Below are 53936 nucleotides of genomic sequence, written 5' to 3' on the forward strand. Positions count from 1 at the left end.
CACCGCCTGTACGCACCCGTGCCTACCCCAGTCACACCCGCCGCCCCCCCTCAGTTCTCCCACCCCACCCCCCCCCCCCCCCCCCCCACCCCCCCCCCCCCCCCCCCCCACCCCCCCCCCCCCCCCCGACCGACGCGGCTTCCACGCAAACGGCTCCGGCTCCCCGGACGCGACGCCCGTCCCAGGCCCGACAACTGCCCCGGACCGTGCGGCCCCACGGCGTACGACGGCCGCCGGGTCGAGCCGGCGGATCCGCCCTGGCCCCGCAGGTCCGCCACATCCACGGCCCGCGTCGGCGCCGTGCGGGCCGATGGTCCCTCCGGGCCGGACCCGTGCGCCCCTGCCGGATCGTCCGGAACGGGGGTCGAATGGGCAGAGGCGGGTGCCGCCGACGCGGTACGCGCATGAGGAGGTGCCCATGCGGTACCGGGACCGCACGGAGGCCGGTCTGCGGCTGGCCCATCGTCTGGCGCACCTGCGCGGTCAGGACGTCGTCGTGCTGGGGCTGCCGCCGGGCGGTGTGCCCGTGGCCTATGAGGTGGCCAGGGAGCTCGGCGCGGCCCTTGACGTGCTGGTGGTGCGCGGACTCGGTGTGCCCTGGCAGCCGGAGCTGGGCTTCGGCGCGATCGGTGAGGGCGGGGTGCGTGTCCTCGACGAGGACGTGGTCCGCCGCACCGGGCTGGGCCCCGATGAGCAGGCCGTCGTGGAGCGGTCCGAACGGGCCGAACTGGACCGGCGGACGCTGCGTTACCGCGCCGGCCGCCCGCCCGTGCCGGTGGCGGGGCGGGCCGTGGTGATCGTCGACGACGGGCTGGCCACCGGCGCCACCGCGGAGGCCGCCTGCCGGGTGGCCCGCGCGCTGCACGCCGCCCGGGTCGTCCTCGCCGTGCCGGTCGGTCCGGAGTCCGCCGTCACCCGGCTGCGGGGCGCGGCCGACCAGGTGATCGCCCTGCGGCGGCCGCCCCGCGTCGACTCGGTCGGCGCCTGGTACGACGACTTCGCCCAGGTCGGCGACGCACAGGTGACCACCCTGCTCGAGCGGGCCGCCCGCGCCGCTCCGGCGGGCGCGCCCCGGCTCGCCCCCGGTGCGCCCGGGGACGGGGAGGTGCGGGTGCCCGCCGGGCACGTACGACTGGCCGCGCAGCTCGTCGTGCCCGAAGCGGCCCCGGCGGTCGTGGCGTTCGCGCACGGCAGCGGCAGCAGCCGGCACAGCCCCCGCAACCGCTACGTGGCCGGCGTCCTGCACCGGGCCGGCCTGGGGACGCTGCTGCTCGACCTGCTCACCGCGGACGAGGAGCAGAACCGGCACAACGTCTTCGACATCCGTCTGCTCGCCCAACGCCTGCACGCCGCCACGCTGTGGCTGCGGCACGAGACGGGCCTGCCGGTGGCCTACTTCGGGGCCGGCACGGGGGCCGCGGCCGCGCTGGAGGCCGCCGCGCTGCCGGGTGCCGAGGTGGTGTCGATCGTCTCGCGCGGCGGCCGTCCCGACCTGGCCACGCCCGCCGCCCTGGCGCACGTGCGGGCGCCGACGCTGCTCGTCGTCGGGTCCGCCGACCCCCGGGTCCTCAGCCTCAACCGGCTCGCCGCCGACTGGATGCACTGCGAGCACCGGATCGCCGTGGTCCCCGGTGCCACCCACCTCTTCCCCGAGCCCGGAGCCCTGTCCACGGTCGCCGAGGTCGCCGGCGAGTGGTTCACCACCCACCTGCCCCTCCCCCACGCCGGCACCTCACCGGACACCCGGTAAGGGCAGCGGCCACCGACACCAGCCGCAGGCCGGAAGGCCGCAGAAGCCGTTCTCTCTCCGAGCGCGACGGTTACGTTTCGCGCCGCTCGGCAGCGGCTGGAGGCTCTCCAGGGCTGCTGCGGGATGCGGGGCCCCTGGCAACCTCCAGCAGCCCTCCTGGAGCCGGTCCGGTTGCTCATCGCCCACGATCGGCGGCAGATCGGGCCAGTGCTTGTCAGGGCCGCCGGAATGCCGGCTCGCCAGTCGCTTCAGAGCCGGGCGACGACGAGGGCGACGTCGTCGCGGCCGCCGCTGGCCATGTCGAGGCGGGCCAGCACGGTGTCGGCGGTCTGCTCGGGCCCCATCCTGGTGCATTCGGCAAGGGCGCCCATCAGCCGGTCCAGGCCGGTGTCGATGTCCTCCCCGCGGCGCTCGATCAGCCCGTCGGTGTACAGCACCAGGGTGTCCCCCGGCTCGTAGTGGACGCTTGCCTGCGGGCGGGGCATATGCTGCGGGCGCGCGCCCAGCGGCGGGTCGGTCGCGCGGTCCAGCAGTTCACTCCGGCCGTCGGCGTGCGCCAGGACGGGGGGCGGGTGCCCGGCACTGCTGTAGGTGATCATCCGGCTTCGCCGGTCCACGATCGCTTTGACCGCGGTCGTGCCCAGCGCGCCCTCGATCGAGCGGGCGTACAGGCCGAGGACCTCCAGGGCCTGGGCGGGGCGGTCCAGAGCCCGGATGGCGGCCGACAGGGCGCTGCGCAGCATGCCCATGACCGCGGCTGCCTCGAGGCCGTGGCCGATGACATCGCCGACGGCCAGCGCGAGCCGGTCCGGGGGGATGTCGACGACGTCGTACCAGTCGCCGCACACGTTCAGCGAGCCGACCGCCGGCAGGTAGCGCACCACGACATCGCGGTGGTGAGCCAGGTCGGGTGCGTGCAGCATGGCCTCCTGCAGCGTGACGGCGACCTCGCGTTCCCGGGTGTGGGCCTGGCGCAGTTCCTCGTTGAGCCGCTGCAGTTCCCGCGCCCGCGCGTACAGCTCCGCCTCCAACGACTCGGCCACCTCCAAGCGCCGGTCGACGCGGACGCCCGTGGGGTGGGCGGCCAGGTGCGCTTCGACGAACGCGGTGACGTCCTCCACCCGGTGGATGATCCACGCCACCTGCCCGTCCGGCCCGAGAACCGGGGTGTTCACCGGGGACCACCAGCGTTCCTCGAACGCCCCGGGCCGGTGCGGGACGGGGATGTCGTACTTCTGCAGCGCCATCGTGTCCGGCTTGCGCGTGGCCAGCACCCGGTGCAGAGAGGCGTTCAGGTTCCGCACCCCGTCCGCGTCCGGATCACCGGGGTTGTCGGGGAACGCCTGGAAAATATGCCGGCCCACCAGGTCCTCGCGTATGCGCCCGGTCGCCTCCAGGTAGGCCCGGTTGACGTCCACGATCACCAGATCCGGGCCCAGCACCAGATACGGGCTGGGCGTGGCGGCGAACAGCGCCGCGTGATCCACCTGCGCTGCCATCCCGCCGCTCCTGGTTCCCGCTGCATCCTGTGGCCTGACCCCAACCTAGGCTCCCCGCGCTGCCTGCGCCTGCCCACCGCCAACCGCCCGGCTTCATGACTGCCGTCACCGTTCGGCGGCCGGGAGGACTCGGGCGGCTTTCGGAGCCGGCCGCGTCTCGTGGCCATCGGCCCGCGGCCGGGCGACGGCAGCGCCGATGTACCCCACGGTCCACAGCACCACGGCGTTTCAGCGGCCTCGCGGTGTTCGGCGTCGGCTCCGCCTTGGCCGCCGAGTCCGGCGGTCAGGAACTCTGCGGTCAGGCCCTTGTCGCGCCAGGCGCCGGAAGAGGGCGTGGACGCCGGAGCGACGGCTTCGCAGGCCGGAAGGCGCAGACCGCAGGGGGCCGGTCACTCGGGTGGGGACGGGTGGTCGGGGGCTGCTGCCCAGCGTCTGCGTACCGCGTCCTCGTGTTCGCTCTGTTCCAGCGCCGCGTCCGCGCGGGCGAGGGCCGCCTCCAGGCGGGGGACCCAGTGGCGGCGCAGCGCCCGTACCCGGCGGCCGGTGCTGAGCACCTCGGCGCCGACGGTCCGGGCCGCCGCCCGGGCGGCGGCGTACGCCGCGGCCGCGCGCACGGCGTCCGCGTAGGCCGCCTCGGCGTGCACCAGCGCGGTGTTCGCGGGCGCCGGGTCGCCCGGCTGCCGTCCGGGGACCGTGCAGGAGGCGCCCCCTGGATGCCGTACGCCCATCGTGGACGTCCAGGAGACCTCCAGCTCGGCCGGGCGGGTGCGGACGAGGGCGTCCAGGGCCTCCTCGCCGCCGAGGAGCAGTCCCCGGCGCAGCCACGACTCCGCCTCGTCCAGCCGCCGGTGCCAGTGCTCCCGTGCGACGCGTTCGGCCTCCGACAGTTCCTGGTGGCGGGCGCGCAGGATGCGCAGCTTCTGGTCGAGCAGGTCCGCGCCACGCCGGGCCGCGTCCAGGCTGCGGCGCAGCTTCATCCGTCCGGCTCGGCCGGGTGGCACGCGCAGCTGGGCCATGGCGTCACCCGCCTCCCCGCGCGGGCCGGTGGGCGTCGAGGAACTCGGCCGGGATCATGGCGAGTTGGCTGCGCGGCAGGGTGAGCAGCACCTGCCAGGCACGTTCCAGCGTCTGTTCCAGGGTGCGCAGTTCGGCGCTGCCCTGGTCCACCAGGCCGTGCGCGAAGGCCTCGTCGAAGGTGAGGTAGGCACGGTCCGCGGGGCCGAGTGCCGCCTGCCCGACGAGGTCGGCGAGTTCCTTGACCTGGCGGGCCCGGGCCAGCGCGGACAGCAGCTGCGCGGCGACGTCGAGGTGGTCGTCGCGGGTACGGCCCGGCCCGGCGCCCTTGCGCATCAGCCTGGACAGCGACGACAGCGCGTCCACGGGCGGGTAGACGCCCCGGGCGTGCAGGTCGCGGGAGAGCACGATCTGACCCTCCGTGATGTACCCGGTGAGGTCGGGGACGGGGTGGGTGATGTCGCCCGCGGGCATGGTCAGCACCGGCAGCACGGTGACCGAGCCCGGCAGCCCGCGGACGCGTCCGCAGCGCTCGTACAGGGACGCCAGGTCGCTGTAGAGGTAGCCGGGGTAGGCCCGGCGTGCCGGGATCTCCCCGCGGGCGGCGGACACTTCGCGCAGCGCCTCGGCGTAGCTCGTCATGTCGGTCATCACGACCAGGACGTGGCGGCCGGCGGTGAAGGCGAGGTGCTCGGCGACGGTGAGGGCGATGCGCGGGGTGAGGATGCGCTCGATCACCGGGTCGTCGGCGGTGTTGAGCAGCAGCACCAGTTCGCCCGCCGCCGAGCGTTCCTCCAGCGCGTCGCGCACGAACGCGGCGTCGGCGTGGGTGACGCCCATCGCCGCGAACACCACGCAGAACGGCTGTCCGCCGGCCGTGGACTGGGCGGCGATCTGGGCGGCGAGTTCCAGGTGCGGCAGCCCGGCCGCGGAGAACACGGGCAGCTTCTGCCCGCGCACCAGGGTGGTGAGGGCGTCGATGGCGCTGACGCCGGTCAGCACGGGCTCGGCGGGCGGCTCCCGGCGCACCGGGTTGACGGGGTTGCCGCCGACGGCCGAGGTGGCCGCGCCGAACACCGGCGGGCCGCCGTCGAGGGGTTCGCCGCGGCCGTTGCACACCCGTCCCAGCCAGCCGGTGCCGACGGGGACGCGCAGGGGCGTGCCGGTGAAGGCGGCGCGCACGCGCGCCGGGTCCATGCCGCCGGTGTCCTCGAGGACCTGGACCACGGCCGTGCCGCGGTCGACCTCCAGCACGAGCCCGTGCCGCCGCTCGCCCGAGTCGAGGGTGAACAGCACGAACTCGTCCCATCCGACCCCCTCGACCTTGTCGACGACGGCCAGGGGACCGCGCAGCTCGCGCACCGAGGTGTACTCGACGCGGCCCCAGTCCTGTGTCCCGTTCACGACACCTCCGCCAGCCGGGCGAGCATGGCCGCGCCGAGTTCGCCGGCCTTCGCCGCGTCCTGCGGCCCGGCCTCCTCGCGGGCGCGCAGCACGGGCGAGAAGTCGGCCTCCTCGATACGGGCCGGCGGCACCCCCGCGTCGGCCAGCTCGCGGCAACGGGCGATCACCGCCAGCACCGCCTCGGCCAGCGCTGCCGTCTTCTCCGGGCCGCTGTGGGCGTCCCGCGCGGACAGGGCGCTCTGCTGGAGCACGCCTTCCCGGACGAGCCGTCCGGCCAGCACGCTGACGCGTTCCTGGGCGGGCAGGGCCGTGATGCCGACCAGGTCGACCAGATCGGCGAGCCGGTCGGCCTCGGCGAGCACCTCGGCGACGCGGGCCCGGCGCGCGGGCCAGTCCGGGTCGTCGGTGGCGGCGTGGTGGGCGCCGATGGTGCCGGCGTCGCGGGAGAAGGACTCGGCCCAGGAGACGGCCGGGTAGTGCCGTGCGTAGGCGAGGTCGCGGTCGAGGGTCCACAGGCAGCGTACGAAGCGCTGGGTGTGGGCGGTGACCGGCTCCGCCATGTCGCCGCCGGGCGGGGACACCGCGCCGATCACCGTGACCGAGCCGGTGCGGCCGCCGAGGGTGGTGACGGCCCCGGCGCGCTCGTAGAACGCCGCGATGGCGGAGGCGAGGCCCGCCGGGTAGCCCTCCTCGGCGGGCAGGGCGCCGGTGCGGGAGGCGAACTCCCGCAGCGCCTCCGCCCACCGGGAGGTGGAGTCGGCGATGACGACCACGTCCAGGCCCATGTCGCGGAAGTACTCGGCGACCGTGACGCCGGTGTAGACGCTGGCCTCCCGCGCCATCATCGGCATGTTCGAGGTGTTGGCCACGATGACCGTCCGGTCGGCGAGCCGGCCTCCGGTGCGCGGGTCGGTGAGCGCGCCGAACTCCTCGATGACGTCGGCCATCTCGTTGCCGCGCTCGCCGCAGCCGACGTAGACGATGACGTCGGCGTCGCACCACTTGGCGATCTGCTGCAGCAGCACCGTCTTGCCGGTGCCGAAGCCGCCCGGTACGGCGACCGTGCTGCCGAGCGCGACCGGGAAGAGCAGGTCGATGACCCGCTGCCCGGTGTGCAGGGCGCGGCCGGCGTCCCGGCGTCCGCGGACCGGGCGGGGCGTGCGGACGGGCCAGTGGGTGGTCATCCGGACCTCGGTGCCCGCGACGGTGGCGAGGACCGCGTCCTCCGGGTGGCGGCCCGCCGCGGCGGGCCGTGCCACCGTTCCCGTGCAGCCGGGCGGCACGAGCACCCGCACCGGCACCGGTCCCGCGTCGCGGATCTCGCCGAGGACGTCGCCGGGGGCGACCGGGTCGCCCTCCGCGGCCAGCGGGGCGTACTCCCACCGCCGTGCCGGCCCGCCGGAGCGGCGGCCGGCGGCGCCCGGCTCCAGCCAGGGGCCCGCGTCCGCCAGCGGGCGCAGCAGTCCGTCGAAGACGCCGCCGAGCAGGCCGGGGCCGAGGGCCGCCGACAGCGGCCTGCCCAGCGGGCGGACCGGCATCCCGGGCGCGAGGCCGCCGGTGTACTCGTACGCCTGGACGGTGACGACGGTGTCGCGGATGGCGACGACCTCCCCGGGCAGCCGGGCCTCGCCCAGCTCGACCAGGTCGTACATGGCGGTGCCGGCCACGCCCTCGGCCTCGACGAGGGGGCCGTTGACCCGCAGGACGCGGCCGGTGCCGTACGCGGTGCCGTTCGGTGTGCCGGTACCGGTACCGGTCAGGGTGCCCACAGCCGCTCCGCCTCCACTCCCGTCCGCTCCAGCGCCCGGCGGGCCAGCGCGGCCAGGCTGCAGTCGATGCCGCGGCCCGGGGCCTCGCCGGTCACGCCGCCTCCGGGGGCCTCCGTCACGACGGCGTCCGGGCCCAGGACCTGCCGTACGTACTCTGTGAGCCGTTCCCGCAGCCGTGGGTAGGCGTCGGTGCCGCGCAGTTCGCCGACGCCCTGGACGACCTGCCGGCCGAGTTCCTCCCAGCACTCGCGGCGGGCGGCGAGTTCCCGGGCCCGGGCGGTCCTGCGGGCGCGGACGCGGGCGGTGGCGCGGACGTTCTCGGCGTCGGCCGCGCCCTGCCTCCGGGCCTCGGCCAGGATCTCCGCGGCGCGGGTCTCGGCGTCACGGAGCGCGGCGGCGGCGTCCGCGTCGGCCGCCGCCAGCAGGGCCTCGGCCTCGGCGCGGGCGTCCCGCAGCAGACGGTCGCGCACCGGCTCGAGGGCCGCGTCGGCCCGGGCGGGCAGGGTGGGCTTCTCGGGCTTCGTGGCGGCGCTCATGACGGCATCACCGCGGTGAGCGGTCCGGTGTCGTCGAACGGTTCCGGGCCGAGCGCGGCGGCCGCGGCGGGCGTCATGATCACCAGCCCGACCTCCGCCGGAATCCTGTCCCGGGCGGCGCGCACGGCCCGCGGGTCCTCCGCGGCGAACACGTCGACGCCGGCCGCCGCCAGCCCCGCGACCCGCACCCGCTCCCCGATCGCCGCGACCCGCGACCGCCCGGCCCGCCGGTCGGTCCACCGGTCGGCCCGCGGCCCCGGCGCCCCGGCGACGGACGCTCCCGGCTCCGCTCCGCCGACGGCCTCACCCGAGTGACCGCCACCCGACCGTGCGCCGCCGTCCCGGCCTACGGGGTGGGCACCTGGTTCCCCGCTGTCGGCGCGAGCGTCGGAGTTCCCACTGACGGTGCAGGCGCCGATGTCCCCTCCGCCGGCATCCGCATCGTCCTCCCCGCCGACGGCGTGGGCGTCGGGGTCCCCGGTGTCCGTGCAAGCGCCGTGGTCTCTGCCCACGGCGGGCGCGGGCCGGTCGCGGGGGTCGGCTCGCGGTGTCGTCGTCACGTCATGTCCGCCGCCTCCGCCGCCCGGCACCGGAACGTCTGCCGCGTCGGCGTCCGATGTCGTCACCACACCCGCACCAGCATCCGCACCGGGCGTGGCCGGGGCTCCACGCGGGTCGGCCGGGGTCCGGCCACCGCCCTCGACGCGCGCGCCGCCCCCGCCCCCGGCGCGCGGCGTCGCGCCGTACCCGGCACGCGGCCCGCCCGCTTCCCCGGACCCGGCCGCACGTCCGGGCAGGTCATCGTTGTCGGCGGGCATGTCAGGATTTCCCGATCAGGAGGATGGCGACGACCAGGCCGTAGATGGCGATGCCTTCGGCCAGGCCGACGATGACCATGGCCCGGCCGAAGAGTTCGGGGCGTTCGCTCAGCGCGGCCAGCGCCGCCGCGCCGGTGTAGGCGACGGCGACGGCCGCGCCGATCGACGCCCCGGCGACCGCGATGGCGGCTCCGATGAGGGCCGCCGAGTTGGAGCCGGAACTCTGCGCCGCCGTCGTCACGGCGTCCGCGTGCGCCGAGCCGCCGCTCAGCCCGACGACCAGGAGCGACAGGGCTCCCGCGAACAGGGCCGCGTCCGCCGCGAGGACGGACCGCAGCACCGCCTTGCTGCGGCGCCGCAGCAGCCGGTGCGTCACGGCGAACGCCCCGACGAGCGCCGGCAGTGCGATCAGCCAAGCGATCATGTCGTCACCTCCGTGCTGTGCAGTGCGGGCACGTCCTCGTGCTCGGCGGTCCGCTGCGTGGGTACGTGCCAGGGCCGGAACGGCCGCCCCTCGGCGTCGAAGACGCGGGAGAACAGCTCGTAGAACTCCAGGCGCAGCGCCTGGACGCCGGCCACCAGCGCCTCCAGCGCGAACGCGAGCGCGTTGCCGGCCAGGAAGACGACGGCCGCCGCGACGACCGCCACCGGACCGGATCCGGCGAGCGCCGTGGTGCCCCGCCAGACCATGGCGCCGAGCGCGGCGTGGGTCAGCCCGAAGGCGGCGAGCCGGGCGAAGGAGACGGTGTTCGAGCCGATGCGGATCACCACGTCGAACAGCTGGATGCCGGTCTGCAGGGCGCCCGCGGCGCCGCCTCCGGACGCCGTGAACAGACCGATGCCGGCCAGCGCCAGTCCGGTCACGGCGAGCAGCGCACCGGCCGTCAGGAGCGCGGGCGTGTGCAGCGCGACGCCGCCCGCGAGTCCGCCGAGGCCGAGGAACACGGCGGTTCCGGCGATGCCGGAGGAGGCGTACAGGGCGTGGCCCGGGCCGCCCTCGCGCCACCGGTTGACGATGCCCGCCACGTAGGCGAGGGCGAGCAGGACCGCGCCGAAGGCGATGGCGCTGCCCAGCAGGCGCAGCGGCTGGTCCATCGGGTTCAGCCACAGCACCGGCAGCACTCCGGTGGGGCCGAAGAACTCCCCGTACGCGATGCCGGCCAGGATGCTGGTGACCCCGGCACCGGCCAGGAACGGCCACACAGTCCGCAGGGACGCCAGGCGGCGGACGCGGCCGGAGCGCAGCAGCAGTGCGCCGACGAGCAGCAGGAGCCCGTGGCCGGCGTCGCCGAACATCATCCCGAACATGACGACGTAGGCGATCCCGGCGGGGAGGGTGGGGTCGACGTCGGCGTAGGGGACGGTCCCGTAGGTGCGCACCAGCGGCACCAGGGAGCGCCGCACCGTGCCGTGCTCGGCCAGCCGGGTCGGCGGATCGGTTCCGCGCGGCGTCCGCAGCGGCACCACGGCGCCTCCGGCGTCCGCGAGCAGGCCGGCGAGTCGGGGCACGTCGGCGGCGGGGCACCAGCCGGCGAGCGCGGCCACGTCGCCGTGCAGCACGGCCGCCTCCCGGTGGGCCTCCAGTTCCGCCTCGCCGGCCAGCAGGTCGGCCCGGCCCTGGCGCCGCAGCTCGTCGAGGTCGGGCTCGGTGGCGGACAGCAGCGGCCGGGCTGGTTGCGCGCCCAGTGCCTGGAGCCGGCGGGCGGCGGGGCCGGGGGCGCCGCGGTCGGCGTCGTCGGCGTGGTCCAGTTCGACGCAGCCCGCGTCGGCGACCCGCACCAGGGTGTCCCGCAGGGCGGCGCGGGGGGCGACGACGGCCACCCGCCGCATCCGGGCCGGGGTCAGGGAGTCAGCCCATGAGCTCATCGAACGCCTCCAGCGCCCGGCCGCCCTGGGCGGCGCACTCCAGGCCGGCGCGGACCCGCCAGGCGTCGACGCCGAGCACGGCGGCCGCGGCCACGACGGGTGAGGCGTCGAGCCGCGCCCGGCGCAGCGTCTCCAGGGCCTCCGCTTCGACCGTGGGCCACCAGCGGGCCTCGGCCCGCCACAGGTCCTCCGGCCGTTCGACGTCCGCCAGCACCCAGCGGGCCGGGGCCGCCAGCCGGGCGCGGAAGCCGGTGAACGACGGCGCGCGCAGGGCGGCCGAGCCGAGCAGCGACGCGGCGTGGCGCCCGGCGGGCCGGGTCAGCCGCAGGCCGGTGAGATGGACCTCGCGGGCCACCAGCAGCGCGGCCTGGCCCGCCGCCCAGCGGGCGGCCTGCGGCACCTTCGCGGCGGTCCGGGCGGCCGCCGACAACCGCATGCCGGTGACAACGGCGGCCGGTGACTCGGCTCCGGGATCGCCCCACGCGGAAGTGGCCAGCACGGCGCGCACTTCGGCCGGGGAGGCGGTCCGCGACAGCCGCGGCCACGCGGTCGACAGCGCGCCCAGCCGGTAGGGGACGCGACGCGGCGCGCCGGACAGGGCGCGCAGGTGGTGACGGGTGTTCTCGATCTCGAAGGCGGAGGCGAGCAGGCGTACGGCGACGGCGCCCGGCCTGGGCTGCCATCCGGTGAGCACCCGCAACTGCCACACCAGGGCGTCCGACACGGCGCGCTGCGCGTCGGCGGCGCCGGCCGTCACGTCGAGTCCGCGCCGGTAGAAGGTGCCGGCGAGTTCGCGCAGTGCGTCGGACAGGCTCGGCGCGGCCGCCAGGTGCCGTGCCGTGTCGGGCCCGGCCCGCCCGGCGGCCATGGCTCTGGCCCGGGTCACTCCCGCGACCCACCCTGCGCCCATGGCGTCTCCCGGTGTGGTGCTTCGGGCCGTGTCCCGGCTTCGTCGGTGCCCGGCGCGCCGGTCGATTCGTCCGTGGCGCCGGACAGCTCGTCCGTCGCGCCGGTCAGCTCGTCCGTCGTCCGGGCCACCAGTCGCGCCGCCAGGTCCGGCATGCGTGCGCGCGCCCGTTGCCGCAGCTCGGTCACGGCGCGTTCGGCGGCGGCCTCCGCGCGGGCGGCCTCGGCGGCGGCCTCCTGGCGGAGGCGGGCCGCGGTCTCGTGGCGTACGTCGAGGGCCCGCTGCTGGGCCGAGCGCACGACGCGTTCGGCACGCTCGGCGGCGGCACGGCGGCGGTGCGCGGCCTCGCGGACGGCGGCCTCGCGGATCGCGGCCGCCTCGGCCGCGGCGGCGTCGGTGGCGGCGAGCGGGGCCCGCAGTTCGGCCGCGAGCTCGGCGGACCGGTCGGCGGGAACGGCCCCGCCGGCCGCCGGACCGGGTGAACCGGCCGGCCGGAAACGCGCGAGGAACGCGCGGAAATCCGGCATGAGCACCTCCCGGCCCGCTCGGTGACCGCTCGTCCACTTTTACCGGGATGCCCCCGGATTGTCCTTGGATGTCCTCGGATTCCACGGTACGGACGTGGCGTGAAGTGTCCACAGGGGCCGGTCGACCTGGGCCAGGGGCCGTGCGGCCCCTGTGGTCGCGGTCACCGCGGCGGGAAGGTGGTCTCGGAGGACTCTCGACCCTGCGTACGGCCGGAGGTTGCCATGGATGACCGAAACGCGCGGGAAGCCGGTACGGCGTCGGCTGAGGCCCGTCGCACGGTACCGGGCCTGGCCCCGAAACCGGCGGAGGAGTTCCGCCAGGACCTGATGGTGCGTTATCTGCAGGCCATGGCCGCGCGGTCGGTGGAGGCCGCGGCGCGGGAGCCGGTCGCAGCCGCCGCCGCACGTGCGGCCGTGCCGCCCGCGGCCCATGCGATCCCCGTCCCGGAGCTTCAGGTGCGGCACGTGATGCGGCGGGCCGTCGCGGGGATCTCCGCGGACACGCCCTTCCTGGAGGTCGCCCGGTTGCTGGCCCGTGAGCAGGTCGGCGCCGCGCCCGTGGTGGACGCCGACCAGCGGGTCATCGGGGTGATCGCGGAGTCCGATCTGCTCGCGCGGGCCGCGTCCCTCGCGTCGGACGAACGGCCCGGCACGTTCGAGCGACTGTTCGGCCGGCGGCAGGCGCCCGGGGGCGACGGGGGGACGGCGGCCACGCTGATGACGGCGCCGGCACTCACCGTCCACCCGTGGACCCATGTGCTCGAAGCGGCCCGTACGGCCGCCCACTCCCGGATCCGGCAGATCTACGTGACCGATCACAAGGGCACGCTCGTCGGCGTCGTCAGCCGCAGTGAGCTGCTGCACGCCCTGGTGCGGGAGGACGCGGCCATCCGGGAGGAGGTCGTCGCCAAGGTCCTGCGGGAGGAGCTGGGCATCGACCCGGCACAGCTGGACGTGCAGGTGCGCAACGGCACGGTGACGCTGAGCGGCTCGCTGGACGCGGACGTGGTCCCGCGGCTGACGGAGGCGGTGGCGGGGATCCCGGACGTGGTGGAGGTGGTGGACCACCTGATCGCCGTGTGAGCGGCCGGAAGCGCGGGGCCCCCTCCCCCGGTCGTACAGGGTGACTGACGACCGGGGGACGGGGCTACGCGCGTCCCGCGGCAACGGCAGTCGGAGGCGACGCGGGCGCCGGCGGGCTACGTGCGGTTCAAGGCGCGGCGCGGGGTGGCCGGGGTGTCCCCGCGCTGTTCGGCCCGCGGGGCGTACCGGCCCTGCTGGACCAACGGGCCAGCAGCAGGGCGAGGGCCAGCAGGACCGCTCCGACGACGAGGATCGACAGCGGTGCCGCGAGCGATCCCGGGAGGTAACGTTCCGCCGTCTGCGGCACCGTCTGCAGAGTCGCGAAGGCGCCGAGCAGCAGCGCCCAGACCTTGCGCAGCGCCACTCCCGCGGCGAGCAGGCCGCCCGCGGTGGCCAGAGCGAGGACGTGACCGGCGGCGAGGTCCATGGTCAGCTGCGCGCCGACCAGCAGACCGAGCGCGGCGGCGAGATACCCGGTCTCCCGCGGGAGCACGTGGCCGCGGTGCGCGGCGGCGCCCCACAGCGCGGACAGCAGCCAGACACCGAGCCCGGGCGCCCACAACGGCACGTCGTCACCGAGGCATTCGACGCCCGCCGCGAGCGTGACGGCGGCGCCCGCGAACACCGCCAGCTGTTGCAGCGGTGCGGGCCTGAGCAGCCACGGCACGACGCCGTACGCCGTCGCGGCACCGGCGGCGGTCAGGGCCGTGACCTGCGGGGAGAAGTTCCCTGCCCGGGCGGCGAGCACGCCCGCGAAGGCGGCCACCGAGCCGGTGGACGCCAGCCACAGCACACCGCGCAGCCGCACGAACGCCGGTTCGGCCGCATCGCGCAGCAGGGCACCGGCGACGCCCAGGACGACGGCGGCCACCGCCGCGAGGGCGGCCTGCGCGCCCGTGGGGATGTCCGGCCACAGCCGGTGCGCCGCCAGGAACCCGGCGACGACCGCCATCGCCGCCCCCAGGTAGCCCAGCGCCTCGGCCACCAGCGGCACCCGGCCGGCCTGGTGCGTTCCGCCCGTACGAGCATGAGCCGTACCGGCCTGAGCCCCAACGGCCTGAGTCCCAGCGGCCTGACCGGCGCCTGCTGCCGCGCGGGCCCGTTCGGCGGCCTCGATCCGCTCGGCCTGACCGGCCTCGAGCAGTCCCTCGGCCACCCAGCGGGCCAGCCGGGCGTTCAGCGCCGTGTCGGGCGGGATGCCCACCATGGCCTGCCTCCCCACCTGCGCGACTCGCGCGCACTCATGACTCGGCCGGGCTACCGCTACCCGGCGTGGTGCGGGTGGGAGGCGGTCTCGTTCTGCCGGACGTGTTCGGCGATCCGCTCGGGAGACGGCCGTTCACGGGTGAAGACGTCCTGCCCGACGGCCGTGGCCTCCCAGGTGTTGGCCGGGTTGGCGGACGCGGTGAGCAGCCATGTGGCGCAGATCCGCTCTCCGCCCTCCTTGTGGTACTGACCGCTCCAGCTGGTCACCGACGCGGCGTCGCTGCGCTCGTTGTGCCAGGCCACCGTCCAGCCGAGGGTGGTCCCGTGGTCGGGGAAGTCGGCCGTGTCGTAGCGGCCGACGAGCGGGTAGGCACCCGCGACGTGGCCGGTGGCCGACATGTAGGTGCCCCTGATTCCTCCGACGGGGTCGACCGTGATCCTCATGTGCGAGCCGGCCTCGTTGTACCAGTCACCACTGATGCTCATCGCTCGCTCCTACTCCTGTCGGCGCACGGCTGTCGCGCCGGCCTGGTCGGCCGGGAGCCCACGGGGCTTCCGCCCCACTTCGATCATTCGCCCCGCGCGCACCCCTGTGCACTGGGCCGAACGTCCCCGGGCCCGGGCCCGGGCGGGTTGACCTGCAGTCCTGCCCGGCCCACCCTCCGCCGAAGGCAGGCGCCTCCGCGCCGCCGACCGCGGGGCCCTCTCCCGCCACCGCGGCCGGGCCGAACGGCCCACCCCGCCGTCGCAAGCGGGGCCGAACGGCCCACCCGCGTCGGCCCGAACGGCCCTGTTGCCGTGCTGGTGCGGACGTAGGCTGAAGTCAGCCTGCGGGGCGAGCGAGGGAGTCCGCCCGGAACGGCCGTTCCCAACAGGGGAGTCACCGCCCCTGTCAGAGGACGCCGCAGACGGGTGGGCTGAGAGGCCGGACGGTCGGAAGACCGGATGGCGACCTCCAGAACCTGATCCGGACCATGCCGGCGAAGGGAGCCCACCTCGCAGGTTCGTTCGTGCCCCCGGGAGCGTCGTCTCCAGGGGGCTTCCGCATGTCCTGGGGCTTCCGCGTGTACGGGGGCTTCCGCGTGTACGGGGGCTTCCGCCCGCCCGCTGTCCGGGCCCGCCCGCCCCCGGGGGTGGGCCGGGTGGCCCCTGGCGACACGATCTTCGCTGACCCAGGCTGGAACGGAGAGTTGCCGTCCAGCCGTGGGGGTACGGTGCCGAGTCATCTCACCGCGAGCGTTCCGGCCGGTCCCCCCCGCCCCGGGGCGGCCCTGCCGCGGCCCGACGGATCGTCGGCGCCGGTCCAGCGACTGCGTCCGGACGAGGTGTTCGGCGCGTACGGCACCTCGGTCCGCGGCCTGTCGGGCACGGAGGCCGAGGCCCGCCTTGGGTACTACGGCCCCAACCAGCTGCCGCGGCCCCGCCGCAAGGGGATGTGGCGGCGCTTCGCCGCCCAGTTCACCGATCTGTTCGCGGTCGTCCTGATCGTCGCGTCGGTGCTGACGTTCCTCGCCTACGCGCTGCAGCACCCGCGCGACGTGGGGAACCTGCAGCTGGCCTTCGCCATCCTGGGCGTGGTGCTGCTGAACGCGGTGATCGGCTTCGTGCAGGAGTACTCCGCCGAGCGCACCGCCCAGACCCTGCAGGCCATGGTGCCGCACACCTGCCGGGTGCTGCGGGACGGGGAGCGGCTGGAGCTGCCGTCGGGGGCGCTGGTGCCCGGCGACCTGGTGGTCCTGGAGGCCGGGGACGCGGTGTCCGCAGACTGCCGGGTCGTCGAGGCCCACGGCCTGTCGGTGAACAACGCGCCGCTGACCGGGGAGAGTTCGGCCGTGGGCCGGGTGAGCGAGCAGACGGCCGCGGACACCGCGCTGGAGTCCCGCAACTGCGTCTTCATGGGCACGACGGTGGTGTCGGGCTCCGGCAAGGCCGTCGTGTACGCCTCCGGCGGGGCGACGGAGTTCGGCCGGATCTACCGCCTCACCGACGAGGCGCCGCAGCAGAAGACGCCGTTGCAGCGCGAGGTGGCGGTGATGGCGCGGCGGGTGGCGGCGCTGGCCGTCGCGGTCGGCGCGGGTGTGTTCGCCCTGCGCCTGCAGACGGGGCAACCGCTGGTGTCGGCGTTCGTGTTCGCGCTGGGGGTCATGGTCGCGCTGGTGCCCGAGGGGCTGCCCGCGACGCTGTCGGTGTCGCTGGCCATCGGCGTGCGGCGGATGGCCCGCCGTCAGGCGCTGGTCAAGAAGCTGCTGGCGGTGGAGGCGCTGGGCTCCACCACCGTCATCTGCACCGACAAGACCGGCACGCTCACCCAGGCCGAGATGACCGTCACGCAGTTGTGGAGCGACGGGACGTCGCACACGGTGTCCGGTGTCGGCTACGCCCCGGTCGGCGAGATCGCCGGCGCCGACGGAGTGCGCGCGCTGCTGTGGGCGGGGGCGCTGTGCACCGACGCCCGACTGGTGCCGCCCGCGCGGTCCGAGGGCTGGCGGGTGCTCGGCGACACCACGGAGGGCGCGATCCTCGTCGCGGCGGCCAAGGCGGGGCTGGAAACGGCGGCGGAGAAGGAGGCGGCCCCGCGGATCGGGGAGTTTCCCTTCGACCCCGTGCGCAAGCTGATGAGCACCGCCCACCGGACGGACCGGGGCAACCTGCTGTGCGTCAAGGGCGCCCCGCAGGAACTCCTCGCCCGGTGCGCCCGGGTCCGCCACGCGGGAGGCGACGAGGAGCTCACCGCGCCGCTGCGGGACACGGTCGTCGCCGCGAACGACGAGATGGCCGGGCGGGGACTGCGGGTGCTGGGCGTCGCGGTGCGCCCGGTCGACGCGGTGCCCGGCACGGTGGAGGAGGCCGAGGCGGGGCTGACGTTCCTGGGCCTGATCGGCATGCTCGACCCGCCCCGGCCCGAGGTGTCCGAGGCGGTGCGAGCCTGCCACCGGGCCGGTATCCGCATCGTGATGCTGACCGGTGACCACCCGCTGACGGCGGAGGCGATCGCCCGCCGCGTCGGCATCGTCACCGACCCCTCCCCCACCGTGGTGACCGGCTCCCGGCTGGACGCCATGGACGCGGACACGCTCGACGGACTGCTCGCCGGGTCGGGTCAGCTGCTGCTGTGCCGGGTCAGCCCGGAGCACAAGATGCGCGTCGTCGCCGCCCTGCAGGCACGCGGCGAGGTCGTCGCCGTCACCGGGGACGGCGCCAACGACGCGCCCGCGCTGAAGCACGCCGACATCGGCGTCGCCATGGGCGCCACCGGCACCGACGTGGCCCGTGAGGCCTCGGTGATGGTGCTGCTGGACGACTCGTTCGCCTCCATCACCGCGGCCGTCGAGCTGGGCCGGTCGGTCTACCGCAACATCCGCAAGTTCCTCGCCTACCTCTTCAGCCACAACCTGGCCGAGCTCGCCCCGATCCTGGCCGCCACCTTCGCCGGATTCCCCCTGGTGCCGCTGACGGCGATCCAGATCCTCGCCATCGACCTGGGCTCCGACGTGCTGCCGGCCCTGGCGCTGGGGGCGGAGCCGCCCGAGCCGGACACCATGGACCGCCCGCCCCGCTCCCGCCGCGAGCGGCTGTTCTCCGCGGAGCTGGTGCGCCGGTTCGTGTTCCTCGGGCTCGTCCAGTCCATCGGCGTGTGCACGGTCTTCTTCTGGCAGGTGCACTCGGCCGGCATCCCGTTCGCCGACTTCACCAGCGGCGACCCCGCCTACCGCAAGGCGATCACGCTCACCCAGGCCGCGATCGTGGTCAGCCAGTTCTTCAACGCCCTGGCCGTGCGGACGGACCGGGAGAGCGTCTTCACGGTGGGGCTGTTCTCCAACCCGCGGCTGATCGCGGGCGGGTGCTTCGGCATCCTCCTGATGGCCGCCATCAGCTACGCACCGCTGCTGCAGGACGTGTTCCACACCGCGCCCCTCGCACCCGTCGACTGGGCCGTCCTGGCGGGCTTCGGCCTGCTGTTGCTGTCCGCGGAGGAGGCCCGCAAGTGGTGGGTGCGCCGCACCCCCGCCCCCGCCGAGAAGGCCACCCAGAAGGCCGCCGGGAACGAGAAGGAGGAGACGCCATGAGGGTCATCGTGGTGGGGTGCGGCCGGGTCGGTTCCGCGCTCGCCGCCCAGCTGGTCAACGAGGGCCACGACGTACGGGTGATCGACCGCGAGCCGAAGGCCCGCCGTCATCTGCCCGCCGGGTTCTCCGGCCGGTTCCTGCCCGGCAACGGCTTCAGCCGCACCGTGCTGGAGGCGGCCGGCATCGAGCTGGCCGACGCGTTCGTGGCCGTGACCTCCGGCGACAACACCAACATCGTCAGCGCCCGCACCGCGAAGGAGACCTACCGGGTACCGATCGTGCTGGCCCGCATCTACGACCCCCGGCGCGCCGACATCTACCGCGACCTGGGCATCCCGACGATCGCGAGCGTGCGCTGGACCGTGCACCAGCTGCACCAGATGCTGCTGCACCGCCACCTCACACCCGAACTCGACTTCGGCAACGGCGAGACGCTGCTGCTGCGCTCCCGGCTGCCCGGCTATCTCACCGGCCGGCACCTGGGCGAGCTGGAGGTAGACGGCGAGATCCGGGTCGTGGAGGTGACCCGCGGCGGCCGGTCGTTCCTGCCGACGCACCACACCCCGGCCGAGGCCGACGATCTCGTCACCTTCGCCGTCGCCGCCGACGCCCTGGGCCGGCTGCGCGGCTTCCTGGACAAGGAGCTGGGCGCATGAACGTCATCGTCGCCGGGGCGGGCCGCCTCGGTACCCAGATCGCCCAGGTCCTGGGCGCCGCCGCGCAGAACCGGGTCACGCTGATCGACCGGGACGACGAGCGCGTCGCCGCGCTGCGCGGGCACGTGCCCGCCGAGCTGTACTGGGGGGACGCCTGCGAGCCGGGCGTCCTGGAGGACGCCGGTGCGGGCGCCGCCGACCTCGTCGTCGCCACGACCGGCGAGGACGAGGACAACCTGGTCATCAGCCTGCTGGCGAAACGCCAGTTCAAGGTCGCCCGGGTGCTGGCCCGGGTGAACGACGAGGACAACGCCTGGATGTTCACCCCGCACTGGGGCGTCGACACCGCCGTCCCGGCCGCCGCGCCCCTCATCTCGCTGATCGAGGAGGCGACCAGCGCCACCGACACCGTCGCCCTGCTGCGGCTGAGCAAGGCGGGCGTCGACGTGATCGAGACGACCATCACCTCGCACTCCCGTGCGGCCGGCCGCACGCTGGCGGAACTCGCCGTCCCGCCGGGCATCGTCGTCACGGCCGTCGTGCGCGGCGGCGACCCGCTGGCGCCCACGCCGGATCTGCGGCTGCGGGAGGGCGACGAACTGCTGATCGTCTCGCACACCGCCACGGAGAGCGAGGTCCACGCGGTGTTCCAGTGACGGCCCCCGCCGCGGGACGGTGCGACAGGGCGGGCGGGGTGGTGGACGCGGGTGCGCGGCCGGTGGGTCCACCGGCCGCGCACGGGATGCGGCTCAGCGCGTGACAGCGCTCAGACGTGCCGCACGGGGATGGATTTGGTGTCCGCCGCCTTCTCGGGCACCGGAACCGTGACGGTCAGCACACCGTCCTTGTACTCCGCGGTCGCCTCGTCGCCCTTGGCGCCGGCCGGCAGCCGGACGGACCGGGTGAAGGTCCCGTAGCGGAACTCCGAGTGGTGCTTCTCGGTCTTTTCCTCGCTCCGCTCGGCCCGCAGCGTCAGAACGTCCTCGGTGACGGTGATCTCGACTTCGTTGGCGGGGTCGATGCCCGGCAGCTCCGCCCGCAGCACGTACGCCCCGTCCTTCATGTGCTCCTCGATGCGAATGCCGTGCGTACCCGGCGCCTCGGCCCGGCCGAACAGGTCGGGAAGCGTGGACCAGCCGGGCAGCCGCTCGATCATGCTGCTCATGTCTCCCTCCTCTTCGTCGTCCAACTCCCAGGCTCCTACCGCGGCCCGACGCACGCGTGGGCCGTCCGGCCCCCTACGGGACCCGGTCGGCCCTGTCGGCCCTGTCAGCCTTGTATCCGCCGGTCAGCCCGGTCAGCCCGGTCAGCCGAGCATGCGCTTCCTCCACTGGGGGCCGATCCGCTCCCATTCCGCGGCCCACTCCGCGTACCGCCGCCGGTCCAGCCGGCCGCGCGCCAGCCGCCCGCCGCCGAGCACGAGGGCTCCGGCGCCCAGTCCCGCCGGCACGCCCAGCAGCGCGGCCTGCACCCGGGCCTCCGTGACGCCCGGGGGCTCGGTGACCGGGGTGCCCGTGCGGTCGAGCCAGACGGTGACCCGGGTGCCCGCCGGCTCGCCGGGGTCGACCTTGACGCGGTCGGTGCGCGTGGCGCCGTCGGCGCCCGTCCAGCGCACCCGCGCCCACACGGTCCCGTCGGACCCGTACCCGGTCATGGCCGGCGTGCTGGGGACGTCGTCGACGAGGACGGCCGACACGGGGTGGGCGCTCGCCCGTCGCGCCGCCAGCCCGTCCGTCACCCACCCGCCGACCGCGAGCCCGGTGCACAGGGCCGCGAGCAGGGCGAGGAGCCAGGCGGCCAGGACGATCCAGGCCTCCGCGCGGTCGCTGGGGCGGCGCAGCGGGTTCCGCCGCCACCGCCAGAACCGTACTTTCACCGACCGGGTAGGACGCGCCTTCTTCATGGGAGACACCCCTTCGCGCGTGCCGCGTCAGGTTCCGTTCCCCTCTTGCAACGTCTCACCTCCGGCCGCCGCGGGTCAGGGGCCGACCGGGGCGACCGCCGGGACGTTGGGGCACGCCTGGTGACCCGCCCGGCCCGGCTCGCGGGCCGGGCGGTACCGGCGGACGGTCCGAGGACCGTACGGATCGGGCGGGGCGGGCGGGGCGTCCGGTCAGGCGGGCCGTGCGGGGTGCGCGCCGGGCGCGTCGGGGAGGTCGGGGTCGAGGTCCACCCGGCGGGGCGGGCCCAGCAGCGCGCAGTCGACGTCCACCACGCCCTCCACGGCCCGGGCCAGACGCACGGCGACGGGCACCAGCGCGGTGTCGTGGACCCGTCCGGTCAGCCGTACGACGCCCTCACGCACCCGTACCCGCACCCGCTCGGCCTGGTCGGGGAAGAGCGCGGCGACGACCTCCTGGCGCACCTCCTGCGCGATGTCCTCGTCGGTCCGCAGGAACACGACGAGCAGGTCGGAACGGCTGACGACGCCCTGCAGCACTCCCGACTCGTCCACCACCGGCAGTCGTTTGACGCCGCTCCGCGCCATGGCCCGGGCCGCCTGCGCCAGCGTGTCGCCGGTCCGGGCGGTGACGGCCGGCGCCGTCATCAGGTCCCCGGCGGTCCGGGCGGCGGCCTTGTCCAGATCGGGCGAGCGGCGCAGCCGGGTGTACACGTCGGGGTCGTCGTCCCGGAACTCCTCCTTGGGCAACAGGTCGGCCTCGGAGACGACGCCCACCACACGGTGGCCGTCGTCCAGCACGGGGAGGGCGCTGACCTGCCAGTGGCGCATCGCCCGGACGATCTCCTTGAACGGGGCGCCGTCCGTCACGGCGACGACGGTGCGGGTCATCACATCGCTCACGGTGTGCGGGGTGCCGTACATGATGTCCTCCGGCGCGGCTCGGACGCGGGGTGGCGCGGTGCGCGTGAGCGCCCGTCTTCAGGCTGAGCCACCGGGGCGCGCCGGGCATGGGCCGAGTGGCCCCGACAGGGGATCCCGTGGACACTTCTCGCGGTCGACGGTGCAACCGGCCGGGGAACGAGCACGGAATGGAGAGCGAACGACCGCGGAACGACCACGCACAGGACCGGACAGCATACGGACAGTAGGCGACATTCCGGTGTGTCCGTGGTGTGAAGGCGCTCAGCTGTCCTGGTCGTCGGACGGTGGAGGTGAGGCGGAGGTGGCCGACTTCGTCGATGGGAGGCGGGTTTCCGCAGCGGACGGGCCGCGGGGCTGCCCGTGCGGCGGGCGGGCCCGCGAGGCGCGTGAGGCGAACCATGACATCCCTGAGGTGCCGGGGGCAGACGAGGTTTGTGAGGTCGTCGAGGAGACGCCTCGGGGCGCCGAAGAAAGGTTCCGGGGGCTGCTGGAGGCGGCGCCGGACGCCATGGTGATCGTCGACGACACCGGGACCATCCGGCTCGTCAACGCCCAGACCGAGGCCCTCTTCGGCTACCGGCGCGGGGAACTGCTGGGCCGGCCGGTCGAGTTGCTGATGCCGCACCGCTTCCGCGCCCAGCACACCTTCCACCGCGGCGGTTACGCCGCCAACCGCCAGGTGCGCCCGATGGGGGCCGGGCTGGATCTGCACGGGCTGCGCAGGGACGGCACCGAGTTCCCCGTGGAGATCAGCCTCAGTCCGCTGGAGACCGCGGAGGGGCTGCTGGTGTCCGCGGCGGTGCGCGACGTCAGCGACCGCAAGGCCGCCGAGGCACGCATCAACGAGCTCGCGGCGCTGGTGGAGTCGTCGCAGGACGCGATCCTCGCCAAGACCCTCGACGGGTACATCACCTACTGGAACGCGGCCGCGCAGAACCTGTACGGCTACAGCGCCGAGGAGGCCATCGGCCGCCACGTGTCGATGCTCGCCCCGGCCGAGCTGACGGAAGAGGTCTTCCTGCTGCTGGAGCGGCTGCGGGAGGGCGAGAAGGTCGAGCACTTCGAGACGCTGCGGGTCACCCGCACCGGTGCCCTGCTCGACGTCGACGTCACCCTGTGGCCGACCCGGGACGCCGGCGGCACCGTGGTCGGGGCGTGTGCCATCGTCCGGGACATCAGCGACATCAAGCAGGCGGAGGCCGAACTCACCGCCCTGTACGAGCAGCAGCGGCACATCGCCCTCACCCTGCAGCGCAGCCTGATGGGCACCCCTCCCGCCCTGCCGGGCCTGGCCACCGCCAGCCGCTACCGGCCCGCCACCCAGGGCGCGGGCGTGGGCGGCGACTGGTTCGACCTGATACCGCTGGGCGCCGACCGGGTCGGGGTGCTGATCGGCGACGTCATGGGGCGCGGTCTGGAGGCCGCCGCCGTCATGGGTCAGCTGCGTTCGGCGGCGCACGCGCTCGCCAAGACCGGCATGCAGCCCAGGCAGCTGATGCAGGCCCTGGACACCTGCGTGGCCGACCTCGACGTGCCGGACCAGCTCGTCACCTGCTGCTACCTGGTCATCGCCCCGGACGCCGGGACGGTGACGGTCTGCTCGGCCGGGCACCTGCCGGTGCTCGTCGCGGGCACCGGGGAGACGGTCCGCGGACTGCAGGCCCCGGTCAACGCGCCGCTGGGGGTGGGCGGCGTGCTGTTCCAGCAGTCCTGCACGGCGATACCCCCGGGCGCGACGCTCGTGCTGTACACCGACGGCCTGATCGAGACGCCGGGCAGCGACATCGAGGTCCGGGTCGGTGAACTCACCGTCGTCCTGGACGACTACTTCACCGGCGGCAGGCCGTGCCTGGAGAGCGCGGCCGACCATGTGCTGGCGAGTCTGCTGCCCGACGCGGAGAGCCACAACGACGATGTGACGCTCCTGCTGGCCAGGTTGCCGGCCGCGCCGCTGGCCGCCCTGACGACCGACCTGCCGGCCCTGCCGTCCTCCGTGCCGGAGGCACGGACGTTCCTGCACAAGGCGCTCACCTCGTGGGACTGCGCGGGAGCCGCCGACGAGGCGCTGCTGCTGCTGTCGGAGACGCTGACCAACGCCGTGCAGCACGCGGAGGGTCCCCTCGGCCTGCACCTGCGCCGCACGGCCACCGACCTGACCGTCGAGGTCAGCGACCGCAGCCCGCAGCTGCCCCAGCCGCGCCTCGCCGGTGAGGACGAGGAGTCGGGCCGGGGCCTGCTCCTGGTGCGGGCGCTGGCCCACAGTTGGGGGGTACGGCCCACCGACGAGGGCAAGACGACCTGGTTCACCCTCCGGCTGTGACGGGGTTCGCCGACGCGCCGGTCAGCGCGCCTTTTCGGACGCGCGGGCGGGCGCGGCCACCCCGACCGTGCGGGAGCGGCGCCGGTAGACCAGGTAGGGGCGCGTCAGGTAGCCGAGCGGCACGCTCCAGACGTGGACGAGCCTGGTGAACGGCCAGGCCGCGAAGAGCAGGCAGGCGGTGAGCGCGTGCAGCCGGAACAGCAGCGGGGCGCCGCTGATCGCGTCGGGCTGCGGCTGGAGGCTGAAGACGCCGCGGAACCAGACCGAGACGGTCTCCCGGTAGTCGTAACCGCCGCCGAGGACGTTGTGCGCGGCGGTCGCGGTGATGCCGAGCAGGACGGTGGCGGCCAGCAACGGGAACAGCAGCTTGTCGCTGCGGTCGGTGGTGAGCCGGATGCGGCGGGTCAGCAGTCGGCGGGCGCACAGCATGCCCAGGCCGGTGACCATGGCGAGGCCGGCGACCGAGCCGAGCCAGACGGCGGTGGTGTGGTAGGCGTGCTCGGAGACGCCGGCGGCCTCGGTCCAGGAGGCGGGCACCGCCAGGCCGACCACGTGCCCGGCGATCACGGCGAACGCGCCGAGGTGGAACAGCGGGCCGCCCCAGCGCAGCCATCGGTGTTCCAGGAGCTGGCTGGTGTGGCTGGTCCAGCCGAACTGGTCCTGCCGCCAGCGCCAGACGTGCCCGACGGCGAACACGGCGAGGCAGACGTACGGGAAGGCGACCCACAGCAGCAGGTCGGAGGTGGAGACGTTCATCGCGGGTCTTCCTGACGTGCGGGCGCGGCCAGGGTGGGCGCGGCCAAGGTGGGCGCGGCCTGCTCGGGCGGGACGAAGGTGCCGGGCGGGGCGAAAGCGCCGTAGCCGTACGGGTCCAGGCCCACGTCCTCGGCGGGCGGCCCCTCGGCGGCGAGCCGGGCGACGGCCGCCAGGTCCGCCTCGGTGGGCGGCGGCAGCAGGGTGCGCAGGGCGGCGAGCAGGTGCCGGTAGGGCGAGCCGGCGTCGGTCAGGGCGTGCTGGATCAGTTCCAGCCCGCGCCGGTGCTGCCGCAGCGGGGCCTCGCCCCGCCCGGGACCGGCGAGCGCCGCGAACTCCAGGACGACCGGGAGGTGGTCGGGCAGTTCCCCGCCGTCGACGTCCCAGCCGGCGGCCTTGTAGCGCTGGGCCAGGGCCAGCAGCGCCATGCCGCGGCGGCGGGTGTCGCCGTGCAGGTAGTAGGTCAGGTACAGGCTGCTTTTGCGGCGCAGGTCGAACATCTCGACGTAGTGCCGCTCCAGCGCGTCGGGCTCCTGAGCGGTGAACCAGTCGGTGAAGGCGGTGAGTCCGGTGGCCGCGTCGGACGGCGGCAGCGCGGCCACGGCGGCCGCCAGCCGGTCCCGTCCCGCGGTCAGTTCGGAGTCGGGGTACTGCAGGAGCAGTGACAGCAGGCGCAGCAGCAGGGCGCGGCGCTCGGCCTCCTCGGGCGTCGCCGCGGTGCGGCGGCGGGCGGTCGCGCGGATGCGGGTGCGGACGATCGCCGGGATGGTGGCAGGCAGCGGGGTCATGCACGTCCTCCGTCGGATGCGCGGCGCAGGGTGGGGATGCCGAGCATGACCCGGCGTTCGGACGGCCCGCCGGTGGACTCCACCGGGCAGCGGTTCTCCATGGCGCCGAGGGCGGCCGCGTCCTCCTTGTGGGCGGCCGGGACGACGTACCGGTCGGCGTACTTGGCGACGGCGAGCAGCCGGTGCAGGTCCTCGGCCTCGCGTGCGGTGAGGCCGACGGCGTTCAGCGCCGTGTCGTCGGCGTCCTCGCCCAGGGTGCGGGCGCGCATGTGGGAGCGCAGCGCGGTGAGCTTCATCAGCACTCCGGCCACCACTTCGGCGTCCCCGGCGGTGAACAGGCTCGCGAGGTACTCCAGCGGGATGCGCAGCCGGGTGACGGCGGCGAAGACGTGGTCGGGGTCGTCCTGGTCGCCGCCCGCCGCGCCGACCGCGTCCAGGACCGGGGACAGCGGCGGGACGTACCAGACCATCGGCAGGGTGCGGTACTCCGGGTGCAGCGGCAGCGCCACCCGGTAGCGGCACACCAGGTCGTACACCGGGGAGCGGCGGGCCGCGTCCAGCCAGTCCTCGGGGATGCCGCAGGCGCGTGCGGCGGCGGCGACCTCGGGGTCGTGCGGGTCGAGGAAGACCCCGCGCTGGGCCTGGAGCAGGTCCTGCTCGTCGGGTGTGGCCGCGGCCTCGCCGACCCGGTCGGCGTCGTAGAGCAGCAGGCCGAGGTAGCGCAGTCGGCCGACGCAGGTCTCGGAGCAGACGGTGGGCTGGCCGGCCTCGATGCGCGGGAAGCAGAAGGTGCACTTCTCGGCCTTGCCGGTGGCGTGGTTGACGTACACCTTCTTGTACGGGCACGCCGTCACGCACATGCGCCAGCCGCGGCAGCGGTTCTGGTCGACCAGGACGATGCCGTCCTCGGCGCGCTTGTACATGGCGCCGGACGGGCAGGCCGACACGCAGGCCGGGTTGAGGCAGTGCTCGCACAGGCGGGGCAGGTGGAAGAGGAAGGTCTGCTCGAACTCGAAGCGGACCTTCTCCGCCCACTCGCCGGTCAGGTTGGGGTCGCCGGCCGCGTGTTCGGGGGCGCCGCCGAGGCCGTCCTCCCAGTTGGCGCCCCAGGTGATGGCGGCGGGCCGGCCGGTGAGGACGGAGCGCGGGCGGGCCACGGGCATGTCCTGGCCGGCGGGCGCGTCGACGAGGTTGTCGTAGTCGTAGGTGACCGGCTCGTAGTAGTCGTCGATGGAGGGCAGGTCGGGGTTGGCGAACAGCGACAGCAGCCGCTTGACCCGGCCGCCGGAGCGCAGCACGAGCCGCCCGCGCTTGTCGAGCGTCCAGCCGCCCTTCCACCGCTCCTGGTCCTCGTAACGGCGCGGGTAGCCGACGCCGGGCTTGGTCTCGACGTTGTTGAACCAGGCGTACTCGACGCCGGTGCGGTTGGTCCAGGTCTGCTTGCAGGTGACCGAGCAGGTGTGGCAGCCGATGCACTTGTCGAGGTTCATCACCATCGCCACCTGTGCCATGACGCGCATGTGTCAGTACTCCACTTCCTGGCTGCGGCGGCGGATGACCGTGACCTCGTCGCGCTGGTTGCCGGTCGGCCCGTAGTAGTTGAAGGCGTAGGTGAACTGCGCGTAGCCGCCCGCGAGATGGGTGGGCTTGAGCAGCAGCCTGGTCAGGGAGTTGTGGATGCCGCCGCGCCTGCCGCCGACCTCGGTCTTCGGCACGTTCACGGTGCGGTCCTGGGCGTGGTACATGTACACGGTGCCCTCGGGCATCCGGTGGGTGACCACCGCGCGGGCGGCCACCACGCCGTTGCGGTTGTAGGCCTCGATCCAGTCGTTGTCGCGCACGCCGATCTTCTCCGCGTCGGCGGTGGACATCCAGATCACCGGGCCGCCGCGGGACAGGTCGAGCATGTACTTGTTGTCCTGGTAGTTCGAGTGGATGGACCACTTGGAGTGCGGGGTCAGGTAGCGCACGGTGACCTCCGCCCGGCCGTCCTCGCCCAGGTGCTCGTCGCCGTAGTGCCGGATGGCGTTCAACGGCGGCCGGTAGACGGGGAGTTGCTCGCCCAGCTCGGCCATCCAGTCGTGCTGGACGAAGAAGTGCTGGCGGCCGGTGAGGGTGTGCCATGGCTTGAGGTGCTCGGTGTTGATGACGAACGGCGAGTAGCGGCGGCCGCCTGCCTCGCTGCCCGACCACTCGTAGGAGGTGATCACCGAGCGGGGCTGGCTGCGGGTGTCGGCGAAGGTGATCCGTTCCGCCTCCCGCTCGGCGGCGAGTTCGACGAGGCCCTCGCTGCCGGTCCGGCGCTCCAGCTCGCGGAAGCCCTCCGTCGCGAGCCGCCCGTTGGTGGTGCCGGACAGGGCGAGGATCGCCTCGCACATGTCGGAGGCGGTGGCCAGGGAGGGGCGGCCGGCGGCGACGCCCTCGCGGACGGTGCCGCAGCGGCGGCGCAGCTCGTCGATCTCCCGGCCGGGCTTGACGGTCACGCCCTTGGTGGTGGTGCCCAGGGTGTCCAGGAGCGGGCCCACGGCGCGCATCTTCTCGGCGACGGCGGCGTAGTCCCGCTCGACGGTGACCAGCTTCGGCATGGTCCGGCCGGGGACCGGCGCGCACTCCCCCGCCTTCCAGTCCCGCACGACGCCGCCCGGCTGGGCCAGCTCGTCGGGGGTGTCGTGCAGCAGCGGCACGGCGAGGACGTCGGTGCGGGTGCCGAGGTGCTCGCGGGCCAGTTCGCTGAAGCGGTCGGCGAGGGTGAGGAACGTGTCGTAGTCGGTGCGGGCCTGCCAGGGCGGGGCGATGGCGGGGGTGAAGGCGTGCACGAAGGGGTGCATGTCCGTGCTGGACAGGTCGTCCTTCTCGTACCAGGTGGCGGCCGGCAGGACGACGTCGGCGAGCAGGCCGGTGGAGGTCATCCGGAAGTCCATGGCGACCATCAGGTCGAGCTTGCCCTCGGGCGCCTCGTCGTGCCAGACCACCTCCTGCGGGCGGTGCCCGGGCGGCGTCTCCGCGGAGCGGACCGCCGCGTCCGTGCCCAGCAGGTGGCGCAGGAAGTACTCGTTGCCCTTGCCGGAGGAGCCGAGCAGGTTGGCCCGCCACACGGTCAGCACGCGGGGGAAGTTGGCCGGGTCGTCGGGGTCCTCGACGGCGAACCTCAGCCGGTTTGCCTGGAGTTCGTCGACGATGTGTTCGGCGACCGGGCGTCCGCGCGCGGCGGCCTCGTCGGCCAGGTCGAGCGGGTTGCGGTCGAAGCCGGGGTGGCCGGGGGTCCAGCCGAGCCGCACGGCCTGCGCGAGGGAGTCGGCGAACGCCTTGCCCTTGAAGCGGCCCTCGCCCAGCGGGGAGGCCAGTTCGTCGGGTCCGAAGGCCTCGTAGCGCCACTGGTCGGTGTTGAGGTACCAGTACGAGGTGCCCGCCATGTGCCGGGTGGGCCGCTGCCAGTCGAAGGCGAACGCGAGGTGCTGCAGCCCGGTGACCGGGCGGACCTTCTCCTGGCCGACGTAGTGCGCCCAGCCGCCGCCGTTGACGCCCTGGCAGCCGGTCATGGTCGTCAGCGCCAGGAAGGCTCGGTAGATGGTGTCGGAGTGGAACCAGTGGTTGGTGCCCGCGCCCATCGCGATCATCGAACGGCCCTGGGTGCGCTCGGCGTTGCGGGCGAACTCGCGGGCGATGCGGGCGGCCTGCGCGGCCGGCACGGAGGTGATGGTCTCCTGCCAGGCAGGGGTGTAGGGCCGGGTCGCGTCGTCGTACGACTCCGGCCAGTCGCCGGGCAGTCCGGGGCGGCGCACGCCGTACTGGGCGAGCATCAGGTCGAAGACGGTGGTGACCAGGCGGCCGCCGATGCTGCGGACCGGGACGCCGCGGACCATCGTCGAGCCGCCCTCGGTGGCGCCCTCGTCGAAGCGGGGCAGCGCGATCTCCACCGTGTCCTCGGCCCGCTCCAGCAGCGACAGTTCGGGTACGACGTCGCCGAGGTCGAGGTTCCAGCGGCCCCGCCCGGCTTCCCCCCACCGGAAGCCGAGCGAGCCGCCGGGGACCACCGGATCTCCGGTGGCCCGGTCCAGGAGGACGGTCTTGGACTCGGCGTGCTCCTCGTCGCCGCGTCCGAGGTCGACCGCGGTGAGGAAGCCGTCGGGCACCAGCCCGTGCGTGCCGTGCTCGCGCAGCGTCACCAGGAACGGCGCGTCCGTGAACGTCCTCAAATACTGCTGGAAATAAGGCACTTCGCGGTCGACCAGGAACTCGCGGAGGATCACGTGGCCCATCGCCATGGCCAGCGCGCCGTCGGTGCCCGGGTGCGGGGCGAGCCACTCGTCGGCGTGCTTGACGTTGTCGGCGTAGTCGGGGCTGACGGCGACGACCTTGGTGCCGTTGTAGCGGGTCTCGGTGAGGAAGTGCGCGTCGGGCGTGCGGGTGACGGGGATGTTGGAGCCCCACATCACCAGGTAGCCGGCGTTCCACCAGTCGGCCGCCTCGGGCACGTCGGTCTGGTCGCCGAAGACCTGCGGGGAAGCGACCGGCAGATCGGCGTACCAGTCGTAGAACGACAGCAGCGTGGCGCCGATCAGCGACATGAAGCGGGCCCCGGCGGCGAAGGACGCCATCGACATCGCCGGGATCGGGGAGAAGCCGGCGACGCGGTCGGGGCCGTAGGTCTTGATGGTGTGCACATGGGCGGCGGCGACCAGCTCGCTGACCTCGTCCCAGTCGGCGCGGACCAGGCCTCCCTTGCCGCGGGCCCTCTTGTAGGCGCGCGCCTTGGCCGGGTCGGAGGTGATCTCGGCCCAGGCGGCCACCGGGTCGCCGAGCCGGCGCCGGGCCTCCCGCCACAGCTTCAGCAGCGCGCCCCGGACATAGGGGTAGCGCACCCGGCTGGGCGAGTAGGTGTACCAGGAGAAGGACGCCCCCCGCGGGCAGCCGCGCGGCTCGTACTCGGGGCAGTCGGTGCCGATCGACGGGTAGTCGGTGGCCTGGTGCTCCCAGGTGATGATGCCGTCCTTGACGTACACCATCCACGAGCAGGAGCCGGTGCAGTTCACGCCGTGGGTGGAGCGCACCACCTTGTCGTGCGCCCAGCGGTCGCGGTAGAAGCCCTCCCATGCGGAGTCGCCCTCGCCGAACACCGCTCGTCCGTCCGCCGAGATCTCCCGGCGGGTCAGCAGCCGGCGGGCGGCCAGCGGCCAGCCTTCGGCGCCACGGCCCTGCGGTGGGTGCGCGATCTTGTCGTTCTCCATGAGCCCGGACGCTATGCGCGCCGCGGGCCGTCCCACGTTGGGCCGAACGGCCCCGGCAGGACGCCGTAGGGCCCGGCGTCCGGGGGCCGGTGAGGGCGACTCGGGACAGCCGGCTGCCGGTCGACGCCAGGGGTCGGCGGCCCGGGCGGCCGTCGGACACCGGGCCCGCGTGCTGCTCCCACAGGAGGTCTGAGCTGGGGAAAGGGCCGTTCGGCCCTCGGCGGGAGGCCGCGCAGCCCCTGCCCGGGCGGTCGGCCGTCCCCGGATGCTGGTGGCGGAGGGCCCGTGCCGGAGCGGACCGCGCGGGCGCCGACCCGGGGAGGTGTCGACTGTGGTTCGCCCCGTTGTCGTAGGACTCGACGGTTCCCGCGAGAGCCTCGCCGCCGCCGACTGGGCGGCCCGGGAGGCACTGCGTCGCGGACTGCCGCTGCGACTGGTGCACGCCTACGAGGGCCTGCCCTCCGAGGTGTCGGAACTGCCGGAGCTGGAGGCGCCGCTCTACTGGGCGCGGCGGATCGTGCGTGCCGCCATGGACCGGATCGACGAGCGGTACCCGCAGGTGCACCTGAGCGGCGAGCAGATCGCGCGGCCCGCCGCGGAGGCACTGGTGTCGGCGGGTGACGAGGCCGAGCTGCTCGTCCTGGGCAGCCGCGCGTTCAGCGGTTTCGGCGGCTTCCTGGCCGGATCCGTGGCGCTCGCGACGGTGGCCCACGCGCGGCGGCCCGTGGTGCTGGTGCGCGCCGACCGGACCGCGGCGGACGAGCACGTCCCGGACGCCGAGGGCCGGCCGTCCGAGCGCGAGCCGTACCGCGAGGTCGTGGCCGGGGTGGACACCGCGCACCCCTGCGATGAGGTGCTGAGCTTCGCCTTCGAGAGCGCGACCCTGCGCACCGCTCCGCTGCGGTTGGTGTACACCTGGCAGCCGCCGCGCCTGCCGGGCCCGGCGGACGTCCAGGCCGCCGACGCGGCCCGGGCCGAGGCCGGGCAGGCGCTGACCGCGCTGGTGCGGCCGTGGCGTGAGAAGTTCCCGGCGGTCCGGGTCAGCGAGGTCGTGCGCATCGGGCATCCGGCGCAGGAGCTGCTGCACGCGGCGGCGGACGCCGGGCTGCTGGTGGTCGGCCGGAAGGCCCGTGCGGGCCGGTTCGGCACGCACACCGGGCCGGTCGCCCACGCGATGATGCACCACGTCTGCTGCCCGGTCGCGATCGTCCCGCATGAGTGAGACCGAGCGCCGCATGAGTAAGACACGGGCGCCGCACGAGTGAGACCGAGTGCCGCACGTGTGAGGCAGCGCCGCACGAGTGGCGCGTGAGCGGCGCCCGAGCGGCGCCCGTGCGGCACACGTACGGCACACCGGTGAAAGGAGCATGGGGCCCCGCGGCGGGGACGTTCGGCCCCTGTGGGGGCCGCCCGCCCCGGAGTTACGACTGGAGGGACCAGGGCTCCGGAGGAGGTGCCGTGTTGCAGCTGGGCCAGGAATCGGACCTGTCGCTGCTGGAGGCGGTGCCCGGGCTGACCGTGGACCACGGCATGGTGCGGGTGGCCGAGTGGTGACGGGCCGTCAGGGCACCTTCGCGGGCGGCGACATGGTGCCCGCGGAGCGGACGGTCACGGTGGCCGTGGGGCACGGGAAGAAGGCGGCCCGGCACATCGACGCCTACCTGCGCGGCGCTGCCCGGGAGCCGGGCGAGAAGCACGCCGACCACTGCAAGGGGTGCGGGCTGTGCGTGGCCGAATGCCCCTGCGGCGCGATCGAGATGGTTCCCGAGGAGGATTCCGGTACATGATCCACAGCCCCCTGACGGTGCCCGGACTGCTCCCGCGCATCCCGCTGTTCGCGGGACTGACGCGGGAGCAGCTCACTGTCATCGCCGCGGGCTCGCACGTCCGCGCGGTGGGCCGGGGCACGATCCTGTTCCACCAGGGCGATCCGGTCCGCGGCTTCTTCTTCGTCGTGCGTGGGCAGGTGCAGCTGACGGTGTCGGCGGCCGACGGCGCGGAGAAGGTGCTGGAGATCGTCCCGGCCGGGGAGAGCTTCGGCGAGGCGGTGGTCTTCGACGGGATCACCTACCCGGTCACCGCCACCGCCCTGGTCGACACGGAACTGCTGTCGGTGTCCAGCCGGGCGGTGCTGGACCTGCTGGACCGCGACCCGTCCTTCGCCCGCCGCATGCTGGCCAACATGGCGGTCCGGCTGCGGCGGCTGGTGCGGGACGTGGAGTCGTACTCGCTGCGCACCAGCGAGCAGCGGGTGATCGGGTTCCTGCTGCACGAGGCGCGGGGCGAGGACGGCGGTCAGGAGGTCGTGCTGCCCGCGGCCAAGCAGACCGTGGCCTCCCGGCTCAACCTCACGCCCGAGACGCTCTCGCGCACCCTGCGGGGGCTGTCCGCGGACGGGCTGATCAGCGTCCGGGGCCGGTGCGTCACGCTGCACGACGTGCCCGGGCTGGCGGCCCGGCTCGAGTGGCGGTGATCCCCGTCACGGCGCCGGCTTGACCTGGATCAAGGAACCGTCCGCGCCCCGCGCCTAACGTCACTGACCGTAACGAGCGACCATCTCCCGAGGAGTAGACGCATGTTCTGTTACCAGTGCGAGCAGACCGACCGCACGGGCGAGGTACCCGGCTGCGCGGGCCCGCTGGGCAACTGCGGCAAGGACGAGGCCACTTCCGACGTACAGGACCTGCTGATCCACTCGGTGAAGGGCATCGCCCAGTACGCGAGCCGGGCCCGCGCGCTGGGCGCAGCGGACGACGAGGCGGCGGGCTTCATCCTGTACGCGATGTTCACCACCCTCACCAACGTGAACTTCAACCCGACCCGCTTCGTCGCCCTGCTGCAGGAGGCGGCGGCCGTACGGGACCGGGTACGCGGCCGCTACGAGGCGGCGGCGCGGGAGCACAGCCTGGAACCGGAGCAGCCGGCCGGCCCGGCGCGCTGGCAGCCCGCCGCGGACCTGACGGGGCTGCTGGAGCAGGCGCCCGACTTCCGCGTGGACGCCGGCCTGGACCTGGTCGGCCCGGACGTCGTCGGGCTGCGCTCGCTGCACCTGTACGCCCTCAAGGGCATCTGCGCCTACGCCCACCACGCCCACGTCCTGGGCAAGCACAGCGCGCAGGTGTTCGCCGGGGTGGAGGACGGGCTGGCGTACCTCGCGGGCGAGCCGACGGACGCCGACGAGCTGCTGGAGCGCGCGGTCGGCCTGGGCCGCCTCAACCTGGCGGTGATGGAGCTGCTGGACGCCGCCAACACCGGCACGTTCGGCGCCCAGCAGCCGACGGCGGTGCGCACGACGCCCGTGGCGGGCAAGGCGATCCTGGTCAGCGGCCACGACCTGCGCGACCTGGCGGCGCTGCTCGAGCAGACCGAGGGCACCGGCGTCAACGTCTACACGCACGGCGAGATGCTGCCCGCGCACGCCTACCCGCTGCTGAAGCGCTACCCGCACCTGGTCGGCAACTACGGCGGCGCGTGGCAGGACCAGCAGCGCGAGTTCGCCAAGTTCCCCGGCCCGATCCTGATGACGTCGAACTGCATCATCGAGCCCTACCCGGCCTACCGCCGGCGCATCTTCACCACCGGCCCGGTCGGCTGGCCGGGCGTGCGCCACCTCGGCGACGGCGACTTCTCCGCCGTCGTACAGGCGGCGAAGGCGATGCCGGGCTTCAAGGAGGACGGCGAGGAGCGGTTCATCACGGTCGGGTTCGGGCGGGACGCGCTGCTGTCCGTCGCTGACGACGTGGTCGGCGCGGTGAAGAAGGGCGCCATCCGGCATTTCTTCCTGGTCGGCGGCTGCGACGGCCCGACGGTCGGCCGCGACTACTACCGCGACATCGCGCTCGGCGCGCCCGACGACGCGGTCGTGCTGACCCTCGGCTGCGCCAAGTACCGTTTCAACCGGCACGACTTCGGCGCGATCGACGGCATCCCGCGGCTGCTGGACCTCGGGCAGTGCAACGACGCCCACTCCGCCATCCGGATCGCCGCGGCGCTGGCCGACGCCTTCGACTGCGGCCTGAACGACCTGCCGCTCACGCTCGCTCTGTCCTGGACGGAGCAGAAGGCGGTGGCGGTGCTGCTGAGCCTGCTCGCGCTGGGCCTGCGCGGCATCCACCTCGGCCCGTCGCTGCCGGGCTTCCTGACGCCCACCCTGGTGGGCGCGATGGTGGACCGGTTCGGGCTGCGCATCATCGGCGACCCGCAGGCGGACATCGAGGCGGCGCTGCAGAGGGCCGGGGCATGACGACACCGTCGACGGCCACGGCCGCGGTCACCCTGACCACCGCCGACGGCGAGCGCCTGGAGTTCGGCTGCGCCGAGGGGCAGAGCGTCCTGGAGGCCGCCGCGGAGTGGGGCGCCGCCCTGCCCGCCGCGTGCCGCCAGGGCACCTGCGGCTCCTGCCGGGCGGACGTCACCGACGGCGCCTACGACCTCGGCGCCTGCGCCGCCGACGCGCTGCCGCCCGCCGAACGGGACGCCGGGGGCGTGCTGCTGTGCCGCACCTACCCGCGCGGGGCGTTCAGCGCCGCGCTGCCGTACGACGACTCCCGCATCCTGTACGGCGGGATACCGGTGCGCGAGGGCACGGTCACCGCGCTGGAGACGGTGGCGCGGGACACCGTACGGCTGGAGCTGATGCTGGCGGAGGACGCGGAGCAGGGCGCCGGATTCCAGTTCGACGCCGGGCAGTTCGTCGAGGTGCAGGTGCCCGGCCGGGAGGAGCGGCGGGCCTACTCGCTGGCCAACACCGGCAACTGGGACGGCCGGGTGGAGCTGTTCGTGCGGCTGCGGCCGGGCGGGCTGTTCTCCGGGTACCTGCGCGAGCGGGCCCGGGTCGGCGACCGGCTGACCGTGCACGGCCCGCAGGGTGCCTTCGGGCTGCACGAGACGGGCCTGCGGCCGCGCTGGTTCGTGGCCGGCGGCACGGGTCTCGCCCCGCTGCTGTCGATGGCGCGGCAGATGGCGGAGTGGCAGGAGCCGCAGCCGGTGCGGTTCTTCTTCGGCGTGAACGAGGACGCGGACGTCTTCGGGGAGGACCTGCTGAAGGAGGTGGCGGCCGAGTCGGCGTCGTTCGAGCACGAGATCTGCGTGTGGCGGCCCGGCCCCGGTTGGCAGGGCGTGGCCGGCACACCCGCCGAACGGGTCGCCGAGGCGCTGCGCACGGCGGCCGAGGCACCGGACGTGTACGTGTGCGGGCCGCCGCCGCTGGTGGAGAGCGTGACGGCCGCCGCGCTCGCCGGGGGTGTCGCGCCGGAGCGGGTCTTCCGGGAACGCTTCCTGCCCACCTGAGCGGACGGCGCGAGCGCCCCCGCGGGTCACCGCGGGGGCGCCGTGCCGTGCCGGTCAGACGACGAACTCGCCGACGGCCCTCTTCAGTTCGGCCAGTCCCCGTTTGGCGTCGGTGAAGAACATGCCGGTCTTGGGGTCGGTGTACAGCTCGTTGTCGACACCGGCGTAGCCGTGGCCCATGGAGCGCTTGATGACGACGACGCTCCTGGCCTTGTCGACGTCGAGGATCGGCATGCCGGAGATCGGGTTGCCGGGGCGGCGGGCGATCGGGTTGGTGACGTCGTTGGCGCCGACCACGAGGGCGACGTCGGCCTGCGGGAACTCGGGGTTGACCTCGTCCATCTCCTTCAGCTGGGTGTAGGGCACGTCGGCCTCCGCCAGCAGCACGTTCATGTGCCCGGGCATGCGGCCGGCGACCGGGTGGACGGCGTAGCTGACGTCGACGCCGTGGTCGGTGAGCAGCTTGGCGAGGTCGCCGAGCTCGTGCTGCGCCTGGGCCGCGGCGAGGCCGTAGCCGGGGACGAAGACGACCTTGCGCGCGTACGCCAGCTGGATCGCCACGTCGTCCGCGGAGACCGACCGGACCTGGGCGGGGGCTCCGCCGGCCGCGGCCGGAGCGCCGTCGCCGGTGCCGAAGCCGCCGACGACGACGCCTGCGACCGACCGGTTCATGGCGTCGGCCATCAGCTTGGTGAGGATGCCGCCGGAGGAGCTGACCAGCATGCCCGCGATGATCAGCGCGGTCTCGCCGAGCACGAAGCCGGCCATGGCGACCGCGGAGCCGGTGAAGGCGTTCAGCAGGGCGATCACGACCGGCATGTCGGCGCCGCCGATGGGCAGCACCATCGTCACCCCGAACAGCAGCGCGACGGCGACGAGCCCGAACAGGGCCGTACGGGAGTCCGGGGCGAGCACCAGCCGGACGGTGCCCGCCAGGAAGGAGGCCGCCAGCACCGCGTTGAGCAGCCGCGCGCCGGGGAAGACCACCGGCGCACCGGGGACGAGGCCCTGCAGCTTGCCGGCCGCGACGAGCGAGCCGGAGAAGGTGACCGCGCCGATGACGATGTCCAGCGCGGCCGGCAGGGAGACCCGCGCGCCGAGCGCGGCCGGATCGCCGGCCTGCAGCAGGTCGGCGACCGCGATGAGCGCGGCCGCCCCGCCGCCGACGGCGTTGAAGAGGCTGACCAGCTGCGGCATGGCGGTCATCTTGACCTCGCGGGCGGCGTACAGGCCGAGCGCGGCGCCGACCAGGCCGCCGCAGGCCAGCACCAGCCAGCCGGTCCGGGTGATGGTGCCCTGGTGGGCGACCAGCCACACGGTGGCGGCGATCGCGACGGCCATCCCGCAGGCGGAGACCGTGTTGCCGCGGCGGGCGGTGCGCGGGTGGTTCATCAGGTGCAGGCCGAGCACGAAGCAGACGGCCGCGGCGAGGAAGACGTAGTGGACGGCGTCGGAGACGGTGCCCATGGCGGTCACTCCCGCGCCTTCTCGTTCTTCGCGCCGCTCTTCGTGCCGGCGTCGTCCCCGGGGCTCGGCCTGACCCTGAACATCTCCAGCATCCGGTCGGTGACCGCGTATCCGCCGACGACGTTCATGGCGCCGAACACCATCGCCACGAAGGCGAGCGCGTAGCCGAGCCAGGTGTGCGAGCCGGCGGCGATCAGCATGGCGCCGATGACGACGATGCCGTGCACGGAGTTCGAGCCGGACATCAGGGGGGTGTGCAGGGTCGCCGGGACCTTGCTGATGACCTCGACGCCGACCAGGACGCTCAGCACGAAGACGGTGATCGCGGTGAGGAGATCGAGGTTGTTCATGCGGGGGCTCCTGCCGTCAGCGCGGCCGTGATCTCGTCGGCCGGGTCGAGGACGAGTTCTCCGTCGCGCACGAGGTGGCGCAGCAGCGCGACGAGGTTGCGGGCGTAGGCCGTGGACGCGGCGGTCGCCATCGTGGACGGCAGCCGTCCGGCGCCGATGACGGTGACGCCGTTGTCGAGGACGGTCGTCCGGTCGGGCTCGGACGCCTCGACGTTGCCGCCGAATTCGCTCGCCGCGAGGTCGACGACCACGGAACCGGACTTCATGGCCCGCACCGCGGCGGCCGTGACCAGCAGCGGCGGCTCGCGGCCCGGTACCTGGGCGGTGGTGATCACGATGTCCGACCGGGCGATGTGCGCGTCCAGCGCCGACCGCAGGGCCGACTGCTCGGCCTCCGTCAACTCGCGTGCGTAGCCGCCCCGTCCGGCGCCCTGGCCCCGCGTCGGCAGGGCCGCCACGTCCAGGAACCGGGCGCCCAGCGACTCGATCTCCTCCCGCGACTCGGGGCGGACGTCGTAGGCGGTGACGACGGCGCCGAGGCGGCGGGCGGTGGCGACGGCCTGCAGTCCGGCCACTCCGGCGCCGAGGACGAGGACCTGCGCCGGGCGCATGGTGCCCGCCGCGGTGGTCAGCATCGGGAAGAACCGGTCGTAGGTGTCGGCGGCGAGCACGGCCGCCTTGTAGCCGGCGACGTTCGCCTGGGAGGTCAGCGCGTCCATGGACTGGGCGCGGCTGAGGGTGCGCGGCAGCAGGTCGAGGCTCACCGTGCGCACCCCGCGCTCGGCCAGCGCCGAGACCAGGGCGGGCCGGCGCAGCGGTTCGAGGAGGCCGATCAGGACCTGTCCGGCGCGCAGCGACTCGGCGGCCTCGGCGTCCGGCGGGCCCACGCACAGCACGGCGTCCGCCCTGGCGTACAGCTCGTGCGCCGGCACGACGGCCGCGCCGGCCTCCGCGTAGTCGGCGTCGGCGAACCAGGCGCCGGCCCCGGCCCCGGTCTCGACCAGGACATCGATCCCGGCCCGGCGCAGCAGGGTGACGGCCTCGGGGACGAGGGCGACACGGCGCTCGCCGGGCGCCCGCCCCCGTACGGCGCCCACGGTGACGGTTCCCATGATCCGCTGCCTCTCGTCGTGGCCCGGTGCGCCGGGCGCCGGGTCAGAACTCGAACACGAGCCGTGCCTCGGCCCGTCCCGCGAGCACCTCCTCGAAGGAGTCGTTGACCTCCTCCAGCCGCCGCGGCTCGGCGACGACCTGGGTGCGTCCGGCGGCGTGCAGGGCGAACACCTCGGCCAGGTCCTGGCGGGTGCCCACGACGGAGCCGATGACGGAGATGCCGCCGAGGACGGTGTCGAAGACGGGCACGCCGATCGCCGCGTCACCGGCGGGCAGCGCGACCATGACCAGCCGTCCGCCCCGGTTGAGGGACCGGTAGGCCTGCTCGTACGCCGTGGGCGAGGCGGCCAGCACGACGGCCACGTCCGCGCCGCCGGCCCGCTTGATCTCCTCGACCGGGTCGTGGGTGCGGGCGTTGACGATCTCGTCGGCGCCGAGCCGGTGGGCCAGGCCCAGCTTGTCGGGTTCGAGGTCGACGGCGGTGACGAGGCCGCCGACCAGTCGCGCGTACTGCAGCGCCAGATGGCCGAGGCCGCCGATGCCGAAGACCGCGACGCGCTCGGCCGGGGTCACCCGGGCGACCTTGATCGCCTTGTACGTGGTCAGGCCCGCGCAGGTCAGCGGGGCCGCCTCGAACGACGGCACGCCGTCGGGGACCGCGACGACCGCGCCGGCGTCGGCGACGACGTACTCGGCGAAGCAACCGTCCACGGAATAGCCGGGGTTGACCTGCTTCTCGCACAGGGTCTGCCGGCCGGAGACGCAGTAGCGGCAGGTGCCGCAGGAGGAGCCGAGCCACGGGACGGCGACCCGCCTGCCGACGAGGTCTTCGCCGACGCCCGCGCCGACGGCCGTGACGGGGCCGACGCCCTCGTGGCCGGGGACGAACGGCGGGCTGGGCTTGACCGGCCAGTCGCCGTGGGCGGCGTGGATGTCGGTGTGACAGAGCCCGCAGGCCTCCGTCTTCACCAGCACCTGGCCGGGACCGGGCTCGGGGACGGGCAGGTCGCGGATCTCCAGGGGCTTGCCGAAGTCGGTGACGACCGCTGCCTTCATGGTCTGCTCCTCAACTGGTCCGCTTGCGGGGGCGCTCGGAGCCGGGTCGCGAGGAGCGGCGGGTTCCCGTTCCCGGCCGCGGAACGGTGAGCAGCCGGGGCGCACCATCGCCTGCGTCCCGGTGACGTGCCGAGCGTCCACGGCACCTCCCGCGTGCCTTGCCTACCCGGTCCGGTCCACCAGCCTCACGCGCGCGCGGCGCGGGCAGCAGAGGCCGAAGGACCCCGCTCACGGGGCCGCTCGGACCCCGCGCCGCCGACCGGCCGGAGCCTCTTCCCTCCCGGACCCCGCCTTGCGGAACCACTCGGCGAACCTGGCGGTGAGCAGGGGGCCACTCGGCCGACCGCCCGCCCCCGGTCGGCCGACAAGGAACGACATCCTGTACCTACTAGTATGTACACTCCTTGCATGGATACTGCGGAACGCCTCATCGAAAGCACTCGCGAACTGCTGTGGGAACGTGGTTACACCGGCACCAGTCCGAAGGCGATCCAAGAGCGGGCAGGGGCCGGACAGGGCAGCATGTACCACCACTTCGCCGGTAAGCCGGATCTGGCACTCGCTGCGATTCGCCGCACCGCCGAGGAGATGCGCGCCAAAGCCGAAGCACAGTTCTCCGCTCCGGGGACCGCCGTTGACCGCGTCACCGCGTATCTGCTCCGGGAACGGGACGTCCTCAAGGGCTGCCCCATCGGACGTCTCACCCAGGACCCGGACGTCATGGGAGCCCCGACACTGCGGGCCCCGGTCGACGAGACCCTGGCCTGGCTGCGCGAGCGCCTCGCCGAAGTCCTGGCCGAGGGGCGCGAGCGCGGCGAGTTCAGTACCGCGCTGGATCCCCGGACAGTCGCGGCAACGGTCGTCGCGGTTCTTCAGGGCGGCTACGTCCTTGCCCGCGCCGCAGACTCCGTGCAGCCGTTCGACCAGGCGATCGCCGGGGTGCTGAGCCTACTGGCCGCACACCTCTCCACTCCCTGAACGTAAAGGAGTCCATCCTTCATGCGCATTTCCCACGCACCGCAAGCCACTGCCGTCGCGCCGCCCGAATGGGTTTCCGGTGCGGCATGGGTGGACGAGATCGCCGCTCCCGAGGGCTCGTCGCGCTACCGGGTGGACCTCGTGCACTTCGCCCCCGGCGCCCGCACCGTTTGGCATTGCCACCCCCTGGGCCAGACACTTCTCGTCACCCAGGGAACCGGGCTCGTTCAGTGCCGGGGCGGAGAGGCGCACATCATCCGAGCGGGCGACAGTGTGCGCATCGCGCCGGACGAGTGGCACTGGCACGGAGCGTCTCCCACCACCTTCATGACACATCTGGCCATAGAGGAGGTCGCCGAAGACGGCTCCGAGGCCGAGCGTGGCTCCCAGGTCACGGAGGCCGAGTACACCGCCGGCCCGTTCGCCCACTGATCCTTCACCAAGAAAAGGAAACGCCTTCGTGTACGCCAAGCAGTACGAGATCACCCTGCCCGCCGACTACGACATGAAGATCATCCGCACACGTGTAGCCGATGGCGGCCACGCCCTCGACGACCGCTCCGGACTGGGCCTGAAGGCGTATCTCATCCGCGAGCGCGGCATCGACGGCTCGCCGGTGAACCAGTACGCCCCCTTCTATCTGTGGAATGACACCGGCGCGATGGCCCACTTCCTGGTCGGCGGAGGCGGCTTCCAGAACATCATCCGCGACTTCGGCCGCCCGGTCGCCCGCCATTGGACCGGCATCGCCTGCCACACGGGTCCCGCTCGGACGGCACCTCCCAAGGCGGCATCGCGCCGCCTCACGGCGATACCTTCCGAGGCCGACCCGGACGGCACGGGGATGGGCCTGTCCGCACTGATCGAACGGGAAGTCGAGCAACTGCGACGCTTCTCGCGTCATACTGACGTGCACACCGCCGCACTGGCCGTCGACCCCCACCACTGGCAGCTGCTGCGATTCGTGTTGTGGGCAAACACGTCCGCGCCGGACGAGGACGCGACCGAGCGCTACGAGGTTCTGCACCTGTCCGCCCCCGGTCTGGATCTGCTGCCGGAGGGGCAGGACTGGTAGTGCATGCACGCGTTCGGGCGAGCCGTCGCCGGCCATGATGCGGGCGCGCAAAACGTAGCGGCCCAGGCAGCCGGGCCGTGCCTCCGAGGCAGCCCTCCTCGACCGGGGCCGGCACGGCTGATCGCCGAGACCACCACCGGCCCCACCGAGTACCCGGCCCCCGCGGTCGCCCACCCCACAGGGTCTGGGATCGCCGGAGCCGTCAGGCGCTTCTCCTCAATCGGGGGCCGACCGGGAACCGAGCCGTCGTCCTCCTCCGGCGGCGGCCTCGACCAGCACGTTCACGAGTTCCCCGGGCATCGACAGCATGGGGTAATGACCGGTGGGGAGTTCGAAATACGTCGATCTGTCGTCGAGAAGGCCCGCGACCCGTGGGTCTCCGGCAGAGTGCAGGGCGCGTAGCAACGCGAGGTCGATTCCGCCCGCGGTACAGAAGATCTTGGTGGTCGGGAGATCTTCGGCACCGCCGGTCAGAACGAGGGGTTCCGTGAACGTGGCGTAGGGGTGCGGGGCTGCAAGGCGGCGCAGCCTGTCCAGCGCCATGGCGTCGAGGCCGGCGAGGTTGCCCCAGTCCGGCAGGGCGTCCGCTTCCGGCAGGGGGAAGCGCCACCCGTCGCCTCGGGTCTGTACCTGCCCTTGCAGTGCGGACTTCTGTTCGGGGCTGAGGAAGGCGTCGACGACGCTTTGGCCATTGCGCGGCATGCCGGTGTCCAGGAACACGATTCGGCCGACCGACCGCGGTCGGCGGTCAGCCGCTCCGAGAGCCGGGAAGATCCCGTAGCTGTGGCCCACGAGCACGGTGTCCGGCGTCTCGCTGGTGTCGAGAATCGAGACGACGTCCTGGATGTGGGTGCTCAGCCCCACGGCCCGGGAGGCCAGGTGCCGGCGCTCACCGAGTCCTGTCAGGGTCACAGGCACGGCCTGATGGCCGCGACGCGTCAACTCCGCGACGACCTCGCTCCACGCCCAGCCGCCCAGCCAGGCACCTGGCACCAGTACGAACAGCGACACAACACACCTCCTGCCCGGTGCGGGACACCCCGCACCCGGTTCTTTCGACAGTTGTAGTGTGGAAAACGCCCTATGGGGAGGTTCAAGCCGTGCCACAGGAAGGCGAGCCGGTCTGGAGTGTGGGTGAGCTCGCGGCTGCCGCCGGTGTGTCCGTGAAGACCGTCCGCTTCTACACCGAGCGCGGTGTCCTCACCGAGGCCGGCCGCAGCACCGGCGGCCATCGGCGATATGGCCAGGACGCCCTTGACCGGCTGCGCCTGGTGAGGAGCCTGCGGATGCTGGGACTCGGGTTGTCGGCCGCCTCCGCTGCCGCAGTCGATGGAGCGGCGGTCCGTGACGTCCTGGCTGATCACCTCGGCGACGTGGAGCAGCAGCTGGAGGACCTGCGGTGGCGCCGGGCAGCGCTCCAGGCCCTCGACGAAGTCCCGGACGACGATGCCCTGGCCCTGGTACTGCCTCTGCTCGACAGCGTTGCCACCAGACCCGACCCGGAGGAGCTCGGAGTCTTCTGGCGGCGCATCATGCCTGCGAGGTTCCCGCGCCACATCAGTGACGCGCTCGCCCGGGCGGCCATCCCCGAGCTGCCAAGCGATCCGAGCCCCCGGCAGGCGCTCGCGTACGCCCGCCTGCACCATCTCGCCACCGACCGCGGTGTCGCCGCTGCCATCCGCGCCCACCTGAAGCACGCTCCGCCGGCAGACCCCTCGCCGGATCCCGAACGCGTGGCCCGGTTCTACGAGGCACTCGCCCGTTCCCACGCACTGGCAACGCGCGCTCTCACCGCCGGCGAGAGCGGAGCGGACACCACTGCGCTGGACACCTTCGTCGGCGCTTACGCGCAGTATGCGGAAGCCGCCGACACACCCGCCTTTCGTATGGCACTCGCAGCGCGTCTGGAGCGGGAACGACATCCCTGTCTGGTGCGCTACTGGACGCTGGCGGCGCAGCTCGCCCCGTCGTCGGCTGTCACGGTCGGCGCAGGTCACGGCCGCCTGGTCGCCCTCCTCGTCTCCACGCAGCCGGGGCGCGGCTGAGGCGTTGTGCCGAGCAACCCCAGGGCTCCTTCAGACGGCGCCGACGACTGTTACAGCCCGGTCAAGCCGCTTGTGCGACCGGGTGGGACTGGGGAGGTGAAGACCCGGATGTCACGCAGGAGAGCCGACGGGACGCTGACTCGCCGGCGGGCCAGGGCTACGACTGCCTGAACCCGTTTGCATCCCTGGCTGCGCACCAGGCGGCGGCGCTCGGCCGGCGCAGCGGAGTGCCGGTCACGGTGACCGGTCCCCACGAACGGCTGCGGCTCGACGCGCGGCCCGAAGAGCACGCGCACCGGATCGTGCCGGAGGCGGTGAACAGCGCGCTCAAGCACGCCGCGGCCTCGCACGTGCACGTGGCGGTCACCGGCCTCGGGGACGCGGTCGGCCTCGTGGCCGCGGACGACGGCAGGGCTTCGACCCGACCGCCGCCTACGACGGCCACCTGGGTCTGCGCACCATGCGCGAACGCGCCTGCGGTATCGGAGCGGCCCTCGACCTGCACACCGCCCCCGGGCTGGGCACCACCGTCAGGCTCACGCTGCCCGAGCCCACGCTCCGGCAAAGGGAGGACTCCCCCGCATGACCGCCCCGCTGCGCGTCTTCCTCGAGGACGACCACGCCGTCGTCCGCAGGGGCCTGGTCGCCTACCTCGACGGCGAGAACGACATCGACGTCGTCGGCGAGGCGGCGAACGGCCGCACGGCCCTGGACCGGATCGCGGTCCTGGCCAACACCAGCGCGGCACCGGACGTCGTCCTGATGGACCTGCTGATGCCGGAGCTGAGCGGTGTGGAGGCCACCCGGGAAATCGTCCGCCGCTGGCCGCAGATCAAGGTCGTCGCGGTCACCAGCTTCCTCGCTGAGGACAAGGTCCGCGACGCGCTCGACACCGGCGCGGCCGGATACCTGCTCAAGGACGCCGAGGCGGACGACGTGGCGGCCGCCCCTTGACCTTCCGCTGCCTGGACGCCGGAGCCCTGACCAACAGCCGCACCGTGGAACGCATGACACTGCTCTCCCGCGAGATCGCGGTGCGATACGACCACTACCCCCGAACCACCTGGCGCCTGCTCGGAGCCATGGCGTGACCCGACCATCCCCCCGTCACATCCATACGTCGTCACGGGTAAGGGGTCTGCCACGATCCAGTAGCCCGGTTGCAGGGGAACGGTTTCCCTGGCTCCGGTACTCGTCAGACAGGTGGGAGAGCCGGTTCGGCCTGCTCGACCGCGTACACAACCGAGTCGAGCAGGCCGGGAAAACGCGCGTCAAGCTCTTCCCGGCGCAGCGTGTTGACCCGCGAGTTGCCCGCTGCGACCTCTTGGCGGATGATCCCGGCCTCGCGCAGCACCTTGAAGTGCGCGGACAAGGTTGACTTGCTCAGGTTGATGCCGAAAGTGCCACAGGGTTTGCCGTCGGCCTCCACCAACCGCCGCACGATCGTCATCCGGGCCGGTTCGGCCAGGGCGTGGAGCACGGCATAGATGCTGAAGTCCTCGGCGCGAGGATGGTGAAGCGGCTTCACGGCGTTGCTCTCCCTGCCCAGCAACAGTGTTCGCAAGTTGGCGAACTCAAGTTGACTAACCTTCGTCCCAGTGTATACGTTCAATCGCGTGTTCGCCAAATAGCGAAAACACGGACACTGGGCGTCCTACGCTTTCGGGAGACCTCTCATGCTCGAGACGAAGACCACCACCGCAGCCGTCGGCGGCCTGGCCACAGCCCTCGCCTTCGGCGGCATGTTCACCGTCGCCAAATCCGCCTTCAGCTGTGTCGATCCCTTCCACCTCACTCTGGCCCGTTTCACCCTCGGCTCCGCGATCTTCGTGCTCCTCCTGCTGACCATCGAAGGCCGCACGGCCCTGCGCACGGACGGAAAGCTCCTCAAGCTCTGGGGACTCGGTTCACTCGGGTTCGCCGGCTTCAACCTGCTCACCTACGTCGGCCTGCAGTCGACTCCGGCCCCCACCGCATCCCTGATCATGGCTGCGATACCCGCGATCACCGTATTCGTGATGTGGGCGCGCACGAGGAAGCAGCCGGCGGGCATCACCCTTGCCCTGGTTCTGCTGGCCCTGACCGGCGTCGCCATGGTTCTGGGCGATGGCGACCCGCTCACCGTCTTCACCGGCGGCATCGGCCCAGGGGGCCTGCTCATCCTGACCGGAGTGATCGGCTGGGTCATCTACACCACCGGTGCCGCCGGCTTCCCCGGCTTCTCCGTCCTGCGCTACACAGCCCTCACCAGCACTCTCGGCACACTCACCATCGCGATCGTCACCCTCGCCGCCGCCGCACTCGGCTGGATACCCAACCCGTCCGCCGCCGACTACGCCGCCAGCTGGTGGCAGATCCTCTACATGGCCGTCCCCGCCACCGCCATCGCGATCCTCACCTTCAACCACGCCATCCGCACCCTGGGCCCTGCCAACGGCGTCCTGTTCATCAACCTGGTCCCCATCACCTCCTTCACCATCGAGGCCGTCCGCGGCCACCAGCCCACCACCGGTGAACTGGCCGGCGTCGCCCTCACCCTCGCCGCCGTCATCGCCAACAACCTCCACAGCCGCCGCACCACCGGCAACAACTCCGCCGCGGCCGCCGGCACCGACAAAACCGCGATCAACGCCGCCTGAGGGCAGCGACCTCGAGGCGAGACCCACCGCACAGAGCAGTGACGCCCCTCGGGTCATGGGGCGCCGCCGCGCCATCAGGACAGAGGGCGACAGCGGCACGGCGACCGCGAGAGGCGGAACCGTGATCGCCTTCGTGAACATGCGCGCCCGGAAACGGAGACAGCGCGATCCTTATCCGCCGTGCTCACAGTCACGGTCGTCATTGCAGCCAGGTACGGCCACGGGACCCGATCCGCACGCGTACGGATGGCCAGGGGCGCCCGGCTGCCCGATGTCCGCACCGTGATCGCCGAGAGTTTCGAGCGCACCGCACCGCCTTGACGGCCTCGGGTGTGGTGCCGTCGCAGGCGCCGACCAGAGGCGCGCCGCCCGGGTACCGATTGGTTCACCCACCTCCAACCCACCGAAGGCATCAAAGCCCGCAAGGCCTGAGCAGCGACAATCCCCCGCCACGACAAACACGCCGGAGCGCCAGCCATGACCACCCGGTCCCTGCCGCACAACGACACCGTCTTCGTCTTGACTGTCACCTACAACGCTCCGCTGAAGCGCGTCGACGAACTACTCCAAGCCCACCGGGAGTGGCTCGACACTCACTTCTCGAGCGGCCTGTTCCTCGCCTCCGGCCCCCGCGTGCCCCGCACGGGCGGCGTCATCCTGGCCCGGGCCGCCGACCGTGCCGAAGTGGAGGCGCTGATCCTCACTGACCCATTCGTGCTGGGCGGCGTGGCCGACTACGACATCGTGCAGTTCCACCCCAGTCGCGGCCCGTTCGCCACATCTCTGGTCACGGGCACCACCGCCGAGCAGACGTGATGTCACACCCGCATCCGCCGGCCCGGTGTACCCGCACCACGTGCCATCGTTCAACGACCTCCCGGAGCCGGAATCCTGTCAGTCCAGCGGGACCCGCCACACCAGGGTCGTGCCGCCGCTGTCGGGGCAGTCCACCGTCAGGGAGCCGCCGAGCTGTTCCGCCCGTTCGGCCATGTTGCGCAGGCCGCTGCGGCGGCCGCCGGACGGGATGCCCACGCCGTTGTCGGAGACCGTCAGCCGCACCTGGTGGCCGTCGGTCTCCAGGGCCACGTCCGCGCGGTCGGCGCCGGAGTGGCGGGCGATGTTGGTCAGGCTCTCGGACAGGACGGCGACGACGTGATCGGCGATCTCGCGGGGCACGTCGGTGTCGACCAGCCCCTCCATGCGCACGCTCGGCGCGAAGCCGAGCACCGGCGACGCCTCGCCGACGGCCCGGACGACGCGGGCCCGCAGCCCGGTCCCGGCGCCCCCGTCACGCGCCCGCAGACCGAAGATCGTCGACCTGATGATCTTGATGGTCTCGTCCAGGTCGTCCACCGCGCGCGCCACCCGCTGCCCGGCCTCCGCGTGCTCGATGAAGCGGCCGGCGCTCTGCAGCGTCATGCCGGTGGCGAACAGCCGCTGGATGGCCAGGTCGTGCAGGTCCCGGGCGATGCGGTCGCGGTCCTTGAGCACCGCGATCTCCTCGGCGTCCTGGCGGCGTTCGGCCAGCTCCATGGCGATCGCGGCCTGCGCGGCGAAGCTCTGCAGCGGTTCGATCTCCTTCTCGGAGAACACCGTCTGCCCGGTCTCGCGCACCAGCAGCACGACACCCCGCACCCCGCCCTCACCCGTCCCGATGGGTACGGCGACGGCCGGGCCGAGCCGGGTGAAGCGCGGCGGCCCGGCGGAGACCCGGTCGTCGTGCGAGATGTCCGGGCTGGTGACCGGGACGGCGCTGGAGAACGCCTCGCCGATCAGGCTGTCGTCGACCGGCAGCACCAGCCCCCGGTGGGTCTCCGCCTCCTCCCCGACGGCGAGTTCGACGGTCAGGGCGTCGGTGTCCTCCATGGGCATCGCGACCACGGCCAGGGCCGCGCCGGTGATCTCCATGGCCCGCCCGGCGATCAGACCGAGCACCTCGCTGCGCCCGCTGCCGGACATCAGGCGGTGGGTGATCTCCGCGTTGGCCCGCAGCCACCGCTCGCGCTGCCGGGACTCCTCGTACAGGCGGGCGTTGTCGATCGCGACGCCGGCCGCCACGGCCAGCGTCGACAGGACCGACTCGTCCTCCTCGTCGAACTGCATCCCGCCGCGCTTCTCGGTGAGGTACAGGTTGCCGAAGATCTGGTCGCGGACCCGGATGGGAACGCCGAGGAAGGTGTTCATCGGCGGGTGGTGGGGCGGGAAGCCGTACGACGCGGGGTGCTGGGAGATCTTGGCCAGCCGCAGCGGCGCGGGCCGGCGGATCAGCTCGCCGAGGATGCCGTGGCCCTCCGGGTAGGGGCCGATCCGGGCGATCTGGTCCTCGCTGACGCCGACCGTGTAGAACGCCGACAGCCGCTTGCCGTCGGGGCCGATCACGCCGAGGGCCGCGTACTCGGCGTCGACCAGGGCCGCGGCGGCCTCGACGATGCTGTGCAGGACCTGCTCCAGGTCCAGCTCACGGCCGACCGAGAGCACCGCCTCCAGAAGGCTGTGCACCCGGTCGCGCGTGCCGCGGGCCGCGTCCAGCCGGGCCTGCAGCTCCTCCAGCAGCTCGTCCAGCCTCAGCTGCGGAAGCCGAATGCGGGCCTCCCCGGCATCCTCGGAGCGTCCCACCCGTGATCCTCCACATCCCATGCCGTGCGTGCCGTCGGCCTGCCGTTCCGGTCACGTGCCACGGTAACGGTCCAGGCAAGGGGACGATACGGGACCCCGCGGAGATCGCCGCCCGCCGGGCCGGACCAGGTCTTTCAGAGCCGGGCGGCGACGTGCTCGGTGAGGTCGAGCAGCCGGTTGGTGTAGCCCCACTCGTTGTCGTACCAGCCGAAGACCTTCACCAGTTCGCCGTGCGCCTGGGTCAGCGGGGCGTCCAGCACGCAGGAGGAGGGGTCGCCCACCACGTCGCGCGAGACGATCGGCGCGTCGGACACCCGCAGGATGCCCTTCAGCGGACCGTCGGCGGCCTCCCGGTAGGCGGCGTTGATCTCCTCGACGGTCACCGGCCGCTCCAGCACCAGGCTCAGGTCGGTCAGCGACCCGTCCTCCACCGGCACGCGCACGGCGATCCCGTCCAGCGTCCCGGCCAGCTCCGGCAGCACCAGGCCGACGGCGCGGGCGGCGCCGGTGCTGGTGGGGATGATGTTGACGGCGGCGCTGCGGCCGCGGCGCAGGTCCTTGTGCGGGCCGTCGAGGACGACCTGGTCGTTGGTGTAGCCGTGGATCGTGGTCATCAGGCCCTTGACGATGCCGAAGCGCTCGTCGAGCACCTTGACCATGGGGGCCACGCAGTTGGTGGTGCAGGAGGCGTTGGAGACCACGTCGTGCCGCGCGGGGTCGTACGTCCCCTCGTTGACGCCCATCACCACGGTCGCGTCGACGTCCTTGCCGGGCACCGACAGCAGCACCTTGCGCGCGCCCGCCGCCAGGTGCGCTCCGGCCGTCTCCCGGGTGCGGAAGCGGCCGGTGGACTCGATGACGACGTCCACACCGAGGTCGCCCCAGGCCAGCGCGGCCGGGTCGCGCTCGGCGCTGACGGCGACCCGGTGGCCGTCCACGGTCAGTGAGGAGTCGTCGTGCTCGACGGTGCGGCCCAGCCGGCCGTACGTCGAGTCGTAGGCCAGCAGGTGGGCCAGCGCCTCCGGCGAGGTGAGGTCGTTCACCGCGACGACCTCGACCCGCGTGCCGCTGGTCTCGGCGCGCTCCAGCACACAGCGCAGGTAGTTGCGGCCGATGCGGCCGAAGCCGTTGATGCCCACGCGCACGTTCATGTCCGTTCGTCCTCCCCTTGGGAACCCGGTCACGTCCGGGATGCGATGCCAGCGTGCGCGATACGGGCCCGGCGCGGCTTGGGCCGTACGGGGGCGACCGGGGGGACATTCGGACCCACCGGCCGCGCCGCCCGGTGGGTCAGTGGCCCTGCTGCCTGAGCCGGTCCTGGGCCTGGGTGGCGATGACCGCGGCCTGGATGCGCCGCTCCACGCCCAGCTTGGCCAGCAGGCGGGAGATGTGGTTCTTCACCGTCTTCTCCGCGAGGAACAGTCGCTGGCCGATCTGACGGTTCGTCAACCCTTCGCCGATCAGGGCGAGTATCTCCCGTTCCCGGTCGGTCAGGCCCGGCAGCGTCTCCGGCTCCTCCTCGTGCTGCTGGTCGTGGCGCAGGCGGGCCATGAGCCGCGTGGTGGCGCTCGGGTCGAGCAGCGACTGCCCGGAGGCCACCGTGCGCACCGCCGAGACCAGGTCGGAGCCCTGGATCTGCTTCAGGACGTATCCGGAGGCGCCGGCCATGATCGAGTCCAGCAGGGCTTCCTCGTCGTCGAACGAGGTCAGCATCAGGCAGCTCAACTCCGGCATGCGCGAACGCAGTTCACGGCACACGCTGACGCCGTCGCCGTCCGGCAGGCGTACGTCGAGCACCGCCACGTCGGGCCGCAGCGCGGGGACGCGGACCAGCGCCTGCTCGGCGGTCGCGGCCTCCCCGACGACGGAGATGTCCGGCTCGTCGTTGAGCAGGTCGTGCACGCCTCGCCGTACCACCTCGTGGTCGTCCAGCAGGAAGACCCGGATCGGTTCGCCGGGGCCGGGCCGCTGGCTGTCCGCCATCAGATGCTCCTCGTCACGTCTCGTGGTCCCGTGCTCCACGCGACGGAACCGTGTCCACCAGGAGATCTTCGTCGTCCCCGGGCGGACGGGCCAGGGGCCGGTCGGCCCTGATTCCCGCCCCGCGCGCACGGCCGCCGGGTACCCGGGACCGACGTTCCCGCACCTGGGCGGCGCACCGGGACCGACGGCCCGGGTGCGGGGGCCGGGCGGCCCCTGGGTCCCGGCCGGGGCCCGGGAGAGGCTGTAACCGATCACGAAAGCGCATAAGGAGCGGAGCACATGACTCCCAGGGACACCGGCACCGACGCCCGCACGACCCAGGCCGTAGAGGTACGGGCCGAGGGCCACGTGGACGAGGCGACCCTCGACTACGTCCGGACCAAGGTGAACGCGGTCTTCGACCGGCCGGGTCTGCCGGCCGTCACCGGCGAGGTACGGATCGCCAAGGCCACCGCACACCACGTCGACCAGCCCTGGTCGGCCGCGGCCGAGATCCGGGTCGGGAGCGAGCTGCTCGTCGTCCACGCCGACGAGGCGAGCGCCCACGAACTCGCCGACCGGCTGCAGGACCGGCTGCGCGGCCGGCTGGACCGGCTCGCCGACCGCTGGGCCAGTGCCCGCCGGTCGGCCGCTCCCCCGCCGTGGCGGGGCGGACCGGCGGACGCTCGGCAGGGCTGAGGGCGTGCGGCGGGAGCGGCGCCTGTCGCGTCACCGCGGGGCGACGGCGCCGTTCCCGCACCCGGCCGAGAGGTCAAGGAGGAATACGTCGTGAAACCGCATCCCGTCGGTGAGGTGATGACCGGTGAGGTCGTGGTCGCCCACCGCGACACGCCCGTACGGGAGCTGGTCCGGCTCCTGGAACGGCACCGGATCAGCGGGCTTCCGGTCGTCGACCACGACGACAAGGTCCTCGGGATGATCTCGGGCACCGACCTGGCCCGCGCTCCGGCGGACGGGCGGACCGCCGGGGAGCTGATGTCGACACCCGCGGTCACCGTGCACCCGGAGCAGTCGGTCTCCGACGCCGCGCGTGTGATGGAGCGGCACGGCATCGAACGGCTGCCCGTGATCGACGAGGAGGACCGGCTGATCGGCATCGCCACGCGGCGCGACCTGCTGCGGGTCTTCCTGCGCACCGACGGGACGATACGCCGTCAGGTCATCGACGAGATCGTGGTCGGCGCGCTGGGGCTGCCGCCCGACGCCGTCGTCGTCTCCGTCCGCGACGGCATGGTCACGCTGGCGGGCCGGGTGGAGCGGCGCAGCGACATCCCTCCGGCGGTGCGGTCGGCGTACCGGGTCGAGGGCGTCGTCGGCGTGGTCAACGGCCTCACCTACCGCGTCGACGACGCCCGGCCCCCCGGACTCTGACACCCCTGACATCCCTGACATGCCCTTACATTCACGGCATCCGTGGTGTTCGCGGCGGAACGGGGCCTGTCGGACCCGGTACCGGGACCATCGGCCCTGGGCGGCCGGAAGGCGCCGCGGCACAGTGGAATCGGGAGCGGCGCCAATCCCCCGTGGCGCCGCTCCCACCCGTTTGCGGGCCGGCTCGCGGGAAAGCCGATGCGGTGGGAAGGGTCCACCCGGGCCCGAGGACAGGTCCGAACGGCCCTAGCGCGAACGTGCCCGTGCCCGCTGCAATGAGCTGCTCGACCGAGCCCGCACCACCCCACGCCCGACCGCCGAGTGAACGTACGGACGCCGCCCATGGCCCTCGACCAAGCCCAGCCGATTCCCGTCGGCCCCCGCCACAGCGTCGCGCTCGACAGCGCCGAGGCTCTTCAGCTGCTGGGCAGCGTCTCCTTCGGCAGAATCGTCTTCACGCAGCACGCGCTGCCGACCATCCGGCCGGTCAACCACGTCCTGGACGAGGGGGACATCGTCATCCGCACCCACGAGGGCGCGGCGCTGACCTCCCGCACCCGGCAGGCCGGCTCGCCGGGCGTGGTCGTCGCCTACGAGGCCGACACCATCGACCCCGCGACCCACCTGGGCTGGAGCGTGGTGGTCACCGGCTACGCCCATCTGGTCACCGATCCGGTGCTGCTGACCCGTTACCAGGCGATGCTGCACCCCTGGGTCGGCCAGGCCATGGACTTCGCCGTCCGCATCCGCCCGGACCTCATCACCGGCATCCGCCTGACCCCGGCCGACACCTGACCCGGGCGGCGGGCCGGCTCCGGTGCGCAGCCGCGGCGCGGCGCGAAAGCGCGGCGCGGCGCGAAAGCGCGGCGCGGCGCGAAAGCGCGGCGCGGCGCGAAAGCGCGGCGCGGCGCGAAAGCGCGGCGCGGCGCGAAAGCGCGG

General features: G+C 73.7%; 51 protein-coding genes. 23 read left to right on the forward strand and 28 right to left on the reverse strand.

The features are described from left to right. The first annotated feature begins 418 nt into the window (after positions 1-418). The gene (locus ACZ5GT_RS21690; RefSeq protein ID WP_469027392.1) at positions 419-1750 is read left to right on the forward strand and encodes a phosphoribosyltransferase; all 1332 of its coding nucleotides are present in this window, start codon (positions 419-421) and stop codon (positions 1748-1750) included. Positions 1751-1998: 248 nt separating this feature from the next. On the opposite strand, the gene ACZ5GT_RS21695 is transcribed toward ACZ5GT_RS21690, so the two are convergent. The 10 genes from ACZ5GT_RS21695 to ACZ5GT_RS21740 form a co-directional block, all read right to left on the reverse strand. Then, positions 1999-3249, reverse strand: coding sequence for a PP2C family protein-serine/threonine phosphatase (locus ACZ5GT_RS21695; protein WP_469027399.1), 1251 nt, complete (start codon positions 3247-3249; stop codon positions 1999-2001). 389 nt (positions 3250-3638) lie between these two features. Further along, entirely contained in the window at positions 3639-4265 is a 627-nt protein-coding gene (locus ACZ5GT_RS21700) for a V-type ATP synthase subunit D (RefSeq protein ID WP_469027406.1), read from the reverse strand. Positions 4266-4269: 4 nt separating this feature from the next. Beyond that, positions 4270-5667: a V-type ATP synthase subunit B gene (locus tag ACZ5GT_RS21705; RefSeq protein ID WP_469027413.1), complete on the reverse strand. Its 1398-nt coding sequence runs from the start codon at positions 5665-5667 to the stop codon at positions 4270-4272. Then, positions 5664-7436, reverse strand: coding sequence for a V-type ATP synthase subunit A (locus ACZ5GT_RS21710; protein ID WP_469027419.1), 1773 nt, complete (start codon positions 7434-7436; stop codon positions 5664-5666). The genes ACZ5GT_RS21705 and ACZ5GT_RS21710 overlap by 4 nt, the downstream gene beginning before the upstream one ends. Next, positions 7424-7972 carry a V-type ATP synthase subunit E family protein gene (locus ACZ5GT_RS21715; RefSeq protein WP_469027422.1) on the reverse strand — a complete coding sequence of 183 codons (549 nt, stop codon included), beginning with the start codon at positions 7970-7972 and terminating at the stop codon, positions 7424-7426. The genes ACZ5GT_RS21710 and ACZ5GT_RS21715 overlap by 13 nt, the downstream gene beginning before the upstream one ends. Next, positions 7969-8532: a hypothetical protein gene (locus ACZ5GT_RS21720; RefSeq protein ID WP_469027427.1), complete on the reverse strand. Its 564-nt coding sequence runs from the start codon at positions 8530-8532 to the stop codon at positions 7969-7971. Before ACZ5GT_RS21720 ends, ACZ5GT_RS21715 begins: the two co-directional genes overlap by 4 nt. 259 nt (positions 8533-8791) lie before the next feature. Continuing rightward, a complete protein-coding gene (locus tag ACZ5GT_RS21725) occupies positions 8792-9214 on the reverse strand; it encodes an ATP synthase subunit C (protein ID WP_469027430.1) in 423 nt (140 codons plus the stop codon). Next, entirely contained in the window at positions 9211-10656 is a 1446-nt protein-coding gene (locus tag ACZ5GT_RS21730) for a V-type ATPase 116kDa subunit family protein (RefSeq protein WP_469027434.1), read from the reverse strand. The genes ACZ5GT_RS21725 and ACZ5GT_RS21730 overlap by 4 nt, the downstream gene beginning before the upstream one ends. Then, positions 10640-11566, reverse strand: coding sequence for a hypothetical protein (locus ACZ5GT_RS21735; protein WP_469027439.1), 927 nt, complete (start codon positions 11564-11566; stop codon positions 10640-10642). Before ACZ5GT_RS21735 ends, ACZ5GT_RS21730 begins: the two co-directional genes overlap by 17 nt. Continuing rightward, positions 11539-12090, reverse strand: coding sequence for a hypothetical protein (locus tag ACZ5GT_RS21740; protein ID WP_469027442.1), 552 nt, complete (start codon positions 12088-12090; stop codon positions 11539-11541). Before ACZ5GT_RS21740 ends, ACZ5GT_RS21735 begins: the two co-directional genes overlap by 28 nt. A 222-nt stretch (positions 12091-12312) precedes the next feature. On the opposite strand from ACZ5GT_RS21740, the gene ACZ5GT_RS21745 reads away from it, so the two are divergent. Next, entirely contained in the window at positions 12313-13173 is an 861-nt protein-coding gene (locus ACZ5GT_RS21745; protein WP_469027446.1) for a CBS domain-containing protein, read from the forward strand. A gap of 127 nt (positions 13174-13300) precedes the next feature. Here ACZ5GT_RS21745 and ACZ5GT_RS21750 read toward each other — a convergent pair whose 3' ends face one another. Next, entirely contained in the window at positions 13301-14380 is a 1080-nt protein-coding gene (locus ACZ5GT_RS21750) for a hypothetical protein (RefSeq protein ID WP_469027451.1), read from the reverse strand. Positions 14381-14436: 56 nt separating this feature from the next. Then, positions 14437-14865 (reverse strand): avidin/streptavidin family protein, encoded by a 429-nt coding sequence (locus tag ACZ5GT_RS21755; protein WP_469027454.1) that lies wholly within the window; start codon positions 14863-14865, stop codon positions 14437-14439. 728 nt (positions 14866-15593) lie between these two features. Here ACZ5GT_RS21755 and ACZ5GT_RS21760 point away from each other — a divergent pair. From ACZ5GT_RS21760 to ACZ5GT_RS21770, 3 genes are read left to right on the forward strand one after another with little or no spacing between them, the layout of a single operon-like run. Next, a complete protein-coding gene (locus ACZ5GT_RS21760; protein ID WP_469027458.1) occupies positions 15594-18446 on the forward strand; it encodes a cation-translocating P-type ATPase in 2853 nt (950 codons plus the stop codon). After that, positions 18443-19102 (forward strand): potassium channel family protein, encoded by a 660-nt coding sequence (locus ACZ5GT_RS21765; RefSeq protein ID WP_469027465.1) that lies wholly within the window; start codon positions 18443-18445, stop codon positions 19100-19102. The genes ACZ5GT_RS21760 and ACZ5GT_RS21765 overlap by 4 nt, the downstream gene beginning before the upstream one ends. Further along, entirely contained in the window at positions 19099-19758 is a 660-nt protein-coding gene (locus ACZ5GT_RS21770; protein ID WP_469027472.1) for a potassium channel family protein, read from the forward strand. The genes ACZ5GT_RS21765 and ACZ5GT_RS21770 overlap by 4 nt, the downstream gene beginning before the upstream one ends. Before the next feature lie 110 nt (positions 19759-19868). On the opposite strand, the gene ACZ5GT_RS21775 is transcribed toward ACZ5GT_RS21770, so the two are convergent. The 3 genes from ACZ5GT_RS21775 to ACZ5GT_RS21785 all read right to left on the reverse strand — a co-directional run bounded on the left by ACZ5GT_RS21775 (position 19869) and on the right by ACZ5GT_RS21785 (position 21926). After that, positions 19869-20267, reverse strand: a complete 399-nt coding sequence (locus ACZ5GT_RS21775) for an Hsp20/alpha crystallin family protein (protein WP_469027476.1) — start codon at positions 20265-20267, stop codon at positions 19869-19871. 141 nt (positions 20268-20408) lie between these two features. Further along, on the reverse strand, positions 20409-21005 hold the full coding sequence (locus ACZ5GT_RS21780; protein ID WP_469027481.1) for an Rv1733c family protein: 597 nt from the start codon (positions 21003-21005) through the stop codon (positions 20409-20411). A 210-nt stretch (positions 21006-21215) separates the two neighbouring features. Next, on the reverse strand, positions 21216-21926 hold the full coding sequence (locus ACZ5GT_RS21785; protein WP_469027484.1) for a CBS domain-containing protein: 711 nt from the start codon (positions 21924-21926) through the stop codon (positions 21216-21218). A 412-nt stretch (positions 21927-22338) separates the two neighbouring features. On the opposite strand from ACZ5GT_RS21785, the gene ACZ5GT_RS21790 reads away from it, so the two are divergent. Continuing rightward, positions 22339-24246 carry a PAS domain S-box protein gene (locus ACZ5GT_RS21790; protein ID WP_469027487.1) on the forward strand — a complete coding sequence of 636 codons (1908 nt, stop codon included), beginning with the start codon at positions 22339-22341 and terminating at the stop codon, positions 24244-24246. Between the two features lie 21 nt (positions 24247-24267). On the opposite strand, the gene narI is transcribed toward ACZ5GT_RS21790, so the two are convergent. From narI to ACZ5GT_RS21810, 4 genes are read right to left on the reverse strand one after another with little or no spacing between them, the layout of a single operon-like run. Beyond that, a complete protein-coding gene (gene narI / locus ACZ5GT_RS21795) occupies positions 24268-25002 on the reverse strand; it encodes a respiratory nitrate reductase subunit gamma (RefSeq protein ID WP_469027490.1) in 735 nt (244 codons plus the stop codon). Further along, a complete protein-coding gene (gene narJ, locus ACZ5GT_RS21800; protein ID WP_469027495.1) occupies positions 24999-25787 on the reverse strand; it encodes a nitrate reductase molybdenum cofactor assembly chaperone in 789 nt (262 codons plus the stop codon). The genes narI and narJ overlap by 4 nt, the downstream gene beginning before the upstream one ends. Then, positions 25784-27307, reverse strand: a complete 1524-nt coding sequence (narH, locus tag ACZ5GT_RS21805) for a nitrate reductase subunit beta (RefSeq protein WP_469027498.1) — start codon at positions 27305-27307, stop codon at positions 25784-25786. Before narH ends, narJ begins: the two co-directional genes overlap by 4 nt. 3 nt (positions 27308-27310) lie before the next feature. Continuing rightward, positions 27311-31015, reverse strand: coding sequence for a nitrate reductase subunit alpha (locus ACZ5GT_RS21810; protein WP_469027502.1), 3705 nt, complete (start codon positions 31013-31015; stop codon positions 27311-27313). 331 nt (positions 31016-31346) lie between these two features. Here ACZ5GT_RS21810 and ACZ5GT_RS21815 point away from each other — a divergent pair, with 331 nt between their 5' ends. The 5 genes from ACZ5GT_RS21815 (at position 31347) to ACZ5GT_RS21835 (ending at position 36304) form a co-directional block, all read left to right on the forward strand. Continuing rightward, positions 31347-32237 (forward strand): universal stress protein, encoded by an 891-nt coding sequence (locus ACZ5GT_RS21815; protein ID WP_469027505.1) that lies wholly within the window; start codon positions 31347-31349, stop codon positions 32235-32237. A gap of 328 nt (positions 32238-32565) precedes the next feature. After that, the gene (locus tag ACZ5GT_RS21820; protein ID WP_469027512.1) at positions 32566-32802 is read left to right on the forward strand and encodes a 4Fe-4S binding protein; all 237 of its coding nucleotides are present in this window, start codon (positions 32566-32568) and stop codon (positions 32800-32802) included. Further along, positions 32799-33488 (forward strand): Crp/Fnr family transcriptional regulator, encoded by a 690-nt coding sequence (locus tag ACZ5GT_RS21825; RefSeq protein WP_469027519.1) that lies wholly within the window; start codon positions 32799-32801, stop codon positions 33486-33488. Before ACZ5GT_RS21820 ends, ACZ5GT_RS21825 begins: the two co-directional genes overlap by 4 nt. 102 nt (positions 33489-33590) lie before the next feature. Next, positions 33591-35258 carry a hydroxylamine reductase gene (hcp, locus tag ACZ5GT_RS21830; RefSeq protein ID WP_469027525.1) on the forward strand — a complete coding sequence of 556 codons (1668 nt, stop codon included), beginning with the start codon at positions 33591-33593 and terminating at the stop codon, positions 35256-35258. After that, positions 35255-36304, forward strand: a complete 1050-nt coding sequence (locus ACZ5GT_RS21835) for a 2Fe-2S iron-sulfur cluster-binding protein (RefSeq protein WP_469027527.1) — start codon at positions 35255-35257, stop codon at positions 36302-36304. The genes hcp and ACZ5GT_RS21835 overlap by 4 nt, the downstream gene beginning before the upstream one ends. 54 nt (positions 36305-36358) lie before the next feature. Here the strand turns inward: ACZ5GT_RS21835 and ACZ5GT_RS21840 are convergent, their stop codons facing one another. The 4 genes from ACZ5GT_RS21840 to ACZ5GT_RS21855 are packed head-to-tail and all read right to left on the reverse strand — an operon-like array spanning position 36359 to position 40290. Then, a complete protein-coding gene (locus tag ACZ5GT_RS21840) occupies positions 36359-37771 on the reverse strand; it encodes an NAD(P)(+) transhydrogenase (Re/Si-specific) subunit beta (RefSeq protein ID WP_469027529.1) in 1413 nt (470 codons plus the stop codon). Positions 37772-37776: 5 nt separating this feature from the next. Then, positions 37777-38121 (reverse strand): NAD(P) transhydrogenase subunit alpha part 2, encoded by a 345-nt coding sequence (locus ACZ5GT_RS21845; RefSeq protein WP_469027531.1) that lies wholly within the window; start codon positions 38119-38121, stop codon positions 37777-37779. Next, complete coding sequence (locus tag ACZ5GT_RS21850; RefSeq protein ID WP_469027534.1) at positions 38118-39233, reverse strand: NAD(P) transhydrogenase subunit alpha; 1116 nt, start codon at positions 39231-39233, stop codon at positions 38118-38120. The genes ACZ5GT_RS21845 and ACZ5GT_RS21850 overlap by 4 nt, the downstream gene beginning before the upstream one ends. Before the next feature lie 43 nt (positions 39234-39276). Next, positions 39277-40290 (reverse strand): zinc-dependent alcohol dehydrogenase, encoded by a 1014-nt coding sequence (locus ACZ5GT_RS21855; RefSeq protein WP_469027536.1) that lies wholly within the window; start codon positions 40288-40290, stop codon positions 39277-39279. A 408-nt stretch (positions 40291-40698) separates the two neighbouring features. Here ACZ5GT_RS21855 and ACZ5GT_RS21860 point away from each other — a divergent pair, with 408 nt between their 5' ends. Genes ACZ5GT_RS21860 through ACZ5GT_RS21870 form a run of 3 tightly spaced genes read left to right on the forward strand, consistent with a single transcriptional unit; the run spans position 40699 to position 42343 of the window. Continuing rightward, complete coding sequence (locus tag ACZ5GT_RS21860; RefSeq protein WP_469027539.1) at positions 40699-41268, forward strand: TetR/AcrR family transcriptional regulator; 570 nt, start codon at positions 40699-40701, stop codon at positions 41266-41268. Positions 41269-41289: 21 nt separating this feature from the next. Continuing rightward, the gene (locus ACZ5GT_RS21865) at positions 41290-41700 is read left to right on the forward strand and encodes a (R)-mandelonitrile lyase (RefSeq protein ID WP_469027544.1); all 411 of its coding nucleotides are present in this window, start codon (positions 41290-41292) and stop codon (positions 41698-41700) included. A gap of 28 nt (positions 41701-41728) precedes the next feature. Continuing rightward, positions 41729-42343 (forward strand): DUF4865 family protein, encoded by a 615-nt coding sequence (locus ACZ5GT_RS21870; protein ID WP_469027549.1) that lies wholly within the window; start codon positions 41729-41731, stop codon positions 42341-42343. Between the two features lie 216 nt (positions 42344-42559). Here ACZ5GT_RS21870 and ACZ5GT_RS21875 read toward each other — a convergent pair whose 3' ends face one another. Further along, the gene (locus tag ACZ5GT_RS21875) at positions 42560-43354 is read right to left on the reverse strand and encodes an alpha/beta fold hydrolase (RefSeq protein WP_469027553.1); all 795 of its coding nucleotides are present in this window, start codon (positions 43352-43354) and stop codon (positions 42560-42562) included. A gap of 89 nt (positions 43355-43443) precedes the next feature. Between ACZ5GT_RS21875 and ACZ5GT_RS21880 the strand changes: the two genes are divergently transcribed. From ACZ5GT_RS21880 to ACZ5GT_RS21895, 4 genes are all read left to right on the forward strand, one after another. Next, complete coding sequence (locus ACZ5GT_RS21880) at positions 43444-44388, forward strand: MerR family transcriptional regulator (RefSeq protein ID WP_469027558.1); 945 nt, start codon at positions 43444-43446, stop codon at positions 44386-44388. Between the two features lie 460 nt (positions 44389-44848). Further along, the gene (locus ACZ5GT_RS21885) at positions 44849-44974 is read left to right on the forward strand and encodes a hypothetical protein (RefSeq protein ID WP_469027562.1); all 126 of its coding nucleotides are present in this window, start codon (positions 44849-44851) and stop codon (positions 44972-44974) included. Further along, positions 44971-45342: a response regulator gene (locus tag ACZ5GT_RS21890; RefSeq protein WP_469027568.1), complete on the forward strand. Its 372-nt coding sequence runs from the start codon at positions 44971-44973 to the stop codon at positions 45340-45342. The genes ACZ5GT_RS21885 and ACZ5GT_RS21890 overlap by 4 nt, the downstream gene beginning before the upstream one ends. Beyond that, positions 45339-45479 carry a hypothetical protein gene (locus ACZ5GT_RS21895; protein WP_469027571.1) on the forward strand — a complete coding sequence of 47 codons (141 nt, stop codon included), beginning with the start codon at positions 45339-45341 and terminating at the stop codon, positions 45477-45479. Before ACZ5GT_RS21890 ends, ACZ5GT_RS21895 begins: the two co-directional genes overlap by 4 nt. Before the next feature lie 104 nt (positions 45480-45583). Here ACZ5GT_RS21895 and ACZ5GT_RS21900 read toward each other — a convergent pair whose 3' ends face one another. Continuing rightward, positions 45584-45916, reverse strand: coding sequence for an ArsR/SmtB family transcription factor (locus ACZ5GT_RS21900; protein ID WP_469027577.1), 333 nt, complete (start codon positions 45914-45916; stop codon positions 45584-45586). 148 nt (positions 45917-46064) lie between these two features. On the opposite strand from ACZ5GT_RS21900, the gene ACZ5GT_RS21905 reads away from it, so the two are divergent. After that, positions 46065-47027, forward strand: coding sequence for a DMT family transporter (locus tag ACZ5GT_RS21905; RefSeq protein ID WP_469027582.1), 963 nt, complete (start codon positions 46065-46067; stop codon positions 47025-47027). Positions 47028-47504: 477 nt separating this feature from the next. Then, complete coding sequence (locus ACZ5GT_RS21910) at positions 47505-47843, forward strand: YciI family protein (protein ID WP_469027587.1); 339 nt, start codon at positions 47505-47507, stop codon at positions 47841-47843. Positions 47844-47921: 78 nt separating this feature from the next. Here ACZ5GT_RS21910 and ACZ5GT_RS21915 read toward each other — a convergent pair whose 3' ends face one another. The 3 genes from ACZ5GT_RS21915 to ACZ5GT_RS21925 form a co-directional block, all read right to left on the reverse strand. Then, positions 47922-49664 (reverse strand): sensor histidine kinase, encoded by a 1743-nt coding sequence (locus tag ACZ5GT_RS21915; protein WP_469027592.1) that lies wholly within the window; start codon positions 49662-49664, stop codon positions 47922-47924. 113 nt (positions 49665-49777) lie between these two features. Then, positions 49778-50794 carry a type I glyceraldehyde-3-phosphate dehydrogenase gene (gap, locus tag ACZ5GT_RS21920; protein ID WP_469027595.1) on the reverse strand — a complete coding sequence of 339 codons (1017 nt, stop codon included), beginning with the start codon at positions 50792-50794 and terminating at the stop codon, positions 49778-49780. Positions 50795-50933: 139 nt separating this feature from the next. Next, the gene (locus ACZ5GT_RS21925; protein ID WP_469027599.1) at positions 50934-51626 is read right to left on the reverse strand and encodes a response regulator; all 693 of its coding nucleotides are present in this window, start codon (positions 51624-51626) and stop codon (positions 50934-50936) included. 279 nt (positions 51627-51905) lie between these two features. Here ACZ5GT_RS21925 and ACZ5GT_RS21930 point away from each other — a divergent pair, with 279 nt between their 5' ends. From ACZ5GT_RS21930 to ACZ5GT_RS21940, 3 genes are all read left to right on the forward strand, one after another. Further along, on the forward strand, positions 51906-52304 hold the full coding sequence (locus ACZ5GT_RS21930) for a hypothetical protein (RefSeq protein ID WP_469027604.1): 399 nt from the start codon (positions 51906-51908) through the stop codon (positions 52302-52304). Between the two features lie 90 nt (positions 52305-52394). Continuing rightward, on the forward strand, positions 52395-52997 hold the full coding sequence (locus ACZ5GT_RS21935; RefSeq protein ID WP_469027607.1) for a CBS domain-containing protein: 603 nt from the start codon (positions 52395-52397) through the stop codon (positions 52995-52997). Between the two features lie 342 nt (positions 52998-53339). Continuing rightward, positions 53340-53792, forward strand: coding sequence for a pyridoxamine 5'-phosphate oxidase family protein (locus ACZ5GT_RS21940; protein WP_469027610.1), 453 nt, complete (start codon positions 53340-53342; stop codon positions 53790-53792). Positions 53793-53936 lie beyond the last annotated feature (144 nt).

It is taken from the genome of Streptomyces sp. NPDC031340, from assembly GCF_055569945.1.

Coding starts and splice junctions, on each gene's coding strand:
- ACZ5GT_RS21690 (WP_469027392.1), top strand. CDS start 419: ATGCGGTACCGGGACCGCACGGAGGCCGGTCTGCGGCTGGCCCATCGT.
- ACZ5GT_RS21695 (WP_469027399.1), bottom strand. CDS start 3,249: ATGGCAGCGCAGGTGGATCACGCGGCGCTGTTCGCCGCCACGCCCAGC.
- ACZ5GT_RS21700 (WP_469027406.1), bottom strand. CDS start 4,265: ATGGCCCAGCTGCGCGTGCCACCCGGCCGAGCCGGACGGATGAAGCTG.
- ACZ5GT_RS21715 (WP_469027422.1), bottom strand. CDS start 7,972: ATGAGCGCCGCCACGAAGCCCGAGAAGCCCACCCTGCCCGCCCGGGCC.
- ACZ5GT_RS21725 (WP_469027430.1), bottom strand. CDS start 9,214: ATGATCGCTTGGCTGATCGCACTGCCGGCGCTCGTCGGGGCGTTCGCC.
- ACZ5GT_RS21730 (WP_469027434.1), bottom strand. CDS start 10,656: ATGAGCTCATGGGCTGACTCCCTGACCCCGGCCCGGATGCGGCGGGTG.
- ACZ5GT_RS21735 (WP_469027439.1), bottom strand. CDS start 11,566: ATGGGCGCAGGGTGGGTCGCGGGAGTGACCCGGGCCAGAGCCATGGCC.
- ACZ5GT_RS21740 (WP_469027442.1), bottom strand. CDS start 12,090: ATGCCGGATTTCCGCGCGTTCCTCGCGCGTTTCCGGCCGGCCGGTTCA.
- ACZ5GT_RS21745 (WP_469027446.1), top strand. CDS start 12,313: ATGGATGACCGAAACGCGCGGGAAGCCGGTACGGCGTCGGCTGAGGCC.
- ACZ5GT_RS21750 (WP_469027451.1), bottom strand. CDS start 14,380: ATGGTGGGCATCCCGCCCGACACGGCGCTGAACGCCCGGCTGGCCCGC.
- ACZ5GT_RS21755 (WP_469027454.1), bottom strand. CDS start 14,865: ATGAGCATCAGTGGTGACTGGTACAACGAGGCCGGCTCGCACATGAGG.
- ACZ5GT_RS21765 (WP_469027465.1), top strand. CDS start 18,443: ATGAGGGTCATCGTGGTGGGGTGCGGCCGGGTCGGTTCCGCGCTCGCC.
- ACZ5GT_RS21770 (WP_469027472.1), top strand. CDS start 19,099: ATGAACGTCATCGTCGCCGGGGCGGGCCGCCTCGGTACCCAGATCGCC.
- ACZ5GT_RS21775 (WP_469027476.1), bottom strand. CDS start 20,267: ATGAGCAGCATGATCGAGCGGCTGCCCGGCTGGTCCACGCTTCCCGAC.
- ACZ5GT_RS21780 (WP_469027481.1), bottom strand. CDS start 21,005: ATGAAGAAGGCGCGTCCTACCCGGTCGGTGAAAGTACGGTTCTGGCGG.
- ACZ5GT_RS21785 (WP_469027484.1), bottom strand. CDS start 21,926: ATGTACGGCACCCCGCACACCGTGAGCGATGTGATGACCCGCACCGTC.
- narI (WP_469027490.1), bottom strand. CDS start 25,002: ATGAACGTCTCCACCTCCGACCTGCTGCTGTGGGTCGCCTTCCCGTAC.
- narJ (WP_469027495.1), bottom strand. CDS start 25,787: ATGACCCCGCTGCCTGCCACCATCCCGGCGATCGTCCGCACCCGCATC.
- narH (WP_469027498.1), bottom strand. CDS start 27,307: ATGCGCGTCATGGCACAGGTGGCGATGGTGATGAACCTCGACAAGTGC.
- ACZ5GT_RS21810 (WP_469027502.1), bottom strand. CDS start 31,015: ATGGAGAACGACAAGATCGCGCACCCACCGCAGGGCCGTGGCGCCGAA.
- ACZ5GT_RS21825 (WP_469027519.1), top strand. CDS start 32,799: ATGATCCACAGCCCCCTGACGGTGCCCGGACTGCTCCCGCGCATCCCG.
- hcp (WP_469027525.1), top strand. CDS start 33,591: ATGTTCTGTTACCAGTGCGAGCAGACCGACCGCACGGGCGAGGTACCC.
- ACZ5GT_RS21835 (WP_469027527.1), top strand. CDS start 35,255: ATGACGACACCGTCGACGGCCACGGCCGCGGTCACCCTGACCACCGCC.
- ACZ5GT_RS21840 (WP_469027529.1), bottom strand. CDS start 37,771: ATGGGCACCGTCTCCGACGCCGTCCACTACGTCTTCCTCGCCGCGGCC.
- ACZ5GT_RS21845 (WP_469027531.1), bottom strand. CDS start 38,121: ATGAACAACCTCGATCTCCTCACCGCGATCACCGTCTTCGTGCTGAGC.
- ACZ5GT_RS21850 (WP_469027534.1), bottom strand. CDS start 39,233: ATGGGAACCGTCACCGTGGGCGCCGTACGGGGGCGGGCGCCCGGCGAG.
- ACZ5GT_RS21855 (WP_469027536.1), bottom strand. CDS start 40,290: ATGAAGGCAGCGGTCGTCACCGACTTCGGCAAGCCCCTGGAGATCCGC.
- ACZ5GT_RS21860 (WP_469027539.1), top strand. CDS start 40,699: ATGGATACTGCGGAACGCCTCATCGAAAGCACTCGCGAACTGCTGTGG.
- ACZ5GT_RS21865 (WP_469027544.1), top strand. CDS start 41,290: ATGCGCATTTCCCACGCACCGCAAGCCACTGCCGTCGCGCCGCCCGAA.
- ACZ5GT_RS21885 (WP_469027562.1), top strand. CDS start 44,849: ATGCGCGAACGCGCCTGCGGTATCGGAGCGGCCCTCGACCTGCACACC.
- ACZ5GT_RS21890 (WP_469027568.1), top strand. CDS start 44,971: ATGACCGCCCCGCTGCGCGTCTTCCTCGAGGACGACCACGCCGTCGTC.
- ACZ5GT_RS21905 (WP_469027582.1), top strand. CDS start 46,065: ATGCTCGAGACGAAGACCACCACCGCAGCCGTCGGCGGCCTGGCCACA.
- ACZ5GT_RS21910 (WP_469027587.1), top strand. CDS start 47,505: ATGACCACCCGGTCCCTGCCGCACAACGACACCGTCTTCGTCTTGACT.
- ACZ5GT_RS21915 (WP_469027592.1), bottom strand. CDS start 49,664: ATGGGATGTGGAGGATCACGGGTGGGACGCTCCGAGGATGCCGGGGAG.
- gap (WP_469027595.1), bottom strand. CDS start 50,794: ATGAACGTGCGCGTGGGCATCAACGGCTTCGGCCGCATCGGCCGCAAC.
- ACZ5GT_RS21925 (WP_469027599.1), bottom strand. CDS start 51,626: ATGGCGGACAGCCAGCGGCCCGGCCCCGGCGAACCGATCCGGGTCTTC.
- ACZ5GT_RS21930 (WP_469027604.1), top strand. CDS start 51,906: ATGACTCCCAGGGACACCGGCACCGACGCCCGCACGACCCAGGCCGTA.
- ACZ5GT_RS21940 (WP_469027610.1), top strand. CDS start 53,340: ATGGCCCTCGACCAAGCCCAGCCGATTCCCGTCGGCCCCCGCCACAGC.